Source organism: Bacteroides fragilis, from assembly GCF_019583405.1.
In the GTDB taxonomy this organism is placed as follows: Bacteria; Bacteroidota; Bacteroidia; order Bacteroidales; family Bacteroidaceae; genus Bacteroides; species Bacteroides fragilis_B.
Genome location: NZ_SZUU01000004.1, coordinates 57,672 through 115,342, shown reverse-complemented (window position 1 = coordinate 115,342; position 57,671 = coordinate 57,672). Strand labels below are relative to the sequence as shown.

The following is a 57,671-nucleotide window of genomic DNA, read 5'->3' as shown; positions in this document are numbered from 1 at the left end:
ATCACCTATTTTTATTTTTTCAATGGTTACTCCCGCCACTTCTTGTGAAGCAAATAAATATGGTTCTGAAACACAGAAAGAGGAATAAATATCATGCGGAAGAATGTAAGTAGAGACATGCTTCATTTCGTCATTAATTGATAATTTCAGAATAGTATTTACACGATAATCGCCTGATGAGCTCCGTGATGAACACAGTATATATATATGGTCATTTGCAAGATAAGCATCACATATGTATACATAAACAGTATTCTCTTTATTAGAGTTTTTTTCAGCAATTGCCATTGCTTCCTTTATGATAGGAATTGAAGATATATCAAATGTTTTAATATATTCTCCGTGAATATTATATTGCTCTATATAAGGGTAGCAATCTGAAACAGAAAATATCCCTTTGTCTTTATCATAAAGAATATGTTTCTTGTTAGATATGATGGTTTTAAAAGGAGTTTTTTCTCGCACAACCTTCCCCATTGGGGTTTGTTGGTCGGGGTGATATTTATCGATCATTAGAAAACTTGTCGAATCTGTATTCGCAGATAAAAAGATTAAAGAATCATTGAGACTAAATCTGTTTTCATTTGCATTTGAAAGTAAAAAATCACCATAGAAAATTCCTTTATGAAATTTTTTCATTGACCTTGTTCCAAAATCAACAACATATACCGTGTCGTCCAGCACATTAAAAGTAAACGGCCATGTTGTTTCATAAGGAGCTTCACCATGTTTGCTAACATATTCCATCTCTTTTAAGTTATCACTTAGCGCCACAATGTCTCCCCGTTTTTTATCCAAAACATATATCTTATTCTTATAATAAGTCATACACGTAATATTGGAAAAGAAACTGGAATCAGGATACTCTTCTATTTCAATTTCTGGCTGGCAATACATTAAACTACAGTTTTTCTCCTTGTTGTTACAAGAAGAAAAACATAAAGTTGCGATAATAAGAATCAATATTTTATTCATTGCAATAAGTCGTATTTCCATCACACTTAACATAGGCACCTTTTAACCAATCAAGTCCTCTGCTACATTTGTTACCGCTACAAGATACTGAACCAGATAGAGGAAATCCACATTCTACAGTTACTGTGCATGAATAGTTACCTCCTCCTCCTCCTTCTCCAGAGTCAGTACCTTCTCCCATTGCAATGCATTCTAAAGTAAGCATCTTCATATTCGCTTTTTTATCTTTGTTTTTCAACGCGGATAAACAGACATTAGCAGAAACAAATAACAAGAAAGTTACTCCTAAACAAATTCTTAAAGTCTTTTTCATGATATATAAGATTTAAATGAATGATTCAGTATGTGTTTTTCGCATACCCTTTTTTTACTGAAGCGCAAATTAGGCATTAATCAAATGAAAAGCAATAAAACTGACAATGTTACTAAACAATGTTATGCAACATATCAAGACAAAGAGCAAGAGAACAAGCTGTTTATCAGAATGAAAGGCTTTTCCTTTATTATCTATTAAAAAGCATTATTCACCTCACATCCGCTTACACTGTCTTCTGCCAAACTGAATGAAATAGGATTCAGTAACGGAGTTTTCGACGCAAAACGGAAGAATTTAAGGCAAAAGACGGAGGTTTTTCAGCACAAAGACGGTGTATTTCCCAAAAAAGAAGTAAGTATTCGGACCAAAAGAAGTAAGCATTTCCGGAAAATGCTTACTTCTTTTCCGGAAATCTCTTAATGTTTTGCCCCATTGCATATATTGTTATAACAAAAAGGCTGCATGGATGTCTTTTTCTCCTCCGGTTGTTCTGTAAATCCAGTCAAGCTGCATATAGCAGAATCATCGGAAGAGGAGGAAAATAAAAGAAAAAGGACAGGAATCTTCCATACGGCTATCTATTGGGAAACAAATACCGCAGATCTGTGGCACATGAGAAAATCCTATCGGCAAATGCAGGCGTTTTTTTCTCCAACTTTCAGAGCGGCACGAAACGAAAGCATTCTGAGGTTATCGGATAATCAGATTGTCAAATGGTCAAAAAGGAACTTTCCTCCCGTTAAATAAAAAAGAATATATGCCCCGCAAAGTTGTTTACTAAGACGAAAACCTTACTTTTGCAATTTAAACCGCAAAAACAACTCAGACCATCATGCCAGGCATATACATACATGTCCCCTTCTGTAAGACACGCTGTATTTATTGCGATTTTTACTCCACCACGCGAAGCGAATGGAAAGGACACTACATCGAAGCGCTCTGCAAGGAGCTGGAAATGAGATATACTTACCTGAAAGGAGAGCCTATAGAAACGCTTTACTTTGGTGGAGGTACTCCTTCGCAACTCGATGAAGAGGACTTCCGGAAGGTGTTCGACACCATCCGTCGTGTATATGGAATGGAAAATTGCCATGAAATAACGCTTGAAGCCAATCCGGATGATCTCTGTCCGGAATATGTGCAAATGCTTTCCCGCTTGCCGTTCAACCGCATCAGTATGGGTATCCAGACTTTTGATGATGCCACACTTACGTTATTGAAGCGGCGCCACAACGCCACTCAAGCCATTCGTGCGGTAGAATTGTGCCGTACTTACGGGTTCCGTAACATCAGCATCGACTTGATTTACGGACTTCCCGGTGAGACAGCAGAGCGTTGGGAAAGGGACCTGCAACAGGCCGTTGCCCTTGATGTGGAACATGTTTCGGCCTACCACCTGATTTATGAAGAAGGTACTCCTATTTATAGAATGTTGCAAAAACACCAGGTTGAAGAAGTAGACGAGGACAGCAGTGTCCGGTTCTTCACCTTATTGATGGACCGGCTGCAGGAAGCAGGATATGAGCACTACGAAATATCCAACTTCTGCAAGCCGGGAATGTATTCACGCCATAACACTTCGTACTGGCAAGGGATCAGTTACCTCGGTTGCGGTCCGTCGGCACACTCTTTCGACGGAGAAACACGCGAATGGAACTGTTCTTCGATAGAGAAATACATAGCAGGCATCGAAAGCGGTAAACGGGACTTTGAACGGGAAGAGCGGGATCTGACTACCCGGTACAATGAATTCGTCATTACCTCCGTCCGCACTCAATGGGGAATTTCACTCGAACGCCTCCGCAACGATTATGGAACCGAACTGGAACAATATTGCCTCAAGATGGCACGTCCTTCTTTAGAAAACGGCAAATTAGAAATACACGAAGGTGCTCTGCGCCTCACCCGAGAAGGAATCTTTATTTCCGACAGCATTATGAGCGATCTTCTCCGGGTGGACAACTAAAACCATAAAGTCATGACCGAATCAGAGGTTCGAAAACTATTAAGACGAATGAAGGAGCTGGACTCGCAAACGGCGTTCCGATCCTTCTACGATATGACGTACGACCGGCTTTACCGCATTGCCTATTATTACGTAAAGCGGGAAGAATGGTCGCAGGAGATCGTACTTGATGTATTCCTGAAACTCTGGGAACAACGCAGTTCGTTGCCCGAAGTCAAAAGCATTGAGGACTATTGCTTCATATTGGTGAAAAACGCCTCGCTCAACTATCTGGAAAAAGAGAACAGGCGCACAACCATATCCACCGAAGTATTGCCGGAACCGGAAGCACAAAGCGATTCGCCCGAGGAATCGATGATCAGCGAAGAACTGTTCGCCATCTATGTGAAGGCGCTCGACCGCCTGCCCGAACGTTGCAGAGAAGTGTTCATCCGCGTCCGCGAAGAAAAACAAAGCTATGCACAAGTGGCCGAAGAGCTGGGCATCAGTACAAAGACCGTAGATGCCCAACTTCAGAAAGCAACAACCCGACTGAAAGAAGCGATATTGACGATGAACGATAAACAATGAACCACCGGCCGGAAACGATGGATCAGGTTTAACTTTTATTTGCATATTCCCGATAGGGAGATCCTTCGAACGCTCTGTCTTTATCAATGAAATTCATTTTAATCAAAACACAAAGACTTAGCTTATGAAGAAGTTATTAAGACCTACAACCTTTGCATTGCTTACGATGGCACTGTGTTTCACTGCATGCGAAAACGGCAACAACTCCTATCCCAAGGAATATCTGGGATTCGAAAAGAAAGCGCAGGACTTCTCTTACAAAAAGAACACTGCGGAAGCCGAATTCCAGGTAAAGATCATTGCGGTTGATAAAACGAAAGAAGACCGGATTGTCTTCATCGAATCACCCTCACGTCCGACGAAACCCGGAAGCCCTTCGGCACAGTTTTTTAAGATTAAAGATAATAAAGTCACCATCAAGGGAGGCAGTAAATCGGCCAAAGCCACTATTCTGGTCTATCCCCAGAAAGTGGGAACGAATGAATACATTCAGCTTATCTGCCGGCCTCAGAACGGCAAATCGGAAACGACCAAGATGTCTATCCGGCTGGTGAAAAAATAACGAAATAAAAAATGAAGTATACCGACCAGGAACTTAACCGATTATTGGAGAAACTCATAGCCTCCACCCGCTCGCCCAGAGGAAGATTCTCGGCAGCGGCAAGCTATCAGATATTAGAGAAGCGATTGCCACGTCCGGCACACCGGCTTTTCTCTATACGCATTTTCTCGGCAGTAGCCGCCATCGCTTTGTTCTGCTACATCGGATGGAACACTTATTGCTATCTGAAACCTGCCGCCTTGCAAACCGTTTCTACACTGGCCGACACACGGACTATAAAGTTACCCGATGGAACGGAAGTGACGCTGAACCACTTCTCTTCTCTCACCTATCCCGAGAAATTCAAAGGGAAACACAGGGAAGTGGGCCTGAAAGGAGAAGCCTATTTCGAAGTGACGAAGAATCGGGAACACTCTTTCATCGTACAAACAGAGTCGGTCAATGTAGAGGTACTGGGAACTCACTTCAACGTAGAGTCCTATCCGGACGATCCGGAAGTGAAAACCACCCTACTCGAAGGTTCCGTGGTGGTGAGCAATAAAGCCAATTCTGTGCGCATGGTTCTGAAGCCAAACGAAAGTGCTATATATAATAAGGTGAAAAAGAGCATGACCCTTGAAGTTTCAGATCGCGCTGCCGAGGAGATAGCCTGGCGGAATGGCGAATTAGTCTTCAACAACCTCCCCCTGCAGGAGATTGCCCGACAGCTGTCCAACACGTTTGGTGTAAACATCTCCATAGCAGACAAAGCATTGCGGGATTACCGGATCACGGCACGATTCTCCGACGGAGAAGGACTCGACCAGATTCTCGATCTGCTGCATACAGTCGGTAAATTTAACTATTCACACAACAATGAAAAAATAACGATTACTACTAAACTTAACTAGACATGAGAAAATCCAGTTTGGATTTCCACCACATCAGAAGTTACATTCTGATGTGTGTGGTTTCCATATCCTTTTCGACTATCAATGCGCAGACACCGGAACCCAAGATCACTCTCAAGCTGCAGAACACCAGCCTCTCAGAGATTATCCGGCATATAGAACAGGCCACCGGTTTCTCTTTCATCTACGGTGAAGAAGTGAAACTCGACCATAAAGTCAGCCTCAACGTACAGAAGAAACCTCTCGGAGAAGTTCTGAACCAGTTGTTTGCCAACGAACCGATAAGTTATAAAATAACAGGGAAACACATCCTGTTACAAAAAATCCCCCCCAAACCCGTAAGCCGCAGGTTTACTATCAGTGGATACGTAACCGACGGGGCGTCTGCCGAAACGCTGATTGGTGCCAATATTCTTGAGAGTCGTCATCATCAAGGAACCACCACCAATCCTTACGGTTTCTACAGCATTACGCTGCCGGAAGGAGAAGCTCAGTTGAGCTTCTCCTATTTGGGTTACACCAGCCAGCAACACGCACTGACCCTGACCCGTGACACCCTGCTGAACATCCGGATGGAAGACAATAACATGCTGCAAGAAGTGGTCATCGTATCGGACAAGGCCGAATCGGGGATCATGGCCACTCAAATGGGGGCCAGCGAGATACCGATGACACAAATAAAAAACACTCCCAGCATATTGGGAGAAGCAGATGTAATGAAAGCCATCCAGTTGATGCCGGGCGTACAGGCCGGGATGGAAGGATCTGCCGGATTGTATGTACGTGGCGGCGGCCCCGACCAAAACCTGATCTTGCTGGACGGTGTACCGGTGTACAACGTAGACCATTTATTAGGATTCTTCTCTGTCTTCACTCCCGAAGCCGTAAAGAAAGTAACCCTCTTCAAAAGTTCTTTCCCCGCCCGCTTCGGCGGACGCCTCTCCTCGGTAATCGACGTACGCACCAACGATGGCGACATGAAGAACTATCATGGCGTAGTCAGTATAGGACTCCTGACCAGCAAACTCAATTTCGAAGGGCCGATCATCAAGGACCGGACCTCTTTCAACATTTCTGCCCGCCGCTCCTACATCGACCTGTTGGCCAAACCCTTCATGCCGAAAGAGGAAAAGTACAGTTATTACTTTTATGACATTAATGCCAAAATCAACCATAAGTTTTCCGACCGGAGCCGCCTCTTCCTCAGTGCATACAATGGCAAAGACCATTTCATGACAAAGTATGACGACACTTACTACGGTGACGAAGACAAGTACAGGGATGGCGGAAAGATGAACTGGGGAAATACCATCGTTTCGGGACGCTGGAACTACATCTTTAACAACAAGCTGTTCAGCAATACCACAGTCGCTTTCAATAACTATAAGTTTGACGTCAGCACGTTCACCAAGAACGAGATACATACAAACAACCAAATAACCTGGAACCGCTATAAAGCCGACTATAAATCGGGAATCCGGGACTGGAGTGCTCAGATAGATTTTGACTATAATCCTATCCCCGCACACCATGTCAAGTTCGGAATGCAATACCTGCACCATAGTTTCCGCCCGGAAGTATCCACCTCAAAGATATTCGACAAGACCGGAGAAACCATCGAGCGGGATACGACGTATTATACCGCCTCTAACAGCGAAATCCTTGCCCACGAAGCATCTGCCTACCTTGAAGATAACTTCAATCTGAGCAGTCGCCTGCGTATGAACCTGGGCCTGCACTTCTCGACCTTCCAAGTGCAAAAGAAGAACTATTTCTCCATACAACCCCGCATCTCCGCACGCTATCAGCTCAACAAGGACATCGTAATCAAAGCTTCTTACACCAAAATGAGCCAGTATGTACACTTGATTTCATCCATGCCGTTCGCCATGCCCACCGACCTGTGGGTACCGGTGACCAGTAAAATCAAGCCTATGCAAGCGCATCAGGTATCATTGGGTGGCTATTACACTGGAATCGACGGATGGGAATTCTCGGTGGAAGGCTACTATAAAGGAATGAGAAATGTGCTTGAATACAAAGACGGAGTCAGTTTCCTCGGATCTTCCACCGGATGGGAAGACAAAGTGGAGATGGGACGCGGACGCTCCATGGGTATAGAATTCATGGCACAGAGAACCATCGGGAAGACAACCGGATGGCTCGCATATACATTGGCCAAGAGTGACCGTAAATTTGCCAAAGGAGGGATAAACAATGGGGCACGCTTTCCGTATAAATATGACCGGAGGCACAATATAGACCTGACCCTCAACCATCGGTTCAATGAACGAATCGACGTAAGTGCCTCATGGATACTTACCACCGGAGGTACAACCACAATCCCCACTGAACTGACAGCTATCATCCGTCCGGGCGATAACAATTCATCGATACAAGAAGGAGATTATGTCAAGCACCGCAACAACTATCGCCTTCCCGCCACGCACCGGCTCAATGTAGGTGTTAATTTCAGCAAGAAAACACGGCATGGCATGCGTATCTGGAACGTCAGTATATATAATGTATACAATGCCATGAACCCTACCTTGGTATATCGCACCTACAAAAAGACTGAATATACTCAAGGCGAACAAGCACAAGGCAACCGCATACCGGTCATCCGGAAATTCACCTTGTTGCCTTGTATTCCTTCATTCAGTTATACATATAAATTCTAAGTATTTATGAAACGATCCATTCACGACATACTCCTGTTCCTGCTGGTTATTATATCTGCCACAGCCTGCAACCACGATCTCCCTTTCGATCTGAAGGAGAATCCGCCTAAACTGGTGATGAACGCCATCATCAACGCCGATAGCACTTACAACGAACTGTTCCTGAACTTTACCGGCAGAAACCAAATCGGACAAATCAACGGAGCCACTGTGGAAGTACGCATTAACGGTTCCCTCAGCGAAACTCTGCGCCCCGATCCATACAGCAGCGATAAAGGACGTTTTTATATCAACAGCACTTTCCATCCGGGCGATGTAGTCCGCATAGACGCCATGACAGATGACGGTGCATATCACGCATGGGCAGAAGTCACCGTACCCCAACCTGTCGGGAAGATAGAAAAGGTAGATACAGTCTCTATCATGAGAATACCAAGTAACTATGGTTACGGGACTCCGCCGAGAAGACATCTCCGTTATCAAATCAAAATAAACGACCGTCCGGGAGAGAAGAATTTCTATCGGATCATTGTGGAACAGCGGAAATACTGGAAATACTATTGGCAACAAGGTGAGCAGATTAACTGGGAATCGGCTATGTTGAAAAGTTTTAAGTTGCAAACAAACGAAGACGTGGTATTGACCGACGGCAAGCCAAGTACGGAAGAAGATGACGAAAACGGCCTGTTCGGCAGTGTCACTAACAAGTATGCCGTATTTGACGACTCACGCTTCGCGGACGGCAGCTATACAATGACTGTCTATAATGATATCTACGGATGGGGATTCTGGGGAAGTGAATATATATGGATAAAAACAGATGTCTATATCCGCATACTCAGCATCACCGAAAAAGAATATTATTATCTGAGGGCACTGAACCTGCTCGACTCAGATGCCTATGACAACACCTTGAGCGAGCCCATCGCTTTCCCCAGCAATGTGAACGGCGGTACCGGAATGGTTGGATTCAGCGCAGAAACCAACTACATGCTGACGGTCAAAAACCATGCAATTCCTCCAATGGTACCGGATTTATAAAGAAACCACTATCTTTGTGCCCTAAAAGCACATTTATATGTTTATAATAATCGGAATCATGCTTACAGGCATGCTGCTTGGCTACTTGCTACGAAGCCAAAGGCTCACATGGATACATAAAGTCATTACTTTATTAATATGGCTGTTGCTCTTCCTGCTCGGCATTGACGTAGGAGGCAACGAAGCCATCGTGAAAGGACTGCACGCCATCGGGCTGGAAGCCTTCATCATCACCACAGCAGCCGTAGCCGGAAGCACACTGGCTGCATGGGGGCTATGGTATCTGCTTTATGCACGCTATCAGAAGAAGGAGGTGAAGCCATGAAAGGCAGTCTTATTATCGTCTCTTTTTTTATCATCGGCACCCTGTGCGGGCTTTATCATCTGATTCCATATGATTTCAGCCAAAGTAAACTCAGTTTTTATGCCTTATGCGGGCTGATGTTCTGTGTCGGCATCAGCATAGGCAATGATCCGCAAACATTGAAAAGTTTCCGGTCACTGAATCCGCGCTTACTCTTCCTGCCCGTAATGACCATTCTGGGCACACTGACAGGATGTGCCGTAGTCAGTCTCTTTTTATCGCATCGCTCACCGGCCGATTGCATGGCAGTGGGTTCCGGATTCGGGTATTATTCACTCTCAAGCATTTTCATCACCGAATACAAAGGAGCCGAACTGGGAACCATCGCACTGCTTTCAAACATCATGCGCGAAATCATCGCCTTACTTTGTGCTCCTTTATTAGTAAAGTTTTTCGGAAAACTGGCCCCCATTTCAGTCGGAGGAGCTACCACTATGGATACGACTCTTCCCATTATCACCCGTTGTTCAGGGCAGGAATTCGTCATAGTCTCTATCTTTCATGGTTTCATTGTGGACTTTAGCGTGCCGTTTCTGGTGACACTATTCTGTTCCATATAGGCATCTTATTACAAAACTGTTTCAATTTTCGCAATAAGATTATCTTTTTCACACCTCTTTCTTGATATACATCAAGAAATGACACCTTATTGCCTACTTTCCTTCCCCATCCTTTTTATGTTGAACAACATATTTGTATATTTGCATAGGTAAAAAGAAAAAGCTAAGAGCTTAACAATTGTTTTTAATAGGTATTAGGGTCCTTATGATAAGGATAAGGACAAAGATTAGTTTTCAGGAATAACAATTAAAAAAGTAGGTATTATGAGAAGATTAGGATTAACATTAGTAGCAGCACTCTGTCTTGCTGCCACCACATTTGCAGCAGAAAATCAACCTACAGTTGCAAAATGGGAAGGTAACATCAATGTGAATAAATTGGGTAAATACCTGAATTTATCTTCTGTACAGGCAGAAGAAGTAGCCAACATTTGTAACTACTTTGACGAACAGATGGGAAGAGCCACCACTGCCAAAAAGAACAAGGATACCCTGGTTCGTAACGCTGTCTACGGAAATCTGAAGTTGATGAAAAAAACGTTGACGGATGCACAGTACACGAAGTATACTACAATACTGAATATGACTTTGAAGAACAAGGGCATCGAAGTAAAGTAGGAACTTGATTGATGAATAAAAGGATAAAAGACCGGTGTCGTCGAATGAACTGACACCGGTCTTTTATTTTTATACCAATCACCGACAACCGCGAAGAGGGTTAGCACTATATTCCACTCAGCAAGATCGAAGAACGATAGTCAACACACTATCTACTCCATATACAGCAAACAATACAAGCTAATTATCTTAATTTGTATTTTACCATCTTTTTCGCAGTACATTTTTCTATCAGTTCTTCAATTGCCTGATTTACATACTGTTTAGATAATCCTATTTCATTTGCCAACGTAATAATATCTGCAAGCTTCGGTTCTCCTTTACCATTTATAGTTGTAGTATGATAGCCATTAAATCCGCTACTTGGCAAAATGTCATATGCAGGCGAAAGTTTCCATTCTCCATCAATCCATTGAAACGAGAAGTTTTTAGCATGATCATCTCGGTTGAAAATAAGGACATTAAATACCATCAAACGAAACATTTCTGCGACCTGCTCCATGTCCTTAGTAAGGTTCAGTGTCAACTTTAATAGTAGAGAGTAGTCAAGGCTCGGTATCCTATAATTAGCGTGTAGCAATCCGGCAGCACTTATAGTATGAATTTTACCTTGAGGGGTTCGGTCAAATCGTTCTACTCCAAAATAGCGACCATTAACCAAGCGAGTTTCTGCCATTCGTATTCCACACTCTTTAGCAAGTATTGAGTAGTTATATTCTATTTCTCCCACATTAACAGGATCACTTGTTGCTTTAAACTTCACGAGCCACTCACGACCATCTATCTTAGCAAACACTTTCGGTCGAGCCCCACCGGATGAACCTCCATATTTATAAAGCAAATCGACAGAGCCATCACTCTCCTTGCTTTCAAGTATCTTTTCAACCTCTTTGGACAAACGGTCAAAATCAAGAAACTCATCGTCTGTGACTATGCTTTTATCTGGTCGATATTCCAATGCTCCACGTCCGGTAGAACCAATGAGCGACAGCCGTTCTAAAACATTGAGTTTATATGGATTTATTCCTTTTTCCTGTAGATAACGATCAAGCAAAAGATTCCCCCAACCGTCAGGTAAACTATCATCGAACACTCCGAAATTTCCTCCGAAAGGGTCTCGCTTAGCCATTATCAGACCTGACTTTAATGGCAGATAGAACGGAGATATTGAAAATCCGCTTTTTATCCAATCCGCATCGTATTCAAAGCCACACAACCCTTCGGGTGTAAGGGCCATTCGTCCTACGCGTCTATCTGATATAAGAATCTCTATTATCGAAATACTACTCATTTCTATTCCCTCTCTTTCTTTGTTTTGGTTGTTCCGCTTTTAATATATCATCAAGACTTTGATATGCCTTTCTACTGAAAAGATTTTCAAATTCATCCGTCATCTCCAATGCAAAAGCAAGCATTACTAATGAACGCAGAGATATTTCTCCAGATGTCTCAAAACGCCTGTAAGAGGCCAAGGAAACCCCTGCCTTTGTTGCAAGCATATTTTGCGTCCATCCCTTTTCCAATCGCCTTTGCTTAACGCGCTGAGCAATACCCGACATTAAAGAGTCGGGTGTTTTATTTATAAGCGATAAAATATAAGCATCTATCATATATTTATTGGTATTACTGCTAAAATATGAGTACTTACAAAGTTAATCATAAATTCACGGTCTCCAAATCAAAAATCAAAGAATAATCATTCTGTAGACATTAAATAGCTTCTTTTTTCTTTTGTCAGTGTATCGGTCATTTCTATAAAAAACAGCTGTAATTATCCAAATATATGAAATATTATTGTTTATTATTTCATGTTTCATTAAGATAAAATCTTAAAATAGTATTTGAAATCCTGTTTGCTATATTTAGGGCTGGGAAATTAATGTTATAGGATCTTGTTGTTAACATTTATTATAGGAGTTTCCCTAATTTCTATTTATAATGATTTTATGCCCAGTTTTTGTTTTTGGAAAGCTATATAGTCTTTATTTTTAATATGTTATCTTCTTGATTGTGTTTTTTCTGTTTTTTACCCATTTGAAATTAACATCTAAACTACTCAAAACCAATATTCAAAAAGCTTTAAAACGTTTATATTTCCGTTCAAAAGAGGATATATAGACTATCGTAAGCAATTCCGCTTGCGGGTAATCCTAAAATTATGTATAATTATTCAAAAGACGGTATCATGGTCTCTACGGTACTTGATGCACGTACAGCCAACAAAGAAGGTAAATATCCTGTTAAAATCAAGGTTTACTATCAAAGAAGGCCCAAGTATTATTCTATTGGTATCTGCATGACGAAAGAAGAGTGGAGCAAGCTGCCGGATAGCAAATCTTCTGAAAGCAGGAAAATCAGATAAGCCATTGAAAGCAGTTTTTCTTTGGTTCGTATGAATGTTGAAGCTCTAGCAGAAAAGGAACATTCTCTTTCAATACGCTCGATTTGCGTTTAGGAAAGGCTACCGGTGACACCCTGAACAGTGTGCCATACGTGCTAAGATCGAGAAACTGAGAAACGAAGAAAGAATCGGTACTATGCAGTTCTACCAAAGTACATTAGTAAGAGATACGTGCGGTTGTTTCCCCCAATTAGAGGCAATAATTGGCAAGTGGGGAAACAAGCCATTACCCGATAATTATATATTTCCCTATATGAAAGGGAATCAGACAACCATAGAGCGTAAAGCGATTGTATGCGATGTTGTCAAGCGAATCAACAAGCATATGGAGTTGATAGGTGAAGAATTGGGTATCGGCAATATCACCACATGCACCGCAAGACACTCATACGCTACCGTATTGAAACGAAGCGGAGCCAACATCTCTTATATAAGGAATCCTTGGGACATACCGACCTGAGGACTACGGAAGCATATCTGGCGAGTTTCGAGAAAGAGGAACGAACTAAGAACCCTAACCTTCTTACCTCGTTTTTGTAGCCTACGGCCTGCTATATGGAGTTATCCTTGCCAGTTACCCAATTTCCCTTACTCAGTGTTGCTGAAACTGTTCGGGGTATTTAATACGCCATTCGACAATGCGCATTTCATTATTTAGTAATCCTATTGCTTCATCAATTAAATGCAAATAGGGCATTTTTTTCTTGCTCAAACCACACACGATACGATTTAAGCCGATGCAAACCAAAGGAGAAATAACGAAGTAAAACGCTATAATCCTGTTCGTTGAAACTGAAATCAGCTAAATGTGTAGCCAATTCTTCAATAGCTTCTGCAAATTCGGACGCAGAAACTTTACGCTGCAAATATTCCGACAATAGACGGAAAAATCTCTGTTGTAATAATTGTTTTATCATAAATTAAAACAGAGTTTAAGTAAGCGATAGATACACTTATTTAAGCTCTGCAATGATTTTTCGTAAACCATTTCATTCAAATGGAATATTACATCTTTAATTAAAGGAATCTGTTTATAATTGAACAGAAACTACAACTGCATGTGTAAAATAGGATATTCTTTACCTTCTCCGTCTAAATTTGACCTTTTGTATATGTTAAAGCCTATATATTTATAAAAACCTACAGCCTGAATATTCTGCTCGTTCACATCGACTTTTGTTACTTGTAAATTATCTATGGCATAAGTAATTAAATTTTTCCCAATTCCTGTGCCTCGATAATTATTGTCTACAAATAACATTTCAAGATTTCCTTCTGCAATTCCCATAAATCCGATTAAGGTTCCCTCTTGTTCAAATCCGAATAGAGTGACATGCTGAAAATATACTGGAAGTTGTTCCTTATAGTATAGAAAATCTTCCTCTTTAAGAAAATCGTGTGTACTCAATACTGCACTTTCCCAAATTTCCATCAAACGTGGATAGTCTGTAATTTTAATTTTTCTAATCATAATTGTTATTGCTATTCAAAACCACAAAGTTCGGGATTCATACATTCAAAGCACTGAACCTAAGTTAAAAAATACGTTTGCGGATTCGGCTTAGAGCCTGTGGTGTGATACCCAAATAAGAAGCTATATCTTTTAGTGGTATATAGTTTAACGTAATGCCATATTCTTCAATCATCCGTAGATAATACTGTTCAGGAGAATATTTAATCAAGTCGATATTTCTTTTCAAGAGTTTATTCAACAATATAGCATTCAATTCTTCAAATACAGTTTTCACCTTAGGGATAGCAGTATATAGTTCATTTACTTGTTTCTTGTCTATTCGGTAAATAACACTATCTACAATTGTTTGCACATTAAATGCAGACTTTGTTTGTAATATAAAAGATATGTTTGACATTGAAAACGTACCCTCTTTACAAAACCAAAAAACTTGTTCTTCTCCTTTATGATTAAAAAGCCAACAACGTAATATCCCGTCAAAAACGAAATAACTATACCTTTCTGTTTCTCCTTCCTTAATTAAAAATGTACCTTTACTAATCAATATCCGTTCAAAATATTGGTCAAATAACTTAGATTCCTCTAAATTAAAAGTATTGATGCTAAGATTAAATTCTTTAAGTAGTTTTTCTAAAAGCATAATCTAAATGCAATTCATAATATACTTACTCATTTGATATATTCACTATTACTTCTGTTCTCCTTATTTAACTTTTCATATTCAGTGAGATATATTTTCAGCGACAAAGATATAAATTAATATTCACTGAATATATTTTTCAGAAGTTTTCATAGTCGTTTTTTATATTTTTGATTATCAAGAAACTAAAGTATCTATGTGTTGCTCTGTTTTCGATTTCATACTTTTAGCTATCTTTCTTAGAATACTTTTGTTACTTCTGAAAAAGATAGAATCTTTGTGATGGAGTTATTTGAGGAATGAAAGAACACTGAAAACAAAGGCAGTTAACACGTTGTTAAACCGTTACCCTTTTCAAAACACTTTTTCATAAATCACTGTATTAAAATAAAATACATCATAACACAATAGTACCAGCGACGGTGTGGCGACTGATTGCCAACACTTGCTGGAGTGACATAGGGGCAAAAGGAAGGTATCTGATAGCGGCACTGAATAAGGCAAAAGGAAATAAACGGATAGGGCAAATCCCCTGTGTATAGTTGACAAAAAAGCAAGTATATTGGCTCTATACTGCAGAGACCTTCAGTGAGGCTAAAAGTAAAAATCAAACTTAACAAGCTGAAATACAAACTATTCAAAGTTAAAAACATCTGTCAGTAAAAGCTTTGTTTTAACACAGAGTTAAAGTTTATTCTTTGAATGCAAATAACAAGTGTTTTAAATGCAAAAGGCTTGTTATTTGCACACAAGAATAAAATAAACGGAAATTGACATTAACATTGTTAAACAGCCGGTTTTCCCCTTACAATTCAGCTCAACAATACTCCCTCTTAAACCAAAGTTCGAATACAGGATCAGAAAACACATACAGTTCCCCCTCCTTCTCAATAAAATCACGTTCGGTCAGCATGCGTTTGTTGCGGGTGATGGTTTGTGCACTTCCCAATTCATATTTCCGCACTACAGGAATAGAATTGAAGCGGTATTCACCATTGGCTACGGCACGTAACATGGCAGTTTGCGCAGCGGTCAGATTTTCAGTATCATTCATGAACATAGGCATATTGGTATCTATCAATTGCCGGGTACGCATTTCAATGGTTTCGTCAGTCACTTTGTCGGAAGTGCCACTCCAGACGAAGTAACACAACTGTTGCAGATACCATGAATGGCACTTCACGATGTCACACAGCTGTTCGGCTTGCTCTTTGCTGATTTCTTTATTCGTCCGCTTGAAGGCATTGACGATAAAAGGTACCCACTCCTCCTTCTTAATCTTTTGCAGGAATAGTACCTGCCCGAAACGATAGAAAGGATTGGATGAGTTGTTGAAAATATCCAGCATCATGTGTCGTTTGCTTCCGTAGAAGCAATAAGATACTTGTTGCTGTTTTTGCCAGACAGAACGCATTTTACCTTCCAGATCTCTGTAGCCGGATAGTTGTGCCAGTTGTTGAAATTCGTCGATGCAGACTATCAGCCGTATGCTTTTGGCTATGGCTATCTTTTCGGGCAATTTCAGTATTTCCATAACATCCCTTTCTTCCAATTCGAATTTCAAGTCAAAAGACATCGTATCGGTAGGGGTGCTTTTCAGCGTGATACTGGGTGAAACAGTTTTCAAAAAGTGTCTTACATCTTCCAATCGTTTTTCAAGCGTAGATGCAGCGCAAGCGATGACTTCACGGGCAAAGATCCGGTAGAACTCGGATTCGGTCTTGATACTGAATGCATCGATATAACAGACACGAACCTGTTTATCTTCATGCATCAACTCGTCCATCGCTACTTTGACAAGTGAAGATTTTCCCCAACGACGTGGAGAGATGAGCATTACGTTAATACCCGAACCTAACAACTCTTTCAGTTGTTTGCGTTCTTCTACCCGGTTGACAAAATTCTCTTTATCGACCAGTGTACCATACTGAAAAGGTGATTTCATAAGCTGTTTCCTTCTTTATCATAGAACAAAGATACAAATTATACATCAATGTATAATACATCAATGTATAATTTTAGTAATTATCCACATTTCTTTCATCCTTCCACCCGTTTACACTGCATCAATTCACTTAATTTCCTTTTTTGTCACCTCTCTAATTTCAGAAACACGCACATCCCAATAACAGGCATAGAAGCATCATTTAATGGTCACCATCGTCGCTCCGAAACCATATTCCTGGAAAGAAGCATCCTGATAGCGGCAATTACTATATTTTCGCTTTAATTCATCAATCAATGCTTTACGAAGCACTCCGTCACCTTTGCCATGAATGAAAACTATTTTTTGTTCACGTTTGGTTTTGTACTTCTCCATCACTTCACGGAATTTATCCAACTGATAATTCAGTATCTCGGCATTCCCCATGCCACGTGTGTCATCCAGCAGCTCGTTGATGTGCAAGTCCACTTCAAGAATTTCATTCTTTCCACCACGTTTCACAATCGGTTGTGACTTAGGTTTATCCACTTCTTTCTTCCGGATCAGTACAGACTGCAGTTCCTCAGCCGAAACAAATACCTGACGGGTAGGAACATCGTCTTTCACAATATCATAAACCAAAGCCGGCTGTTCAAAGAAGTCCGACTCACGGAATGTATGCAGCTTATAGAACTTCACCGTATCGATACGCAGCTCCACACAAACCGCAGGTTTCAAAGGTGCTGTCCGTCCATCTTTAAAAGTAATGAACTGAACAGCTACATGCTCCATTTCATTCAGCATATCTTTAGTAAACTCTTCCAACAAAAGCTTCGTATTGGGTTCCACCAGTCCATGTGAACGGGTTTTCCAAGCCTTTCCTTCGGCACTCTGATACGTATAATACAAATAATAATTGCTGTCATTTACCAAATAAGCCTCAAACGAAGTACTGCTGATAGCTTTCACGTCTTCGGGCACATAAGCCAGAAAAACATTTAAAACATCACCACCCCGCACTTCGGCCGAACGAACTACCGGAATCTCAGGCTTTACCGGTTTGACGGGTTCTTCGGGTTTCTTTGGCGCAGGAGCAGCCTTCCGGGTCATATTATAATCATCCGTATCGATCACCACACACTCGCGTATCTGCATCGGGATATCAAATCCATCAGCATCTTCCACCAATACAATATCTTTTCCCCGGAATCCTTTTACGATTCCTCCGCCCACCTCACTGAGGAAGCGCACTTTATCACCTATTTTCATCGTTCTGTTTACAATTTACCATTTACAATCTACAAATTAAGGCAAATATAACTACTTTTGTCGTCGCAAAGAAAGAAATGATGAAAGAAAACCCGAAACATATCCGTATTAGCGAATACAATTATCCATTGCCGGATGAACGCATCGCTAAATTCCCGTTGCCTATGCGGGACCAGTCTAAGTTACTTATTTACCGTCACGGCGAAGTCAGCGAAGATGTATTCACCTCCTTACCGAAACACTTGCCTACCGGAAGTCTGATGATATTCAACAATACCAAGGTTATTCAGGCGCGACTCCATTTCCGCAAAGAGACAGGAGCGCTCATCGAGGTATTTTGCCTGGAACCCATTCAGCCCAACGACTATGTACTCAATTTCCAGCAAACGGAACATGCGGCGTGGCTTTGCATGATCGGTAACCTGAAAAAATGGAAAGACGGTCCGTTACGTCGTGAAATGACTGTAAAAGGATTCCCCATCACCCTGACGGCTACTCGTGGCGAGTGTCGTGGAACCAGTCATTGGATAGATTTCAACTGGGATAATCCGGAAGTCACCTTTGCCGATATTCTCGAAGTATTCGGCGAGTTACCCATCCCTCCATATCTCAACCGGGATACGGAAGAAAGTGATAAAGAGACCTATCAGACAGTCTATTCAAAAATAAAAGGCTCGGTGGCCGCTCCTACGGCAGGTTTACATTTCACCCCTCGTGTACTGGATGCCCTGACCGAAAAAGGGATCGACCTCGAGGAACTGACCCTCCATGTTGGCGCCGGTACTTTTAAACCGGTAAAAAGTGAAGAGATAGAGGGGCACGAAATGCATACGGAATATATATCCGTATCACGCAGTATTATCAAAAAGCTGATAGACCACGACGCTTGTGCCATTGCCGTAGGAACAACTTCCGTACGTACCCTTGAAAGTCTCTACCACATCGGTGTAACGCTGGCCAACAACCCGGAAGCTACGGAAGAACAATTGCATGTAAAACAGTGGCAACCTTACGAAACGGAATGTGACGTACGCCCTGTTGTAGCTTTACAGAAGATATTAGGTTATCTCGACCGTCACGGTATGGAAGCATTGCACACCAGTACACAAATTATTATTGCTCCGGGGTACGAATACAAAATAGTCAAAGCAATGGTTACCAATTTTCATCAGCCACAGAGCACCCTGCTATTATTGGTCTCGGCATTTGTCAAAGGGAACTGGCGTACAATTTACGACTATGCACTCAGCCACGATTTCCGCTTCCTGAGCTACGGCGATTCATCCTTATTAATACCTTAAGATATGCAAAGCGATAATAATCAGGAAATGTTTCCCATCGTAGACGAACAGGGAACTATTACAGGAGCTGCTACACGCGGCGAATGCCATAGCGGAAGCAAGCTATTGCATCCGGTTGTCCATCTGCACGTATTTAACTCAAAAGGTGAACTTTACTTGCAGAAACGCCCTGAATGGAAGGATATACAGCCGGGCAAATGGGATACCGCCGTAGGCGGACACATCGATCTGGGAGAGAGTGTAGAAATAGCTTTAAAGAGAGAGGTCGCCGAAGAATTAGACATCACAGACTTCACACCAGAACTCCTGACAAGCTATGTCTTTGAGTCTGCCCGTGAACGGGAATTAGTCTTTGTGCATAAAACGGTGTACGACGGAGAAATACATCCCAGCGATGAATTAGATGGCGGACGTTTCTGGAGCTATGAAGAAATCAAAACGAATTTAGGAAAAGGTGTCTTCACACCGAACTTTGAAAGTGAAATAGAAAAAGTAGGGATTTTCTCTTCCACTTCCCCAAAAGAGGCTGTGTAGAAACTCTTTTCACTACGAAGTAACACAGAGTAGCACAGAGTCTTTTTATTAATAATCAACAACTTAAAATCGTCTCTGTGTTACTCTGTGTCCTCTGTGGTGAGTTTTGACACATTAAATCACTTCTTTTCTATCCAACTGATAATAGTCTCAGAAAAAGGACTTTCTTTAGGAGCTGCGAAACCGGCCCAATTTCCATTCTCGTCAATCATAAACTTCTGAAAATTCCACTGTACGGGCGCATCCTGCTTCCCGTTCAGCTTCTTCTCAGTCAGCCACTGATAAAGTGGAGCCATATCTTTACCCTTTACCGAAATCTTGGCCATCATCGGGAAAGTAACATCATAGTTTACCGAACAAAATTTGGCGATCTCTTCGTTTGTCCCCGGCTCTTGTCCCATGAAGTTATTGGCAGGAAAGCCGATAATCATAAAGTTCTGATCTTTATATTGATCATACAACTCCTGCAACTCTGCATATTGCGGAGTCAGTCCACACTTGGAGGCGACATTCACTACCAGCACCTTCTTGCCTTTCAGACCTGACAGTGGATACTCTTTGCCATCTATGGTCTTCACAGTGAAGTCATAGAATGATTTATTCTGAGCAGCCATCGACAGTGAAAGTACCAAGGCTGCTACGAAAGAAAAAAATGCTTTCATATCTTATTATTTGGTTTATCAAATAATTAACAAGCAGCCCCGGCAGAATGTTTGAAAGCAGCCTACTCTTCAGACATGGAATAAGGTTTAGCTTCTTTTGCAAGCCCCCTCCTCTTATTCGGAGAAGCAGCCATATCAAACTCAAGTGTTCCTCCTGCCAAAAGGTCAGCATGAGTAATATACATCTTATCGTAAACCTTTCCGTTCAGCTTCACCTGCCGGACATAGCAATTACGATCGCTCACCTTTGGCGCTTTTATTTCGAAAGTGCGGCCATTGGGCAGATTCATACGGATATACGGCAGATAAGGTGCTCCCAATACATATTGGTCAGTACCCGGGCAAACCGGATAAAATCCCATTGCCGTAAACAGATACCAGGCAGACATCTGCCCGCAATCATCATTGCCGCCCAGGCCGTCAATATCATTTTTATACATCCGGTTCATGACCGTCCGCAGCCAGTATTGCGTCTTCCAGGGTTGGGAAGTCCAAGCATACAGATACGGAATGTGATGACTGGGCTCGTTGCCATGTACATACCCTCCCACCAGACTTACTTCAGCGATATCTTCATTCTTTTCGTAATATTTGCGGGGAAGTGCCATTGAGAACAGTGTATCCAACCGACTGACAAATCTCTTCTCACCTCCCATCAGACGAATCAATCCGGCCACATCATGAGGCACGTGGAAAGAGAAATTCCATGAATTTCCTTCTATAAATCCTTCCCCATAAGTCTGCATTGCATCAAATTCTTTCCTGAACTCTCCGTTACTATAACGGGGACGGGCAAAACCAGACGAAGTGTCGAAAACATTCCGGTAATTATCCGCCCTTTTCTTATAAAGATCGGCCAACTGGTCGTCTCCGGCCAACAGAGCCGTCCGGTAAATAGTCCAATCGTCATAGGCGTATTCCAATGTGGTGGAAGCAGCCGTCCCACTTTGATCGAAAGGTACATAGCCCAGTCTTTTATAAGCTTCAACTCCTTCGTAATAAGGAACATTAGCCGTATGATCCATTGCCTTCAACGCCTCCCGGACAGATATATCCGCTCCTTTGGCAACCGCATCAGCCAAAGCAGACACTGCATGATAACCGCTCATACACCAGCCTTCATTGCCCATCAGGCTCCAAACCGGCAACATGCCATGTACACTTTGCTGCTGATGACGGATCATAGACTGCACCATGTCCGTATTTTGCCGGGGTTTTAGCAAGTTCAAGAAAGGGTGCTCCGCACGATATGTATCCCATAATGAGAAAATAGTATAATTGGTAAATCCTTCGGAAATATGGATATTATGATCGAGTCCACGATACCGACCGTCTACATCCATATAAACAGACGGGTTAATCATGGTATGATACAATGAAGTATAAAACATGGCCAACTGATCGGGAGTTCCTTTGGCTTCGAGTACATCCAACTCACGATTCCATGCAGAATTTGCCTCGGCAACCAATTGATTGAAAGTTTTTCCGGCAGCCTCTGCCTGTAAATTCTTTACTGCACCTTCTGTGCTCACAGCTGAAAGAGCGACTTTTATCACTAACTCCGGATTCTGCCGGGTATCGAAATTAAAGTAAGCCACCAGCTTCCGACCGGTCATTTCCGGAAAATTACGGTCGGTATTAAACCGTCGCCAAAAACCTTTATACAGAGCTTTCCCTTTATCCGTATACCCATAATCCTTGATGGGCTGAGACAAAGAGATGGCAAAATATGTGTAATTGGTACGTGCCCATCCGTTCGTTATACGATAGCCCGTCAGTAATGTATCATTTTCCACACGTAAATTAGCCCATAGAGTTTTTCCATCATAGTTGTAGATTCCGTGTATCAGGTCAAGAATGATGTGTCCGTCCGCATTATCGGGAAAAGTATATTTATGTATTCCTACCCGTTGAGTAGCTGTCAGTTGTGCCTTTATACCATAATCAGCAAGCTCCACTTCATAATACCCCGGACGAGCAACCTCCGTGTCATGACTGAAACGGGAACGGTATCCCTCGTCAGGAGTACCGGCTCTTCCGGGATTCAACTTCAGTTGACCTGTGGCGGGCATAATCAAAACATCACCCAGATCCGAATGCCCCGTACCACTCAGATGGGTATGGCTGAATCCCACAATCGTTGGATCATAGTACTGATATCCGGCACAATATTCATACGCATTTTTTTGATAAGTTCCATCTATGTTGTGAGGAATCGTATCTGTATCCGGACTTAACTGTACAAGTCCGAACGGAGCACAGGCACCGGGAAAAGTATGCCCCATACCATTGGTTCCGATGATCGGGTTGACAAATGCACATACATCCGGCACTTCTGCCGTCTGCTGGGCCATCACTGTCGTAAATGCCGGAAGGAATGCCAGCAAGGAAAGTACTTTTTTCTTCATAATCTTATCTTTGTGATGTGTTGTTGATATGCAAAGATAGTTTTTTTCAGCTATTCCAATTCACTTCATCTCCACATTTTGACATTTCACCGGTCAATCTATCCGCCTCACAGTTTTCCGTTAACAATGAATATCCCGGCAACTTACCTTTGTACCGACATTCAAACACTTAAAGACTATGTTTAAAGCCATTGTACGTTTTTCCATAAAAAAGAAATTATTTGTAGGACTTACTACACTCTTCCTTCTTATCGGAGGCATATATGCAATGTTGACTCTGCCGATCGATGCCGTACCGGACATCACCAACAATCAGGTACAGATCGTAACAGTCTCTCCCACACTTGCCCCTCAGGAAGTGGAACAACTAATCACGATGCCCATCGAAATTGCCATGAGCAATATCATGAACGTGGAAGATATTCGTTCGGTAAGTCGCTTCGGACTGTCGGTGGTAACAGTCGTATTTAAAGAAAGCGTACCGACCCTCGATGCCCGGCAGTTAATTAACGAACAGATTCAATCGGTAACCGGAGAAATCCCACCAGAGCTGGGCATGCCGGAAATGATGCCCATCACTACCGGATTAGGAGAGATCTATCAGTACATCCTGAAAGTAGAACCCGGCTACGAAGATAAATATGATGCCATGGAACTGCGCACCATTCAAGACTGGATGGTAAAACGCCAGTTATCCGGTATACCGGGTATTGTAGAAATCAACAGTTTTGGCGGCTATCTGAAGCAATATGAAGTAGCCGTTGACCCGGATGCCCTTTTTTCATTGAACATCACCATCGGCGAAGTATTCGAAGCGCTGAGCAAAAACAACCAGAACACCGGAGGAAGCTACATCGAAAAAGCCAAAAGCGCTTATTACATCCGTTCGGAGGGCATGATCAGCCGCACTAAAGACATCGAGCAGATTGTAGTCGCCAACCGCAACGGCATCCCGGTACACATCAGCGATGTGGGTACTGTCCGTTTTGGAGCGCCCAAACGTTTTGGGGCAATGACCAAAGACGGAGAAGGAGAATGTGTGGGAGGTATCGCCATGATGTTGAAAGGGGCCAATGCCAATGTAGTCACACAAGAGCTGGAAAAACGGGTAGAAAAAATACAGAAACTATTGCCCGAAGGAGTAAGAATAGAGCCGTATCTGAACCGTTCGGAACTGGTAAACCGGAATATCTCTACCGTAGTGCACAACCTGATTGAAGGAGCTATTATCGTATTTGTGGTACTTATCATCTTTTTGGGTAACATACGTGCCGGACTTATCGTAGCTTCAGTCATTCCTCTGGCTATGCTCTTTGCATTCATCCTTATGCGTGTTTTCGGAGTGACAGCCAATCTGATGAGCCTCGGCGCCATTGATTTCGGTATCGTAGTAGACGGTTCCATCGTGATAGTAGAAGGCATACTTGCCCACCTATACAGCAATAAACTGAAAGGACGCACTTTATCGGGAACCGAAATGGACGAAGAAGTGGAGAAAGGTGCTTCGGGTGTGGTACGTTCGGCCACATTCGCCGTATTCATCATCCTGATCGTATTCTTCCCCATACTGACACTGAGCGGGATCGAAGGAAAATATTTTACTCCGATGGCAAAGACATTGGTATTCTGCATTATCGGCGCACTGCTTCTCTCTCTGACTTATGTACCCATGATGGCTTCTCTTTTTTTAAAACACACCATTATGGTAAAACCTACATTTGCAGACCGTTTCTTTGAAAAACTCAATGTCATATATCAACGGTGCCTGCATTTCTGCCTCCGCTTCAAATGGCAAACAGTCACTGTGGCCTTCGCTGCCTTAATCGGTTCTTTTCTGCTTTTCGGACGACTGGGAGCTGAGTTTATCCCTACTTTGGACGAAGGGGACTTTGCCATGCAAATGACATTACCGGCCGGCAGCTCACTCTCGGAGAGCATCGAAGTTTCCAATCAGGCCGAAAAATTATTGATGGACCGGTTCCCGGAAATCAAACATGTCGTCGCCAAGATAGGTACAGCCGAGGTCCCCACCGATCCAATGGCAGTAGAAGATGCCGATGTAATGATTGTGATGAAACCCTTTAAAGAATGGACCTCTGCATCGAACCGGGCGGAAATGGTAGAAAAGATGAAAGAAGCCCTCCAGCCCCTGGAAAATCGTGCAGAGTTCAACTTCTCACAACCCATCCAGTTACGTTTCAATGAACTGATGACCGGAGCCAAAGCCGATATAGCTGTCAAGTTATATGGTGAGGATACTCACGAACTTTACGCAAAGGCGAAAGAAGCCGCTCGCTTCGTCGAGCAAGTTCCGGGTGCCTCCGATGTCATTGTCGAACAGACTATGGGACTGCCCCAACTGGTAGTGAAATACAACCGCGGAAAAATAGCCCGATACGGCATTAATATCGAAGAATTGAATACGATGATCCGTACAGCCTATGCAGGTGAAGTAAGTGGTGTCGTATTCGAAAATGAAAGAAGATTCGATTTAGTAGTACGCCTTGATCAGGAAAAAGTGGCGGACCTCAACCTCGACAAACTCTTCATACGCACTTCGGAAGGCGTACAGATTCCTGTCAGCGAAGTGGCAAGCATCGACTTGGTGAACGGACCGCTCCAGATCAACCGCGATGCCACCAAACGCCGCATCGTAATCGGAGTCAACGTACGTGATGCCGATATTCAGCAGGTAGTATCGGAAATACAACAGACACTGGACAAGAATATCAAGTTAAAACCCGGATATTACTTTGAATACGGAGGACAGTTTGAGAATTTACAGAATGCTATCCGTACACTAACCATTGTAATACCGGTAGCTTTGATGCTGATTCTACTGATTCTGTTCTTCGCTTTCAAGAATGTGACCTATACGCTGATGGTATTCTCTACAGTACCATTATCACTGATAGGCGGCATTCTGGCACTCTGGTTACGCGGGCTTCCGTTCAGTATCTCAGCAGGAGTAGGATTCATCGCTTTGTTTGGCGTAGCGGTACTAAATGGGATCCTGATGATCAATCACTTCAACGATTTAAGAAAACAAAATAAATATGCCATGACCACCAATCAGATTATAAAAAGAGGGACACCTCACCTGCTACGTCCGGTATTTCTCACCGGATTGGTAGCCTCACTGGGCTTCGTACCAATGGCCATCGCCACATCTGCCGGAGCAGAAGTACAACGCCCTCTGGCAACAGTTGTAATCGGAGGATTGATTCTATCCACTATATTAACGTTGATTATCCTTCCGGTCTTTTATAAAATAGTCAATGCGGCAAGTGCCGGTTGGAAACAGCCTAAGAGACGGTTGCATCTGTTCATCCTGCTACCGGCACTTCTGCTGAGTGCCACCGCCACGGCACAGGCCCCACAAACCGTCAGCCTGGAACAAGCGATAGAGATAGCCAAGCAAAACCACCCAAGACTGAAGATAGCCACAACGGCCATCCGGCAGGCACAAGCCGGATGGGGAGACATTGTAGAAGCGACTCCCACCACATTCAACTATTCGTGGGGACAGTTGAATGGTGAAAATAAGAAAGATAAGGAAATAGCTTTCGAACAGAATCTGGGTTCATTGTTGACGCCGTTTTACAAAAATGTACTTGTCAACCGACAAGTACAAACAAACACTTACTACCGCCAAATGGTCGAAAAGGAGATTACGGCAGAAGTAAAACGCGCATGGGCCTATTATCAGTATGCCTCCGGAATATCTTCACTCTATCACGATCAGGATCGGATGGCTGCCGATTTAAGGCGTATCGGTGAGTTGAGATACGAACAGGGAGAAATCACCTTATTGGAAAAAAACATGATGACTACACTGGCAGCCGATTTACACAATCGACTCTTCCAGGCACAAGAAGAGAAAAAAGTAGCTTTGGCCCGCTTCCAATGGAGTTGTTATGCAGATGCACCGATTACACCGAAAGATACGATGATGACGCTCTTCCCCACCGATTGCGAACAGAGAAGCATCTCCGAAGCCCATCTCGGATTCTTCAACAGCCAAGCTTCCGAAGCACGGGCGGCCCTGAATGTAGAACGCAGCCGTTTCTTTCCGGAATTAAGTATCGGATACAGCCGCCAGGATATTTTGCCACTGAAAAATCTAAATGCCTGGATGGTGGGTGTATCCTTCCCGATCTACTTCCTGCCACAAAAAAGTCGGATCAAACAAGCGAAATTAGCAGTTTCGGCGGCACAAATACAGGCCGAAGCCAACATCCGAGAATTGAACAATAAAATAACAGAGTTGAGTGCTGCCTTGCGACGTTACGAAGAAAGTCTCCGGTTCTATACTTCGTCGGCACTCAAAGAGGCGGACGAACTGGTAAAAACAGCCAATCTGCAATTGCAACACAGCGAAACCGGTATTGCGGAATTTATCCAGTCGATCAGTGCTGCCCGTGAAATACGCAAAGGCTATATCGAAACTATATATCAATACAACATAGCTTCTTTAGAATACGAACTTTATCAATAACCTGTTGAAACATAAAAAGAATATGAAAAAAATATTTTATCCGGTCCTCTTATTGGTTCTTGCGGCATGCAAAAACCCTGAACAGACATCCGAAACCATAGTTCCGACTCCTGCTATTGCCGACATCCCGACTGATACTGTTACGACCCAAGTAGACGGAATAACATCGGCTACTTCAAAACCCAATCAAGTATCTTTCAACGGCACCATTGTATTGCCTCCCCAACGTCAAGCTACGGTGGCCCTCACTATGGGAGGAGTAGTGAGACACACCTCACTCTTACCGGGGCAACAAGTACGGCAAGGTGCCCTGCTGGCAACACTCGAGAACCCCGACTTCATCGCACTGCAACAAACCTATCTCGACAGCCACGCCCAAGCAGAATATCTGCAGGCCGAATATGAACGGCAAAAAACTCTCTCGACCGAGCAAGCCGCTTCGCAAAAGAAGTTTCAACAGAGCAAAGCAGACTATCTGTCAATGAAAAGCAAGCTGGAAGCTACGGCAGCACAACTTACCCTATTGGGCATCGTCCCGGAAGAGTTACTGAAAAGCGGCATTCAGCCCTTGTTACAGGTAAAGGCTCCCATCAATGGTTATATCAGCGATGTGGCAATGAATATCGGTAAATACATCCAACCGGGTGAAGCACTTTGTGAGGTCATCGACAAATCAGCTCCCCTGCTTTGCCTGACAACTTATGAAAAAGACCTGGCGGACATGAAAGTAGGCAGTCCCGTCCAGTTTCGGGTCAACGGTATGGGCAAAACAGTGTTCAAGGCTACCCTGGTCTCCATCGGTCAGAAAGTGGATGAAGTAAGCCGTTCGCTCGAAGTATATGCCCGTATCGACGATGTCAACCGACAGTTCCGTCCCGGCATGTATGTAACGGCGAGAATACAAAAATAATCCGGTGTATTGTCTTATCTTTGTCCCCATGAAACGAATCCGAGCTATATACAACGATAAATACCTCCTATCCACCATCATCATCTCGTTGGCGGTGGCGGTACTTATCCATTTTCCCGAATCAGTCTCTCTTTTTGACGGATTTGAGAGTCATACCCTTTTTCCCGGGATGAAATTCGCTGATGTAGCCAACGAAGTCCTCTTTACTTTCTTGTCATTGCTGATTCTGTTTGCAGTCAACACCCGACTGTTTCATTTCAATCAGACCTCAATGAAAATCACATGGCAAAAGATTATTCTCTCTTTTGTACTGACCTGGATATTGAGCAATTTCCTGGGACAATGCTTTGTATATTTGCACAAGACATTTGATATTCCCGCTATAGATGCCATGGTGCACCACTACCTGCATCCATTACGCGATTTCATTATGTCCTGCCTGGTGACCAGCAGTTGCTATATCATCTACCTGATTCGTCGCCAACAGCAAGTAATCGTTGAAAACGAACAATTAAAAGCAGAAAACATACGCAACCAGTTCGAAGTGCTGAAAAACCAACTGAACCCACACATGCTTTTCAATTCGCTCAATACACTGCGTTCGCTCGTTCGTGAAAATCAAGACCGGGCACAAGATTACATCCAGGAACTGTCACGCGTACTACGATACACATTGCAAGGCAACGAGTCGCAATGCGTCACTCTACGTGAAGAAATGGACTTTGTGTCAGCCTACATCTTTCTCCTTAAAATGCGTTTTGAAGATAATCTGCGATTCGAGATCAATATAACTCATAATTCCGAAGAGTATTTGCTTCCCCCCATGTCCATACAAATGCTGATTGAAAATGCCGTAAAGCATAATGAGATCAGCAACCGCCGTCCTCTTACCATCACAATCGCGACCGATTCGGAGGAGGGACTCCTGGTGAGCAATCCCATACAGTCTAAACTGACAGCTACAACCGGTACCGGCATTGGGCTGGTCAATCTCGACAAACGCTATCGCCTCTTGTTCCGACAAGAAATACAAATCACAGAAGACAGAAACTTCACCGTTCGTATACCCCTCATCCGGAAAGACCTATGAAAGCAATCATCATTGAAGACGAAAAAGCAGCGGTACGAAACCTGACTTCACTACTCGGCGAAGTCTGCCCGCAAATAGAAATCGTAACGGAACTCGACAGTATCGCCGATACCATCGAGTGGTTCACCGATCATTCAATGCCCGATCTGGTATTTATGGATATCCACTTGGCAGACGGGTCGGCATTTGAGATCTTCGAACACGTCCACATCACCTGCCCCATTATTTTCACTACTGCCTATGACGAATATGCCTTACGGGCTTTCAAAGTCAACAGCATCGATTATTTACTGAAACCTATCGGAAGACAGGATATAGAACAGGCATTAGAAAAACTGACCCTGTTCAGTTCCGGCAATTCCAAACCTACCGGTCCGGAAACAAACGAACTTGTGAACCTGATGCGTATGTTAAAAAAGCAGGAAAGCTATAAAACCCATTTCCTGATTCCGATAAAAGGCGATAAACTGCTCCCCGTTTCGGTTGATATGATCCTGTTGTTCTACATCAGAGATTGCCAGGTGAAAGCTGTTCTGACAGACGGGACGGAATATTCATTCCCACAAACCCTCGACGAATTGACCGAATGTCTGGACCCGACACTCTTTTTCCGGGCCAACCGCCAATATCTCCTTTCACGGGAAGCCATCAAGGATATAGACCTCTGGTTCAACAGTCGTCTTTCCATCAATCTTCGTCATTCGGTATCAGGAGAGAAGATTTTAGTCAGTAAAGCACGTGTAGCTGAATTTAAAGAGTGGTTCAGCGTTAAATAATTAAGGAATAAAAAACAAATATTAATGCACGCTTGCAGAATACTTCTACAAGCCGTATCTTTGTAACCCTAATTCTAAATACTCAAATATGGCTTTCACCAACAACGTAATGATTGTGCGCCACAAGTTGCTGGCAAAATTGGTAAATCTCTGGAAAGAGAACAAATTAACGAATGAAATTGACAGACTTCCCATTGAACTGAGCCCTCGCCGTTCACGCCCGCTCGGACGCTGCTGTATCCACAAAGAGCGTGCTGTATACAAATATAAACTTTTCCCCTTGTTGGGTTTCGATATGACAGACGAAACGGACGAGCTCACTCCACTTTCGGAATACGCACGCCAGGCGTTGGAACGTAAAAACAAACAGAAAGAAAATATACTCTGCGTCATCGATGAAGCTTGTTCATCTTGCGTACAGGTTAACTATGAGGTGACCAACCTCTGCCGTGGTTGTGTAGCCCGCAGTTGCTATATGAACTGCCCCAAGGATGCCATCCGCTTCCGAAAAAACGGACAGGCAAAGATTGACCACGACGCTTGTATCAGTTGCGGGAAGTGCCATCAAAGCTGTCCGTACCACGCCATCGTATTCATTCCGGTTCCTTGCGAAGAAGCCTGTCCCGTGAAAGCTATCAGCAAAGACGAGAACGGCATCGAACATATTGATGAAAGCAAATGTATCTACTGTGGCAAGTGCCTCAATGCTTGTCCTTTCGGAGCCATTTTCGAGATTTCCCAGGCTTTTGATGTCCTTGAAGGCATCCGCAGCGGTGAAAAGATGATAGCGATACCTGCTCCCTCTATACTCGGACAATTCAATACATCCATCGAAGCAGTATACGGAGCGCTTCGCCAGATGGGATTTGCCGATGTAGTCGAAGTGGCACAGGGAGCTATGGACACCGTAAGTCACGAAGCTGCCGAACTGAAAGAGAAACTGGAAGAGGGACAGCCGTTCATGACAACCTCTTGCTGCCCGTCTTACATCGAATTAGTGAACAAGCACATACCAGGAATGAAGCCTTATGTTTCTTCTACGGGATCCCCGATGTATTATGCCGCCCGCATCGCCAAGGAACGCCACCCGGATGCAAAGATCGTGTTTATCGGCCCGTGTGTGGCCAAACGTAAGGAAGCCCGCCGCGATGAATGTGTGGACTATATACTTACCTTTGAGGAAATGGCTTCGATCTTTGAGGGACTGGACATCCAACTTGAACAGACACAGCCATTCTCAGTACTCTATACTTCGGTACGCGAAGCACACGGTTTTGCTCAGGCAGGTGGTGTGATGGGAGCTATTAAGGCCTACTTAGGCGAAGAGGCTAAGAAATTCTCCGCCATCCAGGTCTCGGACCTGAACAAGAAAAACATAGGCTTGCTGCGTGCTGCTGCCAAAACAGGCAAAGCACAAGGACAGTTCATTGAAGTCATGGCCTGCGAAGGCGGATGTATCAGCGGCCCCAGTGCCCATAATGACGCTATCGGTGGACGCCGGCAGTTGAACCAGGAACTGATAAAACGCCGTGAATCGTATGAAGAAACTCATAGATAAATTAAGGGAGGAGCGCACCCTCACCTCCGAAGAGTTCGCACACCTGTTGTCGCACTATGATGATGAAGCCTTGGCATACATCAATCAGCAGGCACGGGAAGTAGCGACCGCACACTTCGGACAGGGAGTCTACATACGCGGACTGATCGAAATAAGTAATTATTGCCGGAATAACTGCAACTATTGCGGTATCCGGAAAGACAATTGGCGAGCCGATCGCTACCGACTCAGTAAGGAGATGATTTGGGATTGTTGCGAACATGGCTACAAACTCGGATTCCGCTCATTCGTTCTCCAGGGAGGCGAAGATCCGAAACGGTCGGACAATGACATGGAGGAGATCATTGCGGAAATCCGCCGGCGATATCCCGAATGTGCCATCACGCTGTCTATCGGTGAAAAACCGACGAAAGCTTACGAACGCTATTTTATGAAAGGCGCCAATCGGTATCTGTTACGCCACGAAACATTCAACAGAGGGCATTACTACTGTCTGCACCCCTATGAAATGTCCAACGAAAGACGTATCAAATGCCTCCAGGAACTCAAACGAATCGGTTTCCAGACCGGAACAGGCATCATGGTAGGGACTCCTCATCAAAGAGTGGAATTTTTGATAGAGGATATACGTTTTATCGAAAACTTCCAACCGGAAATGATTGGTATCGGACCTTTTATCCCCCATCAGCGAACCCCGTTCTGTGACGAAAAAGCAGGTAGTGTAGAGCTGACCTTGTTACTGCTCTCTATCTTCAGGCTGATGCATCCCAAGGCACTGATCCCTTCGACAACTGCGTTGGCAAGCCTGGCACCGGACGGCAGAATACGGGGCATTCTTGCCGGCGCCAATGTGGTCATGCCCAATCTGTCGCCTATCATTGTGAGAAACAAATATAACCTGTACGACCAGAAAGTAGCTTTCGGTGCCGAAGCGGCCGAAGGACTGGCCTTATTGGAAAAGCAACTGACAGCGGTCGGATATCACATCGACTACAGCCGGGGAGATTATAACAACTAAGCAACAAAAGACATGTATAAAGTAGATTCACCTGATGCTATCGACTTTATTAACCATCAGGAAATTATTGAAACACTGGAGTATGCCCGCGCCCATCGGAATGACCGGGAACTTATCCGAAATTTAATAGAGAAAGCCCGCCTTTGTAAGGGGCTCACCCACCGGGAAGCCGCCATATTGCTGGAATGTGCTGAAGAAGATCTTACTAAAGAGATTTTTCATCTTGCCAAAGAGATCAAGCAAAAATTCTATGGCAACCGCATCGTCATGTTTGCTCCGCTTTACTTATCCAACTATTGTGTCAATGGTTGTGTGTACTGCCCGTATCATCTCAAAAATAAAACCATCATCCGCAAAAAGTTAACTCAGGAAGAGATATGCCGGGAAGTTATTGCCCTGCAAGATATGGGACACAAACGCCTGGCACTCGAAGCTGGTGAAGACCCTGTGCGTAACTCAATCGATTATATACTCGAATCAATCCGTACCATCTACAGTATCCATCATAAAAACGGAGCTATCCGCCGGGTAAACGTGAACATTGCCGCCACTACGGTAGAGAATTATCGCAAGCTGAAAGATGCAGGTATCGGTACATATATCCTCTTTCAAGAGACATATCATAAAGAGAATTACGAACAGCTGCATCCCACCGGGCCTAAAAGCAACTATGCCTATCATACCGAGGCCATGGACCGTGCCATGCAAGGAGGAATTGATGATGTAGGCATGGGAGTCCTGTTCGGCCTGAATACATACCGCTATGATTTTGTAGGATTGCTGATGCATGCCGAACACTTGGAAGCCGTTTATGGCGTGGGACCGCATACCATAAGCGTTCCCCGCATCTGCTCGGCCGATGACATAAATGCCGAAGACTTTGAAAATGCCATTTCTGACGAGATCTTCCAAAAGATAGTAGCCGTTATTCGCATCAGCGTACCCTACACAGGCATGATTATTTCCACACGAGAATCGCAAAAGACCCGTGAAAAAGTGCTTGACTTAGGTATTTCGCAGATCAGCGGAGGATCACGGACCAGTGTAGGCGGTTATGCCGAAGCAGAAACTCCGGAAGAGAACTCCGCCCAATTCGATGTCAGCGACACCCGGACACTGGACGAAGTGGTCAACTGGTTACTGAAACTGGGCTATATTCCCAGCTTCTGTACAGCCTGTTATCGTGCCGGACGCACGGGTGACCGGTTTATGTCACTTGTCAAATCGGGACAAATAGCCAACTGCTGTTCCCCTAATGCACTGATAACCTTACAGGAATATCTGGAAGATTATGCCTCGGAAGAAACGAAAGCTCACGGAGTAGCCATGATAAAGCAAGAAATGCAACATATCCCCAACCCTAAAATCCGAGAACGGGCTTTAGAAAACCTGAAGCAAATTGCGGCAGGAGAAAGGGACTTCAGGTTTTGAAAACGTCTCCCCGCTCCAATCGCCTGCACATCGTCTTGTTTGGTAAACGAAACAGTGGCAAGTCGTCATTGATCAATGCATTGACCAATCAAAACGCCGCTTTGGTATCGGACATCGCCGGTACCACTACCGACCCTGTATATCAACCGATAGAAATGCATGGTATCGGTCCGTGTGTATTCATCGATACAGCCGGATTCGACGATGAAGGTGAACTGGGCTCCCTACGTATCGAACGAACCTTACAAGCTGCGGACAAAGCCGACATCGCACTGATGGTTTGTTGCAATACGGAACTTTCTGGAGAGCAACGATGGATAGAATTACTGAAAGAGAGGAATATCCCCTACCTGTTGGTACTGAATAAAGCCGATCTGTTAGAGAAACCGGATGAAGTCGCCGATAAATTGGAACAACAGACAGGACAACGTCCTTTGATTGTCAGTGCCAAAGAAAAAACGGGCATAGACTCAATCCGTCAATCTATTCTTCATCGGTTACCGGAACTTAACGAGCAACCGGATATTGTGGGAGACTTGGCCAACGAAGGCGATATGGTACTACTCGTGATGCCACAGGATATACAGGCTCCTAAAGGGCGACTTATCCTGCCACAAGTACAAACACTGCGCGAACTTCTTGACAAAAAATGCATCACCTTGAGCTGCACAACCGACCAATTGGACAATGCCCTCAAAGCCTTGTCAGCTCCCCCCTCATTGATCATTACCGATTCGCAGGTTTTCAGAACCGTCTACGAAAAGAAACCGCCACAGAGCCGGCTAACCTCCTTCTCGGTATTATTTGCCCGCTACAAGGGAGACATTGACTACTATACCGAAGGAGCGTATATCATCGACCAACTGACAGAAAATTCCCGGGTCCTGATAGCCGAAGCCTGTACTCATGCTCCACTGTCCGAAGACATCGGCAGAGTGAAACTTCCACGAATGTTGCGCAAACGTATCGGAGAGCAACTGCATATCGACATTGTTTCCGGAAATGATTTTCCTAAGGACCTGAATTGCTACAACCTGATTATTCATTGCGGAGCCTGCATGTTCAATCGCAAACATGTCCTGAATCGGATAGTCAAAGCTAAAGCACAAGGTGTCCCAATGACTAACTATGGGATAGTTATCGCATATATCAATGGCATTTTAGAACAGATAGATAAATAGACTGTCCCAATACTTTAATGATATCACCTTAGAAAAAGGAAACAATTAATAATATTATTTTATCTTATATATGATGAAAATCGGATTTTCATTGGCATTTCTTTTTTGCAATTCTTGTGGTACAGTAATTTGAGTTTGTTCTTTAAATGTTTCTATCTCATAAGGTGTAACAACCTGTACCAGATTATTTCCTAAGACACGTCCCCATATCGGGAACCGGTTATGCCCCTTACTACCTACCATACCTAACTGCATATTGATATCAGCTAAATTATAAGCACTTGTCTCAGGGATATCACACTGCTCCACAACAGTTTCTCCACTGTGTTTGTCCACCGAAGCCACATAATACTTCTCATTCAGCATCATGCGCAGATAAAAACGACGAGGTGTCTCAAAAATATCACTTACAAAAATATCACCGTTAGCAGGGAATCTTTTAATATCGCGAATATTGAGCCCACGAATAACCTCTTCATCCGAATTACTTAGACCGGCCACTAAAACAGGCTGTATGGTGTCTGCTGACAAACGGTAAATGGTATCATTGCTAGCTGTTTTAAACAAGACTGATGCCTGCTTCCCATCCGAAGGTGAACCCATTACTCCAAAAGTAAAGCCAGAATCTTCACGGGGTACCAACGGCGAATAGAAATCGTTCTTGGTAATTATCGCCCCGCCATCCTCTTGAAATACCCCAATACCAAAACTACCGTTCTGAAACGGCATAAGAGGCATAGCGATGGCACCAATGCGCTTGTTACCAAGGTGATGAGCATAAATAATGGGAGAATTTACAGGCAGGTCTTCCACAAACGTGCCTTCCAATGTATATATGCCAACCTTATTGCCGATAACATAGAAACGATTATCAGCCTCATCAGCCTGTATAAAACCTATCATACCATTAAAGTCATCGGGACCTTGCCCTTGGCGAAGGAATGTACGTAAAAAGTGTCCTTGGCGATCGAACTGTACGATACGGGCTTCCTTGCCCACCAATACATAAATATATTTGCTCGTGATGGCAAAGTCTACCACACCGTCTATCAACGAGGCATCATCATTGGTCATTTCCAAAGGGATATATTCAACTGACTCTATCTCATCAGCAATAGATAAAGTTGCCGGCGAATTAAGTGCATCACGAACGGAAGCGGTTAACAGACCTGTTTGGTCGACTTGATTTAAATTACAAGATGCCAAAACAAATGCGCCAATGGCAACCATGAAAAAAGACTTTGTGTTCATCATGTTTTAAAGTTATGTTTTGGTCAAAGATACAAAACATTTATTATGTTACCATTTTCCCCCGAATATTTTTCTATGAACCGAAAAGATATGTTCAAGAAAACATCTCTGTAATTTTGAAATCAGCCAGCATAGCATAATAGATTGTGAATGTTATAATTGGATCTTATAACATTCACTAATACTATTACTATCTACCTAATCTTCAGTGAAAATTCCTGTTTCAGTATTGAAACTCTTCCCCTTTGACATACACCCGATAATCCTTTATCATACCAGGGTATCCTTTTTCCGCACGGGGCAGATAGCGGAAACCGGTTACAGTATGGTCACCTCCCAAATCAATAACCAACTGATGCGGATAAGCATCACGGGCAACAGTCATCCAGTAAGTGGATTCCTGAAGGTCGAACACTTTATCTCCCGTACAGTTGCCACTACGTGTCTCTTCGCTGTCGGCATAGCGTATTCTCCACTTTTCACGTGAAATTGGCTTACCGTCGGCACCCAGTACATCGAGTTCGGCAATGGCTGCGATCTTCTTTCCGTCTTGGGCCGAAAGAGCTTCGAGGCAGAAGAAGCGTCCGGTATACTGACGATCCAAACGGATCTCCTGCCATCCGTTACCCGGAGTAAACGTACCTGTAGCAACAGGAGTTTCCTGCTTCAGATTCAGTTGTTCACCTTTCTTTCGATGGGTAGAAGCGCCTTCATTACGCAACCAATCCAGTATGGGTTTCTTCAGACCGCGAACAGAAGCTTTCTCAGGTCCCTTCAGATCAAGGACAATTATTTCATTTTCTCCCTCTTTCAGCCAACAACCGGGCATAAAAAGTGTTTGTTGCGGACCGATCTCCCAAAAACGTCCGATAGCAAGACCGTTAACCCACACCATACCTTTACCCCAGGTACTCATGTCAAGGAACGTATCGCCGACTTTATCCAGATGGAAAGTAGCCTTATAATAAGCAGGCATTGTCTGGGCCGTTCCACTTTTATATTTTTTGTCTTGCACAAATGAGTAATCGACTGGAAAATTGTAAACTGTCCAGTTCTTCAACTCCGTAGTTTGCTTTCCACAGACAAGTTCTACTTTTTCAGTGATACCTTTACGGTCATGGATGGACTCATCAAAGTTGACACGCCCCATAGCTTCTACCAGAATATCGATGCAGGTCCCTTTCTTCAAAGCCGGCAGTTGCAAAGTGAATTCACCACGACGACGGTCCAGACGAGCCAACAATTTACCATCGGCAAAAACTTGTGCCCAATCATGTACTTCTGTGATCTTCATCGTAGTGCCATTTTCGACAGGCTCCTGCAAAGTAGTCCGATACAAAATCGTTCCCCACCCCTGATCAAAAGCCTCCATCGGTTGTATATCCATACTCTCTTTAGCCTCGGGCAAATTGGAAAAGAGAGGAGCAACCTGAGTAAACTCCACTTCAGGTATCTCGATCACCGGGAAAGCTTCGGGAATCTCAGACAATTGTTCTCCTGCAGGCAGATAATTTTTCAGCAGATCACGAAGCTGGAAATATTTATCTGTAGTCCATCCCGGCTCACTGATAGGCGCATCGTAATCGTAAGAACTGCACATAGCAGAGTAAGACGGATTATTGGCACCACCCCAATGCCCGAAAGTAGTACCTCCATGGGCCATATAGAGACTGAACGAAATATTACGGTCGAGCATATCTTTGATACCCTGCACCATGCTTTTGGCAGGACGAGTCTCATGCTTGCGTCCCCAATGATCAAACCATCCACTCCAGAATTCGCTACACATCAACGGTGTGTCCGGACGAGCCTTTTTAAGGCGTTTAAATTGTTGTTCAATGTTGGCTCCCGTACCAAAATTGATAGTCCAGAGCAGATCGTCCAATCCATTCCGGTCGAAAGTACTGCTCCAATCACATTGGAAAAGGGGAACTTCGGTAAACCCGGCGCTTTTCACTATATCACGAATAGCCGAAACATAGGGTTTGTCAACTGCATAAGCACCATATTCATTTTCTACCTGCACCATGATAATGTTTCCTCCGCGAGTGATTTGCAAAGGTGCAAGCTGTTTTCCGACTTCTTTCATAAAAATTGCAGTGCGCTCCATAAAATAAGGATCGAGTGTACGAAGTACGATATCTTTCTTCTTCAGTAACCACCAGGGAAGTCCGCCCATCTCCCATTCGGCACAGACATAAGGACCCGGGCGTACAATCACATACATCCCATGCTTCTGAGCCAGGCGGCAAAAAGCGGCTATATCATTTTGTCCGGTAAAGTCGAACTGTCCCTCAGTCTGTTCATGGATGTTCCAAAATACATAAAGACAAATCGTATTCATCCCCAATGCCTTACACATCTCGATGCGATGCTCCCAGTAAGGAGCCGGAATACGGGTATAATGTAACTCGGCAGCCTTAACCGTAAAAGGCTTACCATTCAAAAGGAAAGTGCTTTTCCCGATTGTGAAATTTTGCGCTGCAACAGGCAACGAAAAAATCAAAATGAGAAGCAGAATCAGTTTTTTCATGTTCTTATTAAATTGTTTTGAGTTTTTGAGTCGTCTCACTAAAGCCTCCTTTCTTTTCAAAGAAAGGCAATGTTTCCGATATCCGGCATAGGTTTATCCCATGATATTGCCGAAAACAGAAAGTACAAAGAAACGGGAAATATTATTTCGAAAAAATAGACTTTGTTAAAAAAAAGATGGATTATATTATGATCAAAAAAGGCTGCATCGTTACCAATGCAGCCTTTCGTATATTTATTAAATGACTTACTTAGCCAATTCGTTGATTACATTCATAATCTTCTGTCCGATCTCCTCAGCAGCTTCCATAGTCGATGCTTCGCTATATATACGAATAATCGGTTCGGTATTGCTCTTACGCAAGTGTACCCACTTATCGGCAAAGTCAATTTTCACACCGTCAATATCATTGATCTCTTCATTCTTATAGATATCTTTCACTTTAGCAAGAATAGCATCTACATCGATTTCCGGAGTCAGATCGACACGGTTCTTAGCAATGAAATAAGGAGGATAAGTTGCACGCAACTCACTAACCTTCTTACCTTCGTGTGCCAGGTGGCTAAGGAATAATGCGATACCTACCAAAGCATCACGTCCGTAATGGCTGGCAGGATAAATCACTCCACCGTTTCCTTCACCACCGATCACGGCATTTGTTGCTTTCATCTTGGTCACTACATTTACTTCGCCTACAGCAGAAGCATTGTATTCCATACCATATTTGCGGGTTACGTCGCGCAAAGCACGGGTAGAACTCAGATTGGATACAGTATTGCCCGGAGTATGTTTCAATACATAGTCTGCCACCGTAACCAGTGTATATTCTTCACCATACATCACACCGTTTTCGCAGATCATCGCCAAACGGTCTACGTCTGGGTCAACGACAAACGCTACATCAGCTTTTCCACCCTTCATCAGATTCATGATATCTCCCAGATTTTTCTCCAACGGTTCCGGATTGTGGGCAAAGTTTCCGGTCGGTTCGCAATAGAGTTTTTCGACGTGTTTCACTCCCAGACGTTCCAACAATTCGGGCAGGATGATACCTCCTACAGAGTTCACACAGTCGATAGCCACTGTGAAATCAGCTTTTTTGATAGCCTCAACGTCTACCAAATCAAGTGCCAATACACTGTCGATATGTTTTTTATTATAAGTCAAGTCTTTGCGATAAGATCCCAAATGATCGACATCCGCATAATCGAACTCCTCGGCAGCAGCAATACGAAGTACTTCTTGCCCTTCGGCCGCATTCAGAAATTCTCCGTGCTCATTCAGTAATTTCAGTGCATTCCATTGTTTGGGGTTATGTGATGCAGTCAGAATGATACCGCCACAAGCCCCTTCCATTGTAACAGCCAGTTCGGTTGTCGGAGTAGAAGCAAGATCGATATCAACTACGTCCCAGCCCATACCCATCAAAGTACCGACTACGACATTCTTTACCATCTCACCGGAAATGCGGGCATCACGGCCCACTACTATCTTGTTACTTTTTGATTTGCATGTTTTGCGAATCAAAGTGGCATAAGCCGACGTGAATTTTACAATGTCAAGCGGGTTCAGTCCTTCGCCTGCGCCTCCGCCAATGGTTCCACGGATACCAGAGATAGATTTGATTAGAGTCATAGGTTGTTGTTTTAGAAAATTGGTTATTTAGTAGTTTTAGTTCAATGCTTTCTGAAATTTACGAATATCGTAGAAATAGGGGTTTACATATTGGTTTGCACTCTGATGTCCCATCTTCGAAGGTACAATCATTCTCACATGGGCATAATTGGTAACATACTTTAAAGCAAGCAGCCATCCGGGAGGAACATCCGTCGTACCATATTTGGCATACATCGACCCCTCTGTAAATACACCGGCTACTGAAGTACCGTTATCCACATAGCGGAAAACGTCCGGATAAGTATAGTAGTTCGGATAATTTTCGAAACCGGGAAGCACCACATTGAAGCAAGTGGTATCGTTAGCCTTGATATCGTGCTCTACAAAGCGTACGGCTACAATATTGTTATTCTTGATAGAGTCATTTTCCGGTTTATCGGTAACAATACCCTTATCCACAATTTGCATGTAGACTCCGTTTGAGAAAGCCACGTATTCGTTCTTGGTCGTATCCGTTTTATATCCGTTTGCTTCAAAGTCACTCTCGGAAATAGTCTGGATATTGTGTTTTTTAATAAAGGCGTTTACTGCGTCTTTCTCTTCATCCAGCATTTCAGCATAAGTCTTCGAATTGTCGCAAGCCTGGAACATATATCCAAAGGCTAACAAGGAAAAAAATAACAATAGAAGTTTTTTCATTTCTGTATCTTAAGTATATTCCGTACAAATGTATTTTAAATTAGTCGAATCTTTAGATTTAAAAGCAGAAAGTTCAAGTCTTTTAACCTTTGACTTTCAACTTTTAACGGAAGAGCGATGAGCCAACCATTAACTTACCACTTTATTCTTTCAAAAGTGGTTTATATTTTTCCAATGCTTGTTCAAACACTTTTACAGCCTCTTCCATAGTACCGTAAAATTCTCCTCCGGACGCATTGAGATGCCCGCCGCCATTGAAAAATTCCGCAGCTAACCGGTTACAGGGAAACTTACCTACTGAACGGAGAGAAATCTTAATCATTTTCTTTTCGGTGTCCTCACGTAGAAAACAAGAAAAACAGACATTCTTGATAGACAGAGGTATGTTGACAAACCCCTCGCTATCCCCTTTGATATAATCAAATTTGCCCTGTTCTTCCTTTGTCAGTGAAATAAGGGCGGAATTGTAATCTTTATACACCTTCATATTCGATAACACATATCCCATCAGACGCAAACGGCTTTCGGAATAAGTATTGTAGACTTTCCGGTAAATATCATCTTTATCGATTCCTTTTGAGAGTAACTCGCTGATGATGAAATAGATTTCACGATTATTAGAGTTATAAGTGAACCCTCCGGTATCTGTCATCATACCCGTATAGATACATTCGGCTCCTTCTTTGGAGATATCACTAAAATATCCCATCCGGCAAATCAATCGAAACACCAGTTCGGAAGTAGAGGAAATCTCAGGATGTGAAATGGTAATTCTGCAAAAATCTTCAGGATAAAGATGGTGGTCTATCATTATTTTGCGCCCCGGCGAAGCGGCCACTATATCACTCATTTCATCAATACGCTTCAGCGCATTAAAGTCAAGACAACAAATGACATCTGCCTCCATAATCAGCTTGTCGGCAAATTCCTGGTAACGGTCATACAGCAAAATATCCTTGCTGCCCGGCATCCATTTCAGAAAATCGGGAAAAGCATTGGGGACAATCACATTGACAATTTTATCTTGAGAATCCAAAAAATGATACAATCCCAATGATGAACCAATGGCATCTCCATCAGGTGACACATGAGATACAATTACTATTTTGTCGGCCCGTTCAAACCATTTGGTAAAATGATCAATATGAGCCTGGGCAATCACTTTAGTCAGCATAACTTGTTTGTATAAATATTGAGTTGGCAAAAATACGATAAATCTTTGTACTTAGAGCAAAAACCTCACAGAACCTTCGTCGGAAAGGGAGATAAAATGCAACCCTAACCGGCGGCATTCTTCACTATAAGTCTCTTTATAATAAGCAGACAGAGAAGAATCCAAAATAACTTCGCCGCAATGAAACAAACCTACCAATGACTCCAACTTCCCTGTATAGCCTTTGCATACATACAAATAATCTATGTTTAACGGTTCAGCAACGGTTTTGTTCCGCCAACGATTGTCACTAACCATACAAATACGTTTATTACCGAACATTAGCAAATGATCTTGCATCCAAAAACCGGACGAATGAAAATTGTCTGTTATAGCAACCGGAACGTCCAGATGCAGTCTATTCCAATATCCGGCTACTGCACGCGAAAGCCGTTTTTCATCCGGAATACTATCCGCATAAGCCAACCACGACTTACCACAAGCCTCAATACAATGCACCACCGGACATCCCCGGACATTATAGAAAACAATGCTTTGTACCGGACGGTCCATCATTCTGCTCACCCAATGAAAACTTCCCATAGCCAAGATACAAATACCCAAAGCATATAAACATTTCAAACTGCGCACTACTTTATAACGTATACCGATCAACAAGACCAGATAAAAAGCAAAAGCTTCTGCCGGATAGATCCAGACACGATCTATAGATGCCAACGGTAAATGTTCCACCCAACGGACCGTAGTATTCAACCAATCAACAAGAGATCTCACTACCACTGAAAATCCTGTATAAAGCATAGGAAAAGGAGTGAGTACCAGCAATGCTACCGTTGCATACATAATGACTGAAACAAGTGGAATTACCAACAGATTAGTCAGCAAAAAAAGAGTAGGAAATCTGGAGAAATACAATAAAACCAAAGGAGCAGTACCTATCTGTGCAGCAAGCGAAACACTTATTAATGCCCATACCTTCTTTAACAAGCTATTACCGACCGGCAATTGGCGGAACAGCCAGGGATATAATAACAGAATAGCTGCAACTGCTGAAAATGAAAGTTGAAATCCTACATCGAACAGCCAAAAAGGATGAACCACCAACATGACACATGCAGTCAGTGCAAGTGTATTGAGTGAAATACCTGTACGCCGGGATAAAACCGACAAAGCCAACAGTGAAAACATGATAACGGAACGGACGACCGAAGGAGACAGACCGGTAAAAAAAGCGAATCCCCATAATGAGGTAATTATCACTACCGCACGAAAAAGTCTCACACCCAAAGCATTCCCGGGCAACCACTTCAGAAAAAACAGAAGCATCATATACAGAAACCCGATATGAAGTCCGGAAAGTGCCAGTACATGACTGGCTCCCGATACAGAGTAAGTTTCCCGAATATCTTCGCTCAACTCCTCCTTATAACCTACAGTAAGTGCGGCAAGTACGGCAAATTCATCCGGATTAAACTTCAAAGCACGATATTGGTCGAGAATCCGCTCCCGGTATTCCAATGCAATCTGCCTGCATGATCGGGAAAACCGATATCCGGTAATTTTCCAATTTCCACTTGCAACAAAAGCAACCCCGCTAATCCCTTTGTAGCGCAGATAACGCGCATAATCAAATTCATCGGGATTACCATTATTTGAAGGTGGAGATACATGAGCAAGAAATATTAACTCATCCCCACTACGTAATCCCTCGGACAATGAATCCTTCGATATATAAAGCAAAACTTTTCGATTTACCGGCATGGTGCACACTGAATCCTGCCTTTCTTCCAAAAATGCCCGGCAAAGGAAACTATGTTCCTTCGGCTCCGGTTGTTCCGTCAGTACAGCATGGTAAACACATTTTTGTTCCGAGAAAGAATAAAGCGTCTGTTGCAAAGCCTGATTTATTCCACCTGCTCCTCCAAAGAACACGAACAGGTACAAAATACAGCCGAACATCCAGCGTAAAGAGTAACGGTGAGAAAAATAAACGATCAGGAGCAGAAGGAATAATCCTGCCAGCCCTCCTGCCAGCACGCCCTCCGAAACACAGACTCCCCTAAAAAACAACCCATTGCCAACAAGAAAGCCTGCTATCAGAGGAAATAGCAGGCGTATAAAAGGATATCGGTGTAAATACTGAAAGTTCACAAGACGGCTCTACAGCTCTTTCATGGCGTGAATCATTCCCTCCGGGTTCTCAGCAGCAAAAATAGCATTTCCTGCCACCAGTGCATCTGCCCCGGCAGCTATCAGACGGACACCTGTTTCCAGATTTACTCCTCCATCTACTTCGATCAGTGCTTTAGATCCGGTACGCTCAATCAGTTCACGAAGCTCTTTCACTTTCTCTACCGAATGTTCAATAAATTTTTGTCCGCCAAATCCGGGATTCACACTCATAACCAGCACCATATATACATCCCGGATAATATCCTGCAACAGGGCTATCGGAGTGGCTGGATTGATAGTGACCGCCGGTTGCATACCTGCTTCACGAATCTGTTGCACGACCCGGTGTAAGTGGGGACATGCCTCGTAATGCACATTCATGATGTGGGCACCCAATGCCTTCACTTCAGGAATAAACTTTTCCGGATTGACTATCATCAGATGTACATCCAACGGCTTTGAAGTTAACTTAGCTACATATTTCAGTACCGGAAAGCCAAAAGATATGTTCGGCACAAATACTCCGTCCATAATATCAATGTGCACCCAGTCTGCTTCACTACGGTTGATCATCTCAATGTCCTTTGCCAGATATGCGAAATCTGCAGAAAGGATAGAAGGGGATATAATTGGTTTCATATTCATCATTCTTAAAATAATAGCACAAAATTAACAAAAAAACATCAGGGCTCCCCCTCAATAACAATTTATTTGGCAGAAATTCTTTTTCTGCTATTTCAATTTCATAATTATAATCAACGGGATCGGCTCATATCCCAAAAGGATAATGCACAATCTGTCATTACTCAGCCTTCATCTTAAATGCTTCAGTCAGATGGAATCCACGTAAAAGTTCATCTGTCCTCAGTCTCTTTTTACCTGGCAACTGCAACGAAAGGACATTTACAAATCCATCCGGCACAGCCACTCTCAGAAAGTTTTTTCCATCAGTAACAATGCTTCCGGGAGCCAGCGTATGCATCTTTGGCAACTTCTCACTCTCAAAGATTTTCACGACAACCGCTTCCCCTTCCGGATTCACCAACTCACTCCATGCAGCCGGATAAGGCGAAAGCCCACGAATAAAATCATAAACCCGTTTCACCGGCTGACTCCAGTCAATCCGGCAGGTCTCTTTAAAAATCTTCGGAGCCGGACGAAGTTCGCCTGCCACTGCCATTTCTTCCTGAGGAATTGATTTCACCTTTCCCTCCAGAATAGCGTCTACAGTTTCTATAACCAACCGACCGCCCAAATGCATCAACTTGTCATGCACAATCTCTACATTGTCCGTATCGGCAATGGGAATACGTACTTGCTGGATTACTTCTCCCGTATCTATTTCATGTTTCAGGAAAAAAGTAGTAATACCTGTTTCGGTGTCTCCGTTGATCACTGCCCAGTTTATAGGCGCTGCTCCACGGTATTGCGGAAGCAGAGAAGCATGGAGATTAAAAGTTCCCAGACGTGGCATATTCCACACCACTTCAGGCAACATACGAAAAGCTACAACAATCTGTAGATCAGCTTTCCACTCACGTAATGCCTGAATAAATTCTTCATCTTTCAGTTTTTCCGGTTGCAGCAAAGGCAGTTGATGATCCAGTGCATATTGCTTTACCGGAGAATACTGAATTTTATGTCCGCGACCGGCAGGTTTATCGGGCATCGTAATCACTCCAACCACATTATAACCGCCTTCAACCAGACATCGCAGGGCCTCCACGGCAAAGTCCGGAGTCCCCATATATACAATCCTTAAATCTTCTTTCTTCATAATTTATAAGTTATGAGTTTCACACTGCAGATTACGAAAGTAACGAATCGCCTCCAAAGTACACTATCCGTTACTTACGGGCATCGCCGTTCCGTCAATCTTCCGAGAAATGTACCAATACCTGGCGATACGAATTAAATATCTTAGATTTGGATACAAATCCCAGATATTTTCCCTCTTCGTTGACTACCGGTAAGTTCCACGCTTTTGTATCGTCAAAAGTCTGCATCACCTGTTCCATGCTATCTGTATCATACAGACGGGCAGGGACCGAGGTCATCAGTTTACTAACGGTAAAACGATGATAAAGTTCCTGACGGAACATGATGTTCCGGATATCGTCCAGCAGCACGACGCCCAGCAGAACCCCGTCTTTGTCCGTCACAGGAAACATATTACGATGCGAAGTCGAAATCGCCTTCACCAATTCACCCAGATCCATTTCCGGACGCACGCTGACAAAGTCAGTTTCAACCACATTTTCAACTTTCATCAGTGTCAATACAGCTTTATCTTTGTGATGGGTCAGCAACTGTCCCTTTTTAGCCAAACGCATAGAGTAGATACTATGCGGTTCAAACACGATGATTGTCAGATACGAACTGACCGAAACAATCATCAGAGGCAGGAAGAGGTCGTATCCACCCGTTAGCTCGGCAATCAGGAATACTCCCGTCAGAGGGGCATGCATGACCCCACTCATGACTCCTGCCATTCCCATTAGAGCAAAGTTCTTTTCCGGCAAAGTCGAAGTAAAATCAAAATCATTGCTAAAGTGGGAGAAAACAAAACCGGCAATACATCCCAGATACAACGAAGGAGCAAAAATACCACCACATCCGCCTCCACCATTAGTCGCACTCGACGCAAAGACTTTCAACAGAATGATCAGCACCAGATAGACCAACAGCAGATTGCCATATCCATAGAACAAGGAGTTATTCAATACCGTATCCCAATCGGCATTACTCGCACCGTTCAGCAATAATTCAATCGTATCGTAACCTTCACCGTAAAGAGGCGGAAAAAGAAAGATGAGTACACTGAGCATCACACCACCCAATGCCAACTTCTTATACGGATTGGAGAGTTTGCCAAATACTCCTTCCACAGAGTTCATAGCACGAGTGAAATAAAGCGATACCAACCCACAAAAGATTCCCAAAAGAATCACATAAGGAATACGCTCCAATTCAAAAGGCTGATCCAGATGAAATTTAAACATAGCCTCCTGTCCGGTCGTAATATACGAAACAGTGGCAGCTGTGACAGCCGAAATCAGCAATGGTAATAAAGACGACATGGTAAGATCGATCATCAGTACTTCCAGCGTAAACACCAGTCCGGCAATAGGCGCTTTAAAAATACCTCCGATGGCACCCGCCGCCCCACAGCCTACCAGCAACATCAACGTACGGTGTTCCATCTTGAACATACTTCCCAAATTCGATCCGATAGCCGATCCAGTAAGTACAATAGGGGCCTCGGCTCCTACCGATCCGCCAAAACCGATGGTAATGGCACTGGCAATGGTAGACGACCAGATATTATGTCTTTTGATACGCCCCTGCCTCCTCGAAATAGCATAAAGAATCTTCGTGACTCCATGGCTGATATCATCCTTTACGATATTGCGTACAAACCATCCGGCAAGAAAAATACCGACCACCGGATAAACCAGATACAAGTAGTTGGCCTCCGTCGTATTAAAGTTGTCTGTCAGGAAATTCTGTATCGTATGAATAAAGAATTTTAGGAGCAGTGCAGCAATGGCAGTAAAAATACCAACCAGAAAACTTAAAATGAGAATAAACTGCTTTTCTTTGATTTTATTCTCGCGCCAGATAATAAAGCGCTGTAATAAACTTATCTTTTCTTTTTCCATCATTCGCGAATAATCTTGATCACTCCACCTTTATCCAGTTTAATGATACTCGATGGTTTAGGACGGCTCATATCATCCTGCCGGAAATTGACAATGTAGTCTACCGACGATTTTATTTCTTCGCTGATTTCATTGAAATTGGCAGCTCCCGGCTGTCCGCTGACATTGGCAGATGTCGAAACAATCGCTTTGCGAAACTGCTGGCACAAACGACGGGAAAACGCCTCGTTTGTCACCCTGATGCCTACGCTTCCATCCTCTGCAAGCAGATTTGAAGCCAGATTGCGGGCACCGGAATAAATGATAGTTAATGGCTTATCGGCAACCTCAATCAAATCCCAAGCTACCGAAGGAACATCCTGCACATAGAATTCCACTTTCACCGGCGAGTCTACCAATACCAGCATCGCCTTACTGTCAGCACGTCGTTTTATCTCATACACCCGGCGCACAGCGTCTTCATTGGTAGCATCACAGCCAATTCCCCAAACCGTATCGGTGGGATAGAGAATCACCCCGCCTTCGCTCATCACTTGACAAGCTTTTTTAATGTCTTCTATCATTTCTTGATCTATTTCTTGTGAGAATAACGTGCAAAAATACTAATTTTGCCCAATAATAACAAAGGTTAAGAGAAAACAAATGGAAGAAATCGAATTTCATCACAGTTTACCTATACAACTACGATTCAATGACGTAGACAAGTTCGGACACGTCAACAACACTGTCTATTTTTCATTCTACGACCTCGGCAAAACAGAATATTTCGCTTCTGTATGCCCGGGAGTCGACTGGGAAAAAGACGGCATTGTAGTCGTACACATTGAAGCCGACTTTCTGGCACAGATTTTTTCATCGGACCACATCGCCGTACAAACCGCCGTTTGCGAAATCGGAACCAAAAGCTTTCATCTGCTGCAACGGGTCATCGACACCGAAACAATGGAAGTGAAATGCATCTGTCGCTCGGTCATGGTGACATTCGATCTGGAGAAACACGAATCCAAGCCACTGACCGAAGAATGGATAGAGGCAATCTGCCGGTTCGAAGGAAGAGACTTAAGAAAGAAAAAATAGATAATCCTCCGTAGAAAAAAGGTATCTACGGAGGATTTTATTTTTCTCCTTAATATAAGAATTCCTTATTCACGTTCCCCGACACACTCGCGTCAAACCAGGAAAGATTGGATTGATCAAGCACCCATTTCTCATAATTAGGATATGCCTATATGACATTAATTCTCTCCTTGGGATAAATCCGAGTTGTCGTTTTCCGTCCTAAAGAGTAAAGTGTCAGCATATTTTGCCGGCTTATAATCCACCAGATGAATCTCTCTTTATATTCAGTCCACGATCCAACTATCAATATTCCTTGTTTTCGAGCTAAAGTTCCCTCCTGCCTTTATCAGTTGGCGGGAATCATTGGCAAACGGAGCGGCATATTCCTTTTCTTCTATCTGTTTCAAAGCCTCTTCCGCACTCCCGTCAAATTTGAACTCCATCACATAAATGTATCGTTCTGTCTTCAAAACCATATCGATGCGCCCGTTAGAAGTATGATACTCCGCCTGGACATAAAAGCCAAGTAACTTATAAACAATAAAAAGAACATTCTGATAATGCAACTCCAAGTCACGTACCAGTTCATAAGGAGTATCGGCGAAGAAACTTTGCAGACGGCGAAAGAAAGCATCACAATCTCCCTGTTCCACTTCAGAAACGAACCTGGTTATATGAAACCCTGTTTGTCCTTTATCAATATTTGCATAAAAAGGAAGTAAATATCTGATAAATCCTTCCTCTACTTCCCGATTGGGAAATCCCAGATGGTAGATATCAAAACGTTCATCATACCCTTTTATCGTCAGATAGCCACTCTGATAAATCACCGGCAGAGGATTCTTCGAAGTAGAATCTATGCAATTCAGCATATCCGATGTCGCCTCATCGTGCGCCAGCTGTTGCAAGTCATATTTATCACGCAGTAAAAGTTTTACCAAATAAGACGGAGTACCTGTTTCGAACCAGTAACTACCAAACTTCATCTTATAAAAAGTATTCAGTATACTGAACGGATTATATAAACCGATAGAATTTTCCGTGAAATGATAACCATCATACCGTTCCTTTAGCTCCCGGCAAGCATCTTCGTACGACATCTTTTGATATTTCGCCAACTGACGAATTTCCGGTTCCAGATAATGATGAATTTCCTTTTCTGTAATTCCACACAACTCCACATAAGGTTCGTCCATGGAGATATCGTTCAGATTATTCAGGTCACTAAACACACTTACCTTACCAAACTTGGTAACTCCCGTCAAAAGGGCAAAGCGGATATACCCATCCATCGTTTTCAGCACAGAATAAAAACCTTTCAGTGTATCACGATACTTCTCTCCCAACTCCTCATTACCGATAGCCTGCAACATCGGTTTATCATATTCATCAATCAAAATCACCACCCGCTGCCCCGACTGTTCACAAGCACGCTGCACAATACCCTTGAAACGCAGAGGAATAGAAGTTTCAGAAGGAGCAGTCCCGTACATCATTTCCCATTTGGCCAACGTATCGTTCAATATCCGATCCAGGCTTTCGGGCGTATCATACTTTTCCGTGTTCAGATCCAGATGCAAAATCGGATATTTTATCCAGTCTTTCTCCAATCTCTCCATAGCCAATCCACGAAACAAGTCTTTCTTCCCCTGAAAATAAGCTTCAAGAGTAGATATCAGCAGACTCTTGCCAAAGCGACGGGGACGGCTCAGGAAATAATATCGCCCCGTATTCGCAAGTTTATAGATTAACTTCGTTTTATCAATATAAAAGTAATTATCATCTCGCAAACTTTCAAAGTTCTGTATCCCAATCGGGTAAAGTTTAGCCATAACGCATTTCTATTAATCGTTTCACTCACAAATATACAAGATTATTCTTAATTATCGGTTTTGCTAACCATAATAATAAATGCCGGTACCCATTCTTCCGAACAGATACCGGCATTTATTTTTTCAACCGAAACGATCGGTCAGTTATCAGAGCAGTCCCTGCCCTCCTATCACTCCGGCAATGGCGCTTGCCACAGCTATGATCACCTTTAAAAGGATATTCCAGCTATTCTTCTTCATATATTTATCTGATTAAACTTATTACGCAGTCGGATCATCCACTATGTCTCCATCACCACCTCCGGAGCCATTATTGCCCGAAGCACCGATCCCACTCGCCTTCTGAAACTCAACACCCTGAAACAAAGCCCGGGTAGTACCGATAGCCGCAGGACGAGTATATTGAGGAGTAAAATGACAAAGAAGGGCTGCCACCTGATTCGGATTCACCTCTTCCTCTTTGTCCACTCCCCTTCCCCGTGTACGCGCTTTCATCGTAAAAGTACCCAATCCGTCCAGACGTACCGTCTTACTGTCCAGCAGTGCACTACGCATCGCTGTCATCAAGTTCCGAACCACATTATGCACATCACCCGGAGTCAACGACGACTTTTCCGCAATCATTTCAGCCAATTGCTGAGTAGATACCATCTTGCCTACCTTCACCAAATTCAAGTGCCATTTCTTATCACCGGACTTAGTTGCCATAGTCGATTTTACTGCTTTATAAAATAATGCCATATTCCTAATCTCCTTTTTTTAATGTTATTACCACTGATTTTATTCACATTGCGTTGATCAACATTGCAAAGGTGGACATTTGCAGGAAGATGACAAAGGAAAATGAGGCGTCCGGATCAAGTTATACAGAACAAGTTATAATCATCACATTATCAGAGTCATTACTTAATTCTTTCTCATACATCTACTTCACATACTCTGCTATGGTTCGATTATTCATATTATATCCGTTTAACGGAATGTCCCCAGATTTATACCCGATATGGTATAAAGCTGGGGACGAAACAAAAATCTACACCCGAAAACCGGGTATATCTCTTTTCTACTTCGTAAATCTCCGATAAGCCTCTTCTAATTTTTTATCGTACTGATTCTGAGCATATCCGGAACCATTATATCTTTTGGCAAAACCGGTCCAGTCTTTCCGCTCCAGATTGGGCCGTAACCCAGCAAGTTTAATGAACCTCGCAAATGCCTCCAGTTGCTTATCTTCTCCGGTACACATATCTTTCACCATTTCATCTACACTGCCATACCCACACATCACATAGTTAAAGCCCATCACCTGAAACATTCCCCATGAAGTGGAAGCGTCAGCAGCTTCTTTATGTATTTTCCGGGCCTTTTCCAGACGTTCATACTCTCTTATCCCTCCATAATAATGCCCCTTCTCCCATTTAGGATAAAGAATATTTTCATTGCCCGCAACATATTTCTCCGGATCAAGCCCCTGCTTCTTGAGTTCACGCCAAAAGATGTGTCCTTCGAATAAAATCACCGGTCGCCCCGGAGCCACAAAGCCCCCACGACCACCGGTTTCAACTGTCTGTACGGCTTTTACCACTGCCATTTCAACGCCAAGCCAATCTGCCACACGTTGAAAATCATTCTCTGTTAAGTTTTCCATGAGTAATTAATTTGATTTATGTAAATAGAAGAATCTCTTCATAAATAGGAAGTATAATAGCCCCAACACCAAGATGCTCCCTAATAAATACCCATATCCATACTCACGTAACAGCAAATATCCTACTAGAACTACGGTTTGCACCGACATATAGGTCAATGCCACTGCCACGTGTGGTATCTTCAGCTCATTGGCCATGATCTGATACAAATGTTTCCTGTGAGGCAAACCAATATTTTCATGTAGCAACAATCGGTGTACGATCGTCAACACACTATCCACTCCGTACACAACAAGCAATACAAGCCAGCTGAAATCTTTAGTTTGAAAAATCAAACTCCCGATCAGGAACAAGACTACAAAAGCTATACTGACCGAACCCACATCACCGGCAAAGCATTTCGCTCTCTTACGGAAATTAAAGAAGTCAAACACCAACACAGAACAAATCATCGTATAAATAAAACTCTGTTCTGTGAAGGAGATCACTTCTGCATTCACATATGCCAAAGAAATCAGGATAACCAATGAATATCCGCCGGTAATGCCGTTAATGCCATCCATAAAGTTATAGGCATTGATAATCCCCGTACAGACGATCAGAGCGACAAGCAACGTCCACCAAGGCAAGCTAAACAATCCCCATTGATAGAACATCAGGCCCATTGCCATAAAATGGAAGACTAAACGCAAACCTTGCGAAGTAGAACGGATATCATCTACAAAACTGATAAAAGTGATCAAGGTCAAAGCCAGTATAAACCAAGGGTATTCAAACTGATTCGTCAGGAAAAAAGTCAATGCACCCAAATAGAAAATGATTCCTCCACCTCTCAGAGTAATACGGGTATGCGAACTCCGCTCGTTTGGTTTGTCGATAATATTACATTTATCAGCAATACGGAAATAAAAAAGTTCTGCCAGGAATAGCAGAACTAAGATTAGCAGATAATACATAAGTTATTTAGTTTCTTCAAATGAACGAATGGTCTTCATTAATCCTTCTTTAGCAGTGACAGGTAATTTATCGATACCTAAAGCTGCTTTGATCTTAGCATTACTTACCACATAATTCTCCGTCAGTTTACGAAGTCTTTCGGTATTCAAAGGCAAGTGGAGTAAAGTGCCCAATCCGGCACAAGCTTCCATAAAACGCTTATTCATCTTCCAGATACGAGGTTGTTTTTCCATTGCCTCGCACATGATGGCAATCAATTCATTTGTTGACAAAGCTTCATCATCCCCCATATGATAAATGCCCGTAGGTACATCCTGATTCAAAAGCCCTTCAATCACATAACAAAGGTTATCGATTGAATTAAACGAACGACGATTATCAAAATCACCAAGAGGCCAAGGGATTCCTTTTTTCACTACATTATATAATAAATTCAGATTCCCTTTATTTCCCGGTCCGTGAATCATACAAGGACGAAGAATATACACCTGTTTCTCTGTTGTTGAGTATTCTAAATGCTCCTTTATATATTCTTCAGCCTTGATCTTACTCTCTCCATAAGGCCCAACAGGAGCCGGAATAACATCCTCAGTAAGCATATCTCCCACTACACTATCAGCCGCAGCTTTTACTGAACTAAAAAATATGAATTTCTTCGCAGAAGACTCCAAAAAGAAATCAAATATCTTTTGAGTCAGGCCGGTATTAATATCAAAATAAGACTGAGCAGTTGATTGGTTTTTCGTATCATGAGCCTTTCCGGCAAGATGAATGATTGCATCAAAATGCGGGAGATTTTGCATCGGGAAAGATTCAGGCCCAACATCTTCCCAAGAAAGACTATTTATAATTCCATCTTTATCAAGAGAAACAATATCCAGCCCATAAAGAGCATGTTGACTTTTTAAAGCCATAACAAGACTAGAACCCACAAAACCGTGAACTCCAGTAATAAGTATGTTCATCAAAAGAAAAAATATTTAACGAGTGAAATACTACAGTTGTCGCGTTAAATACAACCATACAAACTGAATTAAAACAAACTGTCTCTTAATCCTAATCGGTTGCTTTATCAAACGATAAAACCATTCTAACCCAAGGCGCTGAAAAGGGCGAGGAGCCCGCTTTACCGCACCTGCATATACATCAAAACTACCACCTAAACTCAAATACGTAGCTGGGTATTTACTCCACAATCGAGCCATCAGTTTTTCCTGAAAGGGAAAGCCAGTAGCAACAAACACAAAGTCAGGAGCTTCTTTTATTAAAATATCTTCTAACTGTTTAAACTCTTCTTCCCTTTTAAAAAAGCCATCTCTATATCCAACAATTTGTAAATGTGGATATTCTTCTTGCAACTTCTCTACAACCTGACCAATAACTTCTGAAGTAGAACCACATAGAAAGTATTTATGTTTATCACCATATTTCTTTATTAGTTCCATCCAAAGCTCACATCCTGGTATTCTATGCACATTTTTAGCTCCTTTTTGCCTAAGAGCCTTAACTGTTCCAATACCATCAGCATATCCTATATGCTCATTTATTATTGTTTTCATTTCATCATCTGCGCGCATTAAAATCTCTGCATTTACAGAAAGAACTAATTTTTTCTCATTCAGACATTCTTTTACAAGTTCATCCATCGAGTGAAAAGGGTATACTTTCAATCCTTTTATTATGATTGGGCTCATATAATCTTTCATAGAGTATTTCTTTTATTACATAATTTTATTAACGTACTCACTATCTTATTACAGGCTTCACCATCACCATATGGATTTTTTATATTGCTCATTTCCTTATATTTAATAGGATTTTTCAATAATTCAATTGTCGCATTTACTATTTTTGTTGTATCAGTTCCAACCAAAATAACTGTACCGGCTTCAACTGCTTCTAGTCGTTCAGTAGTATCTCTCATCACTAATACAGGTTTCCCTAAAGATGGTGCTTCTTCTTGTACTCCTCCGCTATCAGTCAGAATAATCTTGCTCTTATTCATTAACCAAACAAAACTAGGATAACTCAATGGAGTTATAAGAAACACATTGTCAATTCCACTAAGTTGCTCATACACAGGATTAGTAACATGGGGATTTAAATGAACTGGATAAACAATTTGAACATCAGGACATCTCATAGAAATTTCCTTTATAGCAGTACAAATATTGATAAATCCCTGACCGAAATTTTCACGCCTATGCCCCGTAATAAGAATAATATCTTTATTCATTTGAAGCAGTGACTTTAGATCTTCAATTTCAGCATTATTATAGCCCTCTTTAGTTACTTCTGAAACACTTTGGTATAAAGCATCAATTACCGTATTTCCTGTAATATCAATATGTTCTCTCAATATGCCTTCAGAAATCAGATTATCACAACTTTTAATCGTAGGGGCAAAATGAAAGTCTGCTATACGTCCAGTAAGCTGCCTATTCATTTCTTCTGGAAATGGAGACCACTTATTCCAAGTTCGTAACCCTGCTTCAATATGTCCAACTTTACAATGAGCAAAATATGCAACAAGTGCAACAGCTGTTGAAGTCGCAGTATCTCCATGTACTAGCACCCAATCAGGACTCCATTCTTCAATAACTGTCTTCATCTTTATCAATATATCAGCCCATATTGTATTAAGATTCTGATCGGGACGCATTAAATCCAAATCATAGTCAGGTACTATTTTAAAAAAAGTCAAAACCTGATCAAGCATTTGACGATGCTGAGCAGTAACACAAATACGAGTTTCAAATAAATCACTACGCTCCTCTAATGCCTTATATAAAGGAGCCATTTTTATCGCTTCTGGGCGTGTACCAAAAGCCAATAATATTTTCTTCATTATCACTTTTATTATAATATAATCACTATACTAACACATTTCTAAACGCCTACACAACATATTATAAGAATGCTTTTTGGAGAATCGTTGAGCAGTATTAACCGCATTCTCTTTCATCTGCAGTTTAGTCAAATTACTACTCTCAATATATTTCAATATTGAATCAACTAATGAAACAGCATCTCCTGGATTAAAAAAATAGCCATTCTCTCCTTCTTTTATATAATCAGTAAGTCCACCAATACAAGACCCTATGACAGGAACACCACAGGCCATAGCTTCTAAGCCAACTAGACCTAAACTCTCTTCTAATTGAGTTGGAAAAACAAATAAATCCATTTGAACATATTTTTCAGGAAGTAATTCATGTGGTATAGCACCTACAAATTCAACATTTGCCAGTTTAAATTTCTTTATCTTATTCTTTAAAAGTTCCACTTCATCTCCACGCCCGATCATCAATGCGTCAACGTCAATTCCATTGATGTTGAGTAAGTTTATAGCCTCTAAAAATGTATTCCATCCTTTTCCACGATCAATTCTAGAAACATAGCCAATTGTCAATCGTTTCTTTTCAGTAGTAGAGGGGCGAAATAAATT

Annotated in this window: 51 protein-coding genes and 2 pseudogenes (3 of these 53 running past the window's edge); 21 read left to right on the top strand and 32 right to left on the bottom strand. The window is 42.8% G+C overall.

The annotated features are described in order from the left end of the window. Window positions 1-2, bottom strand: a 2-nt sliver of a protein-coding gene (locus FDF36_RS10615) for a hypothetical protein (protein ID WP_220391316.1). Its footprint begins 493 nt before the window's first position; a 2-nt sliver of its 495-nt coding sequence is all that appears in the window; the start codon is cut by the window's left edge — 2 of its three bases fall inside, at window positions 1-2; the stop codon falls past the left edge of the window. Further along, window positions 1-975, bottom strand: the 5' portion of a protein-coding gene (locus tag FDF36_RS10610; protein WP_220391315.1) for a hypothetical protein. 12 nt of this gene lie to the left of the window's left edge; only the first 975 of its 987 coding nucleotides appear in the window; it begins with the start codon at window positions 973-975; its stop codon lies off the left edge, out of view. The genes FDF36_RS10615 and FDF36_RS10610 overlap by 14 nt, the downstream gene beginning before the upstream one ends. Beyond that, on the bottom strand, window positions 968-1,288 hold the full coding sequence (locus FDF36_RS10605) for a hypothetical protein (protein WP_220391314.1): 321 nt from the start codon (window positions 1,286-1,288) through the stop codon (window positions 968-970). The genes FDF36_RS10610 and FDF36_RS10605 overlap by 8 nt, the downstream gene beginning before the upstream one ends. An 835-nt stretch (window positions 1,289-2,123) precedes the next feature. On the opposite strand from FDF36_RS10605, the gene hemW reads away from it, so the two are divergent. From hemW to FDF36_RS10560, 9 genes are all read left to right on the top strand, one after another. Continuing rightward, on the top strand, window positions 2,124-3,257 hold the full coding sequence (hemW, locus tag FDF36_RS10600; RefSeq protein ID WP_220391313.1) for a radical SAM family heme chaperone HemW: 1,134 nt from the start codon (window positions 2,124-2,126) through the stop codon (window positions 3,255-3,257). A gap of 12 nt (window positions 3,258-3,269) precedes the next feature. Then, entirely contained in the window at window positions 3,270-3,827 is a 558-nt protein-coding gene (locus FDF36_RS10595) for an RNA polymerase sigma-70 factor (protein ID WP_220391312.1), read from the top strand. Window positions 3,828-3,951: 124 nt separating this feature from the next. Then, a complete protein-coding gene (locus FDF36_RS10590; protein ID WP_220391311.1) occupies window positions 3,952-4,389 on the top strand; it encodes a hypothetical protein in 438 nt (145 codons plus the stop codon). An 11-nt stretch (window positions 4,390-4,400) separates the two neighbouring features. Continuing rightward, window positions 4,401-5,279, top strand: a complete 879-nt coding sequence (locus FDF36_RS10585; RefSeq protein WP_220391310.1) for a FecR family protein — start codon at window positions 4,401-4,403, stop codon at window positions 5,277-5,279. Between the two features lie 2 nt (window positions 5,280-5,281). After that, window positions 5,282-7,960 carry a TonB-dependent receptor gene (locus FDF36_RS10580; protein WP_220391309.1) on the top strand — a complete coding sequence of 893 codons (2,679 nt, stop codon included), beginning with the start codon at window positions 5,282-5,284 and terminating at the stop codon, window positions 7,958-7,960. A 6-nt stretch (window positions 7,961-7,966) separates the two neighbouring features. Further along, complete coding sequence (locus FDF36_RS10575) at window positions 7,967-9,001, top strand: DUF4249 domain-containing protein (protein ID WP_220391308.1); 1,035 nt, start codon at window positions 7,967-7,969, stop codon at window positions 8,999-9,001. Between the two features lie 37 nt (window positions 9,002-9,038). Beyond that, the gene (locus tag FDF36_RS10570) at window positions 9,039-9,326 is read left to right on the top strand and encodes a LysO family transporter (protein WP_005781475.1); all 288 of its coding nucleotides are present in this window, start codon (window positions 9,039-9,041) and stop codon (window positions 9,324-9,326) included. Further along, window positions 9,323-9,925, top strand: a complete 603-nt coding sequence (locus FDF36_RS10565) for a LysO family transporter (RefSeq protein ID WP_220391307.1) — start codon at window positions 9,323-9,325, stop codon at window positions 9,923-9,925. Before FDF36_RS10570 ends, FDF36_RS10565 begins: the two co-directional genes overlap by 4 nt. 264 nt (window positions 9,926-10,189) lie before the next feature. Continuing rightward, on the top strand, window positions 10,190-10,543 hold the full coding sequence (locus FDF36_RS10560; RefSeq protein WP_005821863.1) for a hypothetical protein: 354 nt from the start codon (window positions 10,190-10,192) through the stop codon (window positions 10,541-10,543). 184 nt (window positions 10,544-10,727) lie between these two features. On the opposite strand, the gene FDF36_RS10555 is transcribed toward FDF36_RS10560, so the two are convergent. Next, window positions 10,728-11,834, bottom strand: a complete 1,107-nt coding sequence (locus FDF36_RS10555) for a type II toxin-antitoxin system HipA family toxin (RefSeq protein ID WP_220391306.1) — start codon at window positions 11,832-11,834, stop codon at window positions 10,728-10,730. Continuing rightward, window positions 11,827-12,153, bottom strand: a complete 327-nt coding sequence (locus FDF36_RS10550) for a helix-turn-helix domain-containing protein (protein ID WP_220391305.1) — start codon at window positions 12,151-12,153, stop codon at window positions 11,827-11,829. Before FDF36_RS10550 ends, FDF36_RS10555 begins: the two co-directional genes overlap by 8 nt. Before the next feature lie 548 nt (window positions 12,154-12,701). Between FDF36_RS10550 and FDF36_RS10545 the strand changes: the two are divergent. Further along, window positions 12,702-13,484: pseudogene (locus tag FDF36_RS10545) on the top strand (tyrosine-type recombinase/integrase). A gap of 134 nt (window positions 13,485-13,618) precedes the next feature. Here the strand turns inward: FDF36_RS10545 and FDF36_RS10540 are convergent. From FDF36_RS10540 to FDF36_RS10520, 5 genes are all read right to left on the bottom strand, one after another. Then, a complete protein-coding gene (locus FDF36_RS10540) occupies window positions 13,619-13,861 on the bottom strand; it encodes a hypothetical protein (RefSeq protein ID WP_220391304.1) in 243 nt (80 codons plus the stop codon). Between the two features lie 131 nt (window positions 13,862-13,992). Next, entirely contained in the window at window positions 13,993-14,415 is a 423-nt protein-coding gene (locus FDF36_RS10535; protein ID WP_005821870.1) for a GNAT family N-acetyltransferase, read from the bottom strand. Window positions 14,416-14,479: 64 nt separating this feature from the next. Beyond that, window positions 14,480-15,058: a Crp/Fnr family transcriptional regulator gene (locus FDF36_RS10530; protein WP_220391303.1), complete on the bottom strand. Its 579-nt coding sequence runs from the start codon at window positions 15,056-15,058 to the stop codon at window positions 14,480-14,482. 817 nt (window positions 15,059-15,875) lie between these two features. Further along, window positions 15,876-17,003 (bottom strand): AAA family ATPase, encoded by a 1,128-nt coding sequence (locus FDF36_RS10525; RefSeq protein WP_005781477.1) that lies wholly within the window; start codon window positions 17,001-17,003, stop codon window positions 15,876-15,878. Window positions 17,004-17,201: 198 nt separating this feature from the next. Next, entirely contained in the window at window positions 17,202-18,251 is a 1,050-nt protein-coding gene (locus tag FDF36_RS10520) for a DUF2027 domain-containing protein (RefSeq protein WP_220391302.1), read from the bottom strand. Window positions 18,252-18,331: 80 nt separating this feature from the next. On the opposite strand from FDF36_RS10520, the gene FDF36_RS10515 reads away from it, so the two are divergent. Continuing rightward, window positions 18,332-19,552: an S-adenosylmethionine:tRNA ribosyltransferase-isomerase gene (locus FDF36_RS10515; RefSeq protein WP_220391521.1), complete on the top strand. Its 1,221-nt coding sequence runs from the start codon at window positions 18,332-18,334 to the stop codon at window positions 19,550-19,552. Between the two features lie 3 nt (window positions 19,553-19,555). Continuing rightward, window positions 19,556-20,086 (top strand): NUDIX hydrolase, encoded by a 531-nt coding sequence (locus FDF36_RS10510; RefSeq protein ID WP_220391301.1) that lies wholly within the window; start codon window positions 19,556-19,558, stop codon window positions 20,084-20,086. Window positions 20,087-20,205: 119 nt separating this feature from the next. On the opposite strand, the gene FDF36_RS10505 is transcribed toward FDF36_RS10510, so the two are convergent. Both FDF36_RS10505 and FDF36_RS10500 read right to left on the bottom strand, forming a co-directional pair. Then, window positions 20,206-20,748 carry a glutathione peroxidase gene (locus tag FDF36_RS10505; protein WP_220391300.1) on the bottom strand — a complete coding sequence of 181 codons (543 nt, stop codon included), beginning with the start codon at window positions 20,746-20,748 and terminating at the stop codon, window positions 20,206-20,208. A 62-nt stretch (window positions 20,749-20,810) separates the two neighbouring features. Continuing rightward, on the bottom strand, window positions 20,811-23,156 hold the full coding sequence (locus tag FDF36_RS10500) for a GH92 family glycosyl hydrolase (protein WP_220391299.1): 2,346 nt from the start codon (window positions 23,154-23,156) through the stop codon (window positions 20,811-20,813). A gap of 178 nt (window positions 23,157-23,334) precedes the next feature. On the opposite strand from FDF36_RS10500, the gene FDF36_RS10495 reads away from it, so the two are divergent. The 8 genes from FDF36_RS10495 to hydF all read left to right on the top strand — a co-directional run bounded on the left by FDF36_RS10495 (window position 23,335) and on the right by hydF (window position 35,618). Next, the gene (locus FDF36_RS10495; protein ID WP_220391298.1) at window positions 23,335-27,654 is read left to right on the top strand and encodes a CusA/CzcA family heavy metal efflux RND transporter; all 4,320 of its coding nucleotides are present in this window, start codon (window positions 23,335-23,337) and stop codon (window positions 27,652-27,654) included. A gap of 22 nt (window positions 27,655-27,676) precedes the next feature. After that, window positions 27,677-28,564, top strand: a complete 888-nt coding sequence (locus FDF36_RS10490) for an efflux RND transporter periplasmic adaptor subunit (RefSeq protein ID WP_220391297.1) — start codon at window positions 27,677-27,679, stop codon at window positions 28,562-28,564. A 28-nt stretch (window positions 28,565-28,592) separates the two neighbouring features. Next, complete coding sequence (locus FDF36_RS10485) at window positions 28,593-29,654, top strand: sensor histidine kinase (protein WP_220391296.1); 1,062 nt, start codon at window positions 28,593-28,595, stop codon at window positions 29,652-29,654. Continuing rightward, on the top strand, window positions 29,651-30,430 hold the full coding sequence (locus FDF36_RS10480) for a LytR/AlgR family response regulator transcription factor (RefSeq protein ID WP_005798355.1): 780 nt from the start codon (window positions 29,651-29,653) through the stop codon (window positions 30,428-30,430). The genes FDF36_RS10485 and FDF36_RS10480 overlap by 4 nt, the downstream gene beginning before the upstream one ends. Window positions 30,431-30,518: 88 nt before the next feature. Next, window positions 30,519-31,988, top strand: a complete 1,470-nt coding sequence (locus FDF36_RS10475; RefSeq protein ID WP_005798358.1) for a 4Fe-4S dicluster domain-containing protein — start codon at window positions 30,519-30,521, stop codon at window positions 31,986-31,988. Further along, entirely contained in the window at window positions 31,969-33,006 is a 1,038-nt protein-coding gene (gene hydE, locus FDF36_RS10470) for a [FeFe] hydrogenase H-cluster radical SAM maturase HydE (RefSeq protein ID WP_220391295.1), read from the top strand. Before FDF36_RS10475 ends, hydE begins: the two co-directional genes overlap by 20 nt. Window positions 33,007-33,018: 12 nt before the next feature. Beyond that, complete coding sequence (hydG, locus tag FDF36_RS10465; RefSeq protein ID WP_220391294.1) at window positions 33,019-34,437, top strand: [FeFe] hydrogenase H-cluster radical SAM maturase HydG; 1,419 nt, start codon at window positions 33,019-33,021, stop codon at window positions 34,435-34,437. Next, window positions 34,434-35,618 (top strand): [FeFe] hydrogenase H-cluster maturation GTPase HydF, encoded by a 1,185-nt coding sequence (gene hydF / locus FDF36_RS10460; RefSeq protein WP_220391293.1) that lies wholly within the window; start codon window positions 34,434-34,436, stop codon window positions 35,616-35,618. Before hydG ends, hydF begins: the two co-directional genes overlap by 4 nt. 54 nt (window positions 35,619-35,672) lie before the next feature. On the opposite strand, the gene FDF36_RS10455 is transcribed toward hydF, so the two are convergent. The 10 genes from FDF36_RS10455 to FDF36_RS10410 all read right to left on the bottom strand — a co-directional run bounded on the left by FDF36_RS10455 (window position 35,673) and on the right by FDF36_RS10410 (window position 49,289). After that, window positions 35,673-36,869 carry a 6-bladed beta-propeller gene (locus tag FDF36_RS10455; protein WP_220391520.1) on the bottom strand — a complete coding sequence of 399 codons (1,197 nt, stop codon included), beginning with the start codon at window positions 36,867-36,869 and terminating at the stop codon, window positions 35,673-35,675. 223 nt (window positions 36,870-37,092) lie between these two features. Continuing rightward, window positions 37,093-39,402: a beta-galactosidase gene (locus FDF36_RS10450; RefSeq protein WP_220391292.1), complete on the bottom strand. Its 2,310-nt coding sequence runs from the start codon at window positions 39,400-39,402 to the stop codon at window positions 37,093-37,095. A gap of 246 nt (window positions 39,403-39,648) precedes the next feature. Then, on the bottom strand, window positions 39,649-41,037 hold the full coding sequence (gene glmM / locus FDF36_RS10445) for a phosphoglucosamine mutase (RefSeq protein ID WP_005791020.1): 1,389 nt from the start codon (window positions 41,035-41,037) through the stop codon (window positions 39,649-39,651). A gap of 36 nt (window positions 41,038-41,073) precedes the next feature. After that, a complete protein-coding gene (locus tag FDF36_RS10440; protein WP_008657631.1) occupies window positions 41,074-41,718 on the bottom strand; it encodes a BamK family beta-barrel-assembly machinery protein in 645 nt (214 codons plus the stop codon). A gap of 142 nt (window positions 41,719-41,860) precedes the next feature. After that, entirely contained in the window at window positions 41,861-42,892 is a 1,032-nt protein-coding gene (locus tag FDF36_RS10435; RefSeq protein WP_005791024.1) for a DHH family phosphoesterase, read from the bottom strand. A gap of 51 nt (window positions 42,893-42,943) precedes the next feature. After that, window positions 42,944-45,043 (bottom strand): ComEC/Rec2 family competence protein, encoded by a 2,100-nt coding sequence (locus FDF36_RS10430; RefSeq protein WP_220391291.1) that lies wholly within the window; start codon window positions 45,041-45,043, stop codon window positions 42,944-42,946. Window positions 45,044-45,052: 9 nt separating this feature from the next. After that, window positions 45,053-45,703: a ribulose-phosphate 3-epimerase gene (rpe, locus tag FDF36_RS10425; RefSeq protein WP_220391290.1), complete on the bottom strand. Its 651-nt coding sequence runs from the start codon at window positions 45,701-45,703 to the stop codon at window positions 45,053-45,055. Window positions 45,704-45,866: 163 nt separating this feature from the next. Then, window positions 45,867-46,841, bottom strand: coding sequence for a methionyl-tRNA formyltransferase (fmt, locus tag FDF36_RS10420; RefSeq protein WP_220391289.1), 975 nt, complete (start codon window positions 46,839-46,841; stop codon window positions 45,867-45,869). 94 nt (window positions 46,842-46,935) lie between these two features. Further along, entirely contained in the window at window positions 46,936-48,726 is a 1,791-nt protein-coding gene (locus FDF36_RS10415; RefSeq protein WP_220391519.1) for a chloride channel protein, read from the bottom strand. Continuing rightward, window positions 48,726-49,289, bottom strand: coding sequence for an L-threonylcarbamoyladenylate synthase (locus FDF36_RS10410; RefSeq protein WP_008770002.1), 564 nt, complete (start codon window positions 49,287-49,289; stop codon window positions 48,726-48,728). Before FDF36_RS10410 ends, FDF36_RS10415 begins: the two co-directional genes overlap by 1 nt. 79 nt (window positions 49,290-49,368) lie before the next feature. Here FDF36_RS10410 and FDF36_RS10405 point away from each other — a divergent pair, with 79 nt between their 5' ends. Continuing rightward, window positions 49,369-49,803 carry an acyl-CoA thioesterase gene (locus FDF36_RS10405; RefSeq protein ID WP_220391288.1) on the top strand — a complete coding sequence of 145 codons (435 nt, stop codon included), beginning with the start codon at window positions 49,369-49,371 and terminating at the stop codon, window positions 49,801-49,803. Between the two features lie 49 nt (window positions 49,804-49,852). Here the strand turns inward: FDF36_RS10405 and FDF36_RS21525 are convergent. From FDF36_RS21525 to FDF36_RS10355, 10 genes and pseudogenes are all read right to left on the bottom strand, one after another. Then, window positions 49,853-50,063: pseudogene (locus tag FDF36_RS21525) on the bottom strand (LruC domain-containing protein); the annotation flags it as partial. A 6-nt stretch (window positions 50,064-50,069) separates the two neighbouring features. Further along, window positions 50,070-51,617 (bottom strand): ATP-binding protein, encoded by a 1,548-nt coding sequence (locus FDF36_RS10395; RefSeq protein WP_220391287.1) that lies wholly within the window; start codon window positions 51,615-51,617, stop codon window positions 50,070-50,072. A gap of 147 nt (window positions 51,618-51,764) precedes the next feature. Continuing rightward, entirely contained in the window at window positions 51,765-51,857 is a 93-nt protein-coding gene (locus tag FDF36_RS10390; RefSeq protein ID WP_005784981.1) for a smalltalk protein, read from the bottom strand. A gap of 21 nt (window positions 51,858-51,878) precedes the next feature. Then, window positions 51,879-52,358 (bottom strand): HU family DNA-binding protein, encoded by a 480-nt coding sequence (locus FDF36_RS10385; RefSeq protein ID WP_220391286.1) that lies wholly within the window; start codon window positions 52,356-52,358, stop codon window positions 51,879-51,881. A 322-nt stretch (window positions 52,359-52,680) separates the two neighbouring features. Continuing rightward, window positions 52,681-53,265 carry an N-acetylmuramidase family protein gene (locus FDF36_RS10380; protein WP_165017506.1) on the bottom strand — a complete coding sequence of 195 codons (585 nt, stop codon included), beginning with the start codon at window positions 53,263-53,265 and terminating at the stop codon, window positions 52,681-52,683. Window positions 53,266-53,271: 6 nt separating this feature from the next. After that, window positions 53,272-54,222 carry an MraY family glycosyltransferase gene (locus tag FDF36_RS10375; protein ID WP_005781524.1) on the bottom strand — a complete coding sequence of 317 codons (951 nt, stop codon included), beginning with the start codon at window positions 54,220-54,222 and terminating at the stop codon, window positions 53,272-53,274. A 3-nt stretch (window positions 54,223-54,225) separates the two neighbouring features. Beyond that, the gene (locus tag FDF36_RS10370) at window positions 54,226-55,188 is read right to left on the bottom strand and encodes an NAD-dependent epimerase/dehydratase family protein (RefSeq protein WP_220391285.1); all 963 of its coding nucleotides are present in this window, start codon (window positions 55,186-55,188) and stop codon (window positions 54,226-54,228) included. Between the two features lie 30 nt (window positions 55,189-55,218). After that, complete coding sequence (locus FDF36_RS10365; protein WP_217497671.1) at window positions 55,219-55,929, bottom strand: WecB/TagA/CpsF family glycosyltransferase; 711 nt, start codon at window positions 55,927-55,929, stop codon at window positions 55,219-55,221. Next, window positions 55,926-57,071, bottom strand: coding sequence for a non-hydrolyzing UDP-N-acetylglucosamine 2-epimerase (wecB, locus tag FDF36_RS10360; protein WP_220391284.1), 1,146 nt, complete (start codon window positions 57,069-57,071; stop codon window positions 55,926-55,928). The genes FDF36_RS10365 and wecB overlap by 4 nt, the downstream gene beginning before the upstream one ends. 30 nt (window positions 57,072-57,101) lie before the next feature. Continuing rightward, window positions 57,102-57,671, bottom strand: the 3' portion of a protein-coding gene (locus FDF36_RS10355; protein WP_050550859.1) for a glycosyltransferase family 4 protein. It continues 498 nt past the right edge of the window; 570 of the gene's 1,068 nt are visible here — the last part of the coding sequence; the start codon falls outside the window, past its right edge; it ends in the stop codon at window positions 57,102-57,104.

Bases quoted from the DNA above. Each gene is read 5' to 3' on its own strand.
- FDF36_RS10565 (WP_220391307.1), top strand. From the start codon at position 9,323: ATGAAAGGCAGTCTTATTATCGTCTCTTTTTTTATCATCGGCACCCTG.
- hydE (WP_220391295.1), top strand. From the start codon at position 31,969: ATGAAGAAACTCATAGATAAATTAAGGGAGGAGCGCACCCTCACCTCC.
- FDF36_RS10510 (WP_220391301.1), top strand. From the start codon at position 19,556: ATGCAAAGCGATAATAATCAGGAAATGTTTCCCATCGTAGACGAACAG.
- FDF36_RS10485 (WP_220391296.1), top strand. From the start codon at position 28,593: ATGAAACGAATCCGAGCTATATACAACGATAAATACCTCCTATCCACC.
- FDF36_RS10540 (WP_220391304.1), bottom strand. From the start codon at position 13,861: ATGATAAAACAATTATTACAACAGAGATTTTTCCGTCTATTGTCGGAA.
- wecB (WP_220391284.1), bottom strand. From the start codon at position 57,071: ATGAAGAAAATATTATTGGCTTTTGGTACACGCCCAGAAGCGATAAAA.
- FDF36_RS10530 (WP_220391303.1), bottom strand. From the start codon at position 15,058: ATGCTTTTAGAAAAACTACTTAAAGAATTTAATCTTAGCATCAATACT.
- FDF36_RS10415 (WP_220391519.1), bottom strand. From the start codon at position 48,726: ATGGAAAAAGAAAAGATAAGTTTATTACAGCGCTTTATTATCTGGCGC.
- FDF36_RS10395 (WP_220391287.1), bottom strand. From the start codon at position 51,617: ATGGCTAAACTTTACCCGATTGGGATACAGAACTTTGAAAGTTTGCGA.
- FDF36_RS10595 (WP_220391312.1), top strand. From the start codon at position 3,270: ATGACCGAATCAGAGGTTCGAAAACTATTAAGACGAATGAAGGAGCTG.
- glmM (WP_005791020.1), bottom strand. From the start codon at position 41,037: ATGACTCTAATCAAATCTATCTCTGGTATCCGTGGAACCATTGGCGGA.
- FDF36_RS10490 (WP_220391297.1), top strand. From the start codon at position 27,677: ATGAAAAAAATATTTTATCCGGTCCTCTTATTGGTTCTTGCGGCATGC.
- FDF36_RS10590 (WP_220391311.1), top strand. From the start codon at position 3,952: ATGAAGAAGTTATTAAGACCTACAACCTTTGCATTGCTTACGATGGCA.
- FDF36_RS10520 (WP_220391302.1), bottom strand. From the start codon at position 18,251: ATGAAAATAGGTGATAAAGTGCGCTTCCTCAGTGAGGTGGGCGGAGGA.
- FDF36_RS10435 (WP_005791024.1), bottom strand. From the start codon at position 42,892: ATGCTGACTAAAGTGATTGCCCAGGCTCATATTGATCATTTTACCAAA.
- FDF36_RS10575 (WP_220391308.1), top strand. From the start codon at position 7,967: ATGAAACGATCCATTCACGACATACTCCTGTTCCTGCTGGTTATTATA.
- fmt (WP_220391289.1), bottom strand. From the start codon at position 46,841: ATGAAGAAAGAAGATTTAAGGATTGTATATATGGGGACTCCGGACTTT.
- FDF36_RS10585 (WP_220391310.1), top strand. From the start codon at position 4,401: ATGAAGTATACCGACCAGGAACTTAACCGATTATTGGAGAAACTCATA.
- FDF36_RS10440 (WP_008657631.1), bottom strand. From the start codon at position 41,718: ATGAAAAAACTTCTATTGTTATTTTTTTCCTTGTTAGCCTTTGGATAT.
- FDF36_RS10605 (WP_220391314.1), bottom strand. From the start codon at position 1,288: ATGAAAAAGACTTTAAGAATTTGTTTAGGAGTAACTTTCTTGTTATTT.
- FDF36_RS10480 (WP_005798355.1), top strand. From the start codon at position 29,651: ATGAAAGCAATCATCATTGAAGACGAAAAAGCAGCGGTACGAAACCTG.
- FDF36_RS10570 (WP_005781475.1), top strand. From the start codon at position 9,039: ATGTTTATAATAATCGGAATCATGCTTACAGGCATGCTGCTTGGCTAC.
- FDF36_RS10450 (WP_220391292.1), bottom strand. From the start codon at position 39,402: ATGAAAAAACTGATTCTGCTTCTCATTTTGATTTTTTCGTTGCCTGTT.
- FDF36_RS10475 (WP_005798358.1), top strand. From the start codon at position 30,519: ATGGCTTTCACCAACAACGTAATGATTGTGCGCCACAAGTTGCTGGCA.
- FDF36_RS10500 (WP_220391299.1), bottom strand. From the start codon at position 23,156: ATGAAGAAAAAAGTACTTTCCTTGCTGGCATTCCTTCCGGCATTTACG.
- rpe (WP_220391290.1), bottom strand. From the start codon at position 45,703: ATGAAACCAATTATATCCCCTTCTATCCTTTCTGCAGATTTCGCATAT.
- hydG (WP_220391294.1), top strand. From the start codon at position 33,019: ATGTATAAAGTAGATTCACCTGATGCTATCGACTTTATTAACCATCAG.
- FDF36_RS10455 (WP_220391520.1), bottom strand. From the start codon at position 36,869: ATGAACACAAAGTCTTTTTTCATGGTTGCCATTGGCGCATTTGTTTTG.
- FDF36_RS10385 (WP_220391286.1), bottom strand. From the start codon at position 52,358: ATGGCATTATTTTATAAAGCAGTAAAATCGACTATGGCAACTAAGTCC.
- FDF36_RS10495 (WP_220391298.1), top strand. From the start codon at position 23,335: ATGTTTAAAGCCATTGTACGTTTTTCCATAAAAAAGAAATTATTTGTA.
- FDF36_RS10560 (WP_005821863.1), top strand. From the start codon at position 10,190: ATGAGAAGATTAGGATTAACATTAGTAGCAGCACTCTGTCTTGCTGCC.
- FDF36_RS10550 (WP_220391305.1), bottom strand. From the start codon at position 12,153: ATGATAGATGCTTATATTTTATCGCTTATAAATAAAACACCCGACTCT.
- FDF36_RS10390 (WP_005784981.1), bottom strand. From the start codon at position 51,857: ATGAAGAAGAATAGCTGGAATATCCTTTTAAAGGTGATCATAGCTGTG.
- FDF36_RS10555 (WP_220391306.1), bottom strand. From the start codon at position 11,834: ATGAGTAGTATTTCGATAATAGAGATTCTTATATCAGATAGACGCGTA.
- FDF36_RS10380 (WP_165017506.1), bottom strand. From the start codon at position 53,265: ATGGAAAACTTAACAGAGAATGATTTTCAACGTGTGGCAGATTGGCTT.
- FDF36_RS10580 (WP_220391309.1), top strand. From the start codon at position 5,282: ATGAGAAAATCCAGTTTGGATTTCCACCACATCAGAAGTTACATTCTG.
- FDF36_RS10410 (WP_008770002.1), bottom strand. From the start codon at position 49,289: ATGATAGAAGACATTAAAAAAGCTTGTCAAGTGATGAGCGAAGGCGGG.
- FDF36_RS10375 (WP_005781524.1), bottom strand. From the start codon at position 54,222: ATGTATTATCTGCTAATCTTAGTTCTGCTATTCCTGGCAGAACTTTTT.
- FDF36_RS10535 (WP_005821870.1), bottom strand. From the start codon at position 14,415: ATGATTAGAAAAATTAAAATTACAGACTATCCACGTTTGATGGAAATT.
- hemW (WP_220391313.1), top strand. From the start codon at position 2,124: ATGCCAGGCATATACATACATGTCCCCTTCTGTAAGACACGCTGTATT.
- FDF36_RS10405 (WP_220391288.1), top strand. From the start codon at position 49,369: ATGGAAGAAATCGAATTTCATCACAGTTTACCTATACAACTACGATTC.
- FDF36_RS10525 (WP_005781477.1), bottom strand. From the start codon at position 17,003: ATGAAATCACCTTTTCAGTATGGTACACTGGTCGATAAAGAGAATTTT.
- FDF36_RS10370 (WP_220391285.1), bottom strand. From the start codon at position 55,188: ATGAACATACTTATTACTGGAGTTCACGGTTTTGTGGGTTCTAGTCTT.
- FDF36_RS10365 (WP_217497671.1), bottom strand. From the start codon at position 55,929: ATGAAAGATTATATGAGCCCAATCATAATAAAAGGATTGAAAGTATAC.
- FDF36_RS10505 (WP_220391300.1), bottom strand. From the start codon at position 20,748: ATGAAAGCATTTTTTTCTTTCGTAGCAGCCTTGGTACTTTCACTGTCG.
- FDF36_RS10515 (WP_220391521.1), top strand. From the start codon at position 18,332: ATGAAAGAAAACCCGAAACATATCCGTATTAGCGAATACAATTATCCA.